This is a genomic window from Longicatena caecimuris (genome assembly GCF_004341945.1).
Taxonomy (GTDB): domain Bacteria; phylum Bacillota_I; class Bacilli_A; order Erysipelotrichales; family Erysipelotrichaceae; genus Longicatena; species Longicatena caecimuris.
Genome location: NZ_SMBP01000009.1, coordinates 1 through 54,951, shown reverse-complemented (window position 1 = coordinate 54,951; position 54,951 = coordinate 1). Strand labels below are relative to the sequence as shown.

General features: G+C 36.6%; 75 protein-coding genes, 2 tRNA genes and 1 pseudogene. 14 read left to right on the top strand and 64 right to left on the bottom strand.

The window, feature by feature from the left end; translation table 11 throughout:
- Window positions 1-188 precede the first annotated feature (188 nt).
- From EDD61_RS06890 to EDD61_RS06875, 4 genes are read left to right on the top strand one after another with little or no spacing between them, the layout of a single operon-like run.
- Entirely contained in the window at window positions 189-1,304 is a 1,116-nt protein-coding gene (locus tag EDD61_RS06890) for a helix-turn-helix domain-containing protein (protein ID WP_132224751.1), read from the top strand.
- The gene (locus EDD61_RS06885) at window positions 1,292-1,492 is read left to right on the top strand and encodes a PLD nuclease N-terminal domain-containing protein (protein ID WP_008979254.1); all 201 of its coding nucleotides are present in this window, start codon (window positions 1,292-1,294) and stop codon (window positions 1,490-1,492) included. Before EDD61_RS06890 ends, EDD61_RS06885 begins: the two co-directional genes overlap by 13 nt.
- On the top strand, window positions 1,489-2,397 hold the full coding sequence (locus tag EDD61_RS06880; RefSeq protein ID WP_132224750.1) for an ABC transporter ATP-binding protein: 909 nt from the start codon (window positions 1,489-1,491) through the stop codon (window positions 2,395-2,397). Before EDD61_RS06885 ends, EDD61_RS06880 begins: the two co-directional genes overlap by 4 nt.
- The gene (locus tag EDD61_RS06875) at window positions 2,394-3,158 is read left to right on the top strand and encodes an ABC transporter permease (protein WP_132224749.1); all 765 of its coding nucleotides are present in this window, start codon (window positions 2,394-2,396) and stop codon (window positions 3,156-3,158) included. The genes EDD61_RS06880 and EDD61_RS06875 overlap by 4 nt, the downstream gene beginning before the upstream one ends.
- A 216-nt stretch (window positions 3,159-3,374) precedes the next feature.
- Here EDD61_RS06875 and EDD61_RS06870 read toward each other — a convergent pair whose 3' ends face one another.
- Complete coding sequence (locus tag EDD61_RS06870) at window positions 3,375-4,082, bottom strand: ABC transporter permease (RefSeq protein ID WP_132224748.1); 708 nt, start codon at window positions 4,080-4,082, stop codon at window positions 3,375-3,377.
- Complete coding sequence (locus EDD61_RS06865; RefSeq protein WP_008979258.1) at window positions 4,075-4,797, bottom strand: ABC transporter ATP-binding protein; 723 nt, start codon at window positions 4,795-4,797, stop codon at window positions 4,075-4,077. Before EDD61_RS06865 ends, EDD61_RS06870 begins: the two co-directional genes overlap by 8 nt.
- A 493-nt stretch (window positions 4,798-5,290) precedes the next feature.
- On the opposite strand from EDD61_RS06865, the gene EDD61_RS06860 reads away from it, so the two are divergent.
- The 4 genes from EDD61_RS06860 (at window position 5,291) to EDD61_RS06845 (ending at window position 10,618) form a co-directional block, all read left to right on the top strand.
- On the top strand, window positions 5,291-5,884 hold the full coding sequence (locus tag EDD61_RS06860; protein WP_008686859.1) for a TetR/AcrR family transcriptional regulator: 594 nt from the start codon (window positions 5,291-5,293) through the stop codon (window positions 5,882-5,884).
- A gap of 23 nt (window positions 5,885-5,907) precedes the next feature.
- A complete protein-coding gene (locus EDD61_RS06855) occupies window positions 5,908-7,980 on the top strand; it encodes an efflux RND transporter permease subunit (RefSeq protein WP_132224747.1) in 2,073 nt (690 codons plus the stop codon).
- Window positions 7,981-8,006: 26 nt separating this feature from the next.
- Window positions 8,007-10,256, top strand: coding sequence for a YhgE/Pip domain-containing protein (locus EDD61_RS06850; protein ID WP_132224745.1), 2,250 nt, complete (start codon window positions 8,007-8,009; stop codon window positions 10,254-10,256).
- A 149-nt stretch (window positions 10,257-10,405) separates the two neighbouring features.
- The gene (locus EDD61_RS06845) at window positions 10,406-10,618 is read left to right on the top strand and encodes a zinc ribbon domain-containing protein (protein WP_008979261.1); all 213 of its coding nucleotides are present in this window, start codon (window positions 10,406-10,408) and stop codon (window positions 10,616-10,618) included.
- 110 nt (window positions 10,619-10,728) lie between these two features.
- Here EDD61_RS06845 and EDD61_RS06840 read toward each other — a convergent pair whose 3' ends face one another.
- The 3 genes from EDD61_RS06840 to EDD61_RS06830 form a co-directional block, all read right to left on the bottom strand.
- Entirely contained in the window at window positions 10,729-11,070 is a 342-nt protein-coding gene (locus EDD61_RS06840; protein WP_008686853.1) for a hypothetical protein, read from the bottom strand.
- Between the two features lie 98 nt (window positions 11,071-11,168).
- Entirely contained in the window at window positions 11,169-11,954 is a 786-nt protein-coding gene (locus EDD61_RS06835; protein ID WP_008686852.1) for a DUF2812 domain-containing protein, read from the bottom strand.
- Between the two features lie 262 nt (window positions 11,955-12,216).
- A complete protein-coding gene (locus EDD61_RS06830) occupies window positions 12,217-12,678 on the bottom strand; it encodes a hypothetical protein (RefSeq protein ID WP_132224743.1) in 462 nt (153 codons plus the stop codon).
- A gap of 208 nt (window positions 12,679-12,886) precedes the next feature.
- On the opposite strand from EDD61_RS06830, the gene EDD61_RS06825 reads away from it, so the two are divergent.
- A tRNA-Ser gene (locus tag EDD61_RS06825) sits at window positions 12,887-12,977 on the top strand.
- 748 nt (window positions 12,978-13,725) lie between these two features.
- On the opposite strand, the gene EDD61_RS06815 is transcribed toward EDD61_RS06825, so the two are convergent.
- A complete protein-coding gene (locus tag EDD61_RS06815) occupies window positions 13,726-14,058 on the bottom strand; it encodes a hypothetical protein (protein ID WP_132224739.1) in 333 nt (110 codons plus the stop codon).
- 145 nt (window positions 14,059-14,203) lie between these two features.
- Between EDD61_RS06815 and EDD61_RS06810 the strand changes: the two genes are divergently transcribed.
- Complete coding sequence (locus tag EDD61_RS06810; protein WP_132224737.1) at window positions 14,204-14,650, top strand: AP2 domain-containing protein; 447 nt, start codon at window positions 14,204-14,206, stop codon at window positions 14,648-14,650.
- An 18-nt stretch (window positions 14,651-14,668) separates the two neighbouring features.
- Here the strand turns inward: EDD61_RS06810 and EDD61_RS06805 are convergent, their stop codons facing one another.
- The 52 genes and pseudogenes from EDD61_RS06805 to EDD61_RS06560 form a co-directional block, all read right to left on the bottom strand.
- Window positions 14,669-15,472, bottom strand: a complete 804-nt coding sequence (locus EDD61_RS06805) for an N-acetylmuramoyl-L-alanine amidase (protein ID WP_132224735.1) — start codon at window positions 15,470-15,472, stop codon at window positions 14,669-14,671.
- Window positions 15,473-15,475: 3 nt separating this feature from the next.
- Window positions 15,476-15,883 (bottom strand): phage holin family protein, encoded by a 408-nt coding sequence (locus EDD61_RS06800; RefSeq protein WP_132224733.1) that lies wholly within the window; start codon window positions 15,881-15,883, stop codon window positions 15,476-15,478.
- Between the two features lie 82 nt (window positions 15,884-15,965).
- Window positions 15,966-16,235 (bottom strand): hypothetical protein, encoded by a 270-nt coding sequence (locus EDD61_RS06795; protein WP_132224731.1) that lies wholly within the window; start codon window positions 16,233-16,235, stop codon window positions 15,966-15,968.
- A gap of 38 nt (window positions 16,236-16,273) precedes the next feature.
- Window positions 16,274-20,317: a tail fiber domain-containing protein gene (locus tag EDD61_RS06790; protein WP_132224729.1), complete on the bottom strand. Its 4,044-nt coding sequence runs from the start codon at window positions 20,315-20,317 to the stop codon at window positions 16,274-16,276.
- An 18-nt stretch (window positions 20,318-20,335) separates the two neighbouring features.
- Entirely contained in the window at window positions 20,336-20,707 is a 372-nt protein-coding gene (locus EDD61_RS06785; RefSeq protein WP_132224727.1) for a hypothetical protein, read from the bottom strand.
- A gap of 10 nt (window positions 20,708-20,717) precedes the next feature.
- Entirely contained in the window at window positions 20,718-21,074 is a 357-nt protein-coding gene (locus tag EDD61_RS06780) for a hypothetical protein (RefSeq protein WP_132224725.1), read from the bottom strand.
- Between the two features lie 11 nt (window positions 21,075-21,085).
- Window positions 21,086-24,832 (bottom strand): phage tail protein, encoded by a 3,747-nt coding sequence (locus EDD61_RS06775; RefSeq protein ID WP_132224723.1) that lies wholly within the window; start codon window positions 24,830-24,832, stop codon window positions 21,086-21,088.
- A 32-nt stretch (window positions 24,833-24,864) separates the two neighbouring features.
- Window positions 24,865-25,188: pseudogene (locus EDD61_RS06770) on the bottom strand (hypothetical protein); the annotation flags it as partial.
- A 14-nt stretch (window positions 25,189-25,202) separates the two neighbouring features.
- Complete coding sequence (locus EDD61_RS06765; protein ID WP_132224719.1) at window positions 25,203-25,556, bottom strand: hypothetical protein; 354 nt, start codon at window positions 25,554-25,556, stop codon at window positions 25,203-25,205.
- A gap of 10 nt (window positions 25,557-25,566) precedes the next feature.
- Complete coding sequence (locus tag EDD61_RS06760) at window positions 25,567-26,028, bottom strand: phage tail tube protein (RefSeq protein ID WP_132224717.1); 462 nt, start codon at window positions 26,026-26,028, stop codon at window positions 25,567-25,569.
- Between the two features lie 3 nt (window positions 26,029-26,031).
- Window positions 26,032-26,427, bottom strand: a complete 396-nt coding sequence (locus EDD61_RS06755) for a phage tail terminator protein (RefSeq protein WP_132224715.1) — start codon at window positions 26,425-26,427, stop codon at window positions 26,032-26,034.
- On the bottom strand, window positions 26,424-26,816 hold the full coding sequence (locus EDD61_RS06750; RefSeq protein ID WP_132224713.1) for a hypothetical protein: 393 nt from the start codon (window positions 26,814-26,816) through the stop codon (window positions 26,424-26,426). Before EDD61_RS06750 ends, EDD61_RS06755 begins: the two co-directional genes overlap by 4 nt.
- On the bottom strand, window positions 26,813-27,160 hold the full coding sequence (locus tag EDD61_RS06745) for a hypothetical protein (protein WP_132224711.1): 348 nt from the start codon (window positions 27,158-27,160) through the stop codon (window positions 26,813-26,815). The genes EDD61_RS06750 and EDD61_RS06745 overlap by 4 nt, the downstream gene beginning before the upstream one ends.
- On the bottom strand, window positions 27,145-27,504 hold the full coding sequence (locus tag EDD61_RS06740; RefSeq protein ID WP_132224709.1) for a head-tail connector protein: 360 nt from the start codon (window positions 27,502-27,504) through the stop codon (window positions 27,145-27,147). Before EDD61_RS06740 ends, EDD61_RS06745 begins: the two co-directional genes overlap by 16 nt.
- 1 nt (window position 27,505) lies before the next feature.
- A complete protein-coding gene (locus EDD61_RS06735; RefSeq protein WP_132224707.1) occupies window positions 27,506-27,730 on the bottom strand; it encodes a hypothetical protein in 225 nt (74 codons plus the stop codon).
- 2 nt (window positions 27,731-27,732) lie between these two features.
- A complete protein-coding gene (locus EDD61_RS06730; protein ID WP_132224705.1) occupies window positions 27,733-28,638 on the bottom strand; it encodes a capsid protein in 906 nt (301 codons plus the stop codon).
- Between the two features lie 14 nt (window positions 28,639-28,652).
- Window positions 28,653-29,339, bottom strand: coding sequence for a hypothetical protein (locus EDD61_RS06725; protein ID WP_230326951.1), 687 nt, complete (start codon window positions 29,337-29,339; stop codon window positions 28,653-28,655).
- Between the two features lie 192 nt (window positions 29,340-29,531).
- Window positions 29,532-29,696 (bottom strand): hypothetical protein, encoded by a 165-nt coding sequence (locus EDD61_RS13805; protein WP_008978892.1) that lies wholly within the window; start codon window positions 29,694-29,696, stop codon window positions 29,532-29,534.
- A gap of 34 nt (window positions 29,697-29,730) precedes the next feature.
- A complete protein-coding gene (locus EDD61_RS06715; RefSeq protein WP_132224701.1) occupies window positions 29,731-29,952 on the bottom strand; it encodes a hypothetical protein in 222 nt (73 codons plus the stop codon).
- Between the two features lies 1 nt (window position 29,953).
- Window positions 29,954-31,738: a phage minor capsid protein gene (locus EDD61_RS06710; protein WP_132224699.1), complete on the bottom strand. Its 1,785-nt coding sequence runs from the start codon at window positions 31,736-31,738 to the stop codon at window positions 29,954-29,956.
- A complete protein-coding gene (locus EDD61_RS06705; RefSeq protein ID WP_132224697.1) occupies window positions 31,735-33,273 on the bottom strand; it encodes a capsid protein in 1,539 nt (512 codons plus the stop codon). The genes EDD61_RS06710 and EDD61_RS06705 overlap by 4 nt, the downstream gene beginning before the upstream one ends.
- 17 nt (window positions 33,274-33,290) lie before the next feature.
- Complete coding sequence (locus EDD61_RS06700; RefSeq protein WP_132224695.1) at window positions 33,291-34,625, bottom strand: terminase; 1,335 nt, start codon at window positions 34,623-34,625, stop codon at window positions 33,291-33,293.
- Window positions 34,622-35,101 (bottom strand): stress-induced protein, encoded by a 480-nt coding sequence (locus EDD61_RS06695; protein WP_132224693.1) that lies wholly within the window; start codon window positions 35,099-35,101, stop codon window positions 34,622-34,624. The genes EDD61_RS06700 and EDD61_RS06695 overlap by 4 nt, the downstream gene beginning before the upstream one ends.
- A 29-nt stretch (window positions 35,102-35,130) precedes the next feature.
- Window positions 35,131-35,505 (bottom strand): hypothetical protein, encoded by a 375-nt coding sequence (locus EDD61_RS06690; protein WP_132224691.1) that lies wholly within the window; start codon window positions 35,503-35,505, stop codon window positions 35,131-35,133.
- Between the two features lie 144 nt (window positions 35,506-35,649).
- Entirely contained in the window at window positions 35,650-36,045 is a 396-nt protein-coding gene (locus tag EDD61_RS06685) for a hypothetical protein (RefSeq protein WP_132224689.1), read from the bottom strand.
- Window positions 36,045-37,085 (bottom strand): DUF4417 domain-containing protein, encoded by a 1,041-nt coding sequence (locus EDD61_RS06680; protein WP_165877198.1) that lies wholly within the window; start codon window positions 37,083-37,085, stop codon window positions 36,045-36,047. The genes EDD61_RS06685 and EDD61_RS06680 overlap by 1 nt, the downstream gene beginning before the upstream one ends.
- Before the next feature lie 200 nt (window positions 37,086-37,285).
- Window positions 37,286-37,591, bottom strand: a complete 306-nt coding sequence (locus EDD61_RS06675) for a hypothetical protein (RefSeq protein WP_132224685.1) — start codon at window positions 37,589-37,591, stop codon at window positions 37,286-37,288.
- A 217-nt stretch (window positions 37,592-37,808) separates the two neighbouring features.
- Complete coding sequence (locus EDD61_RS06670) at window positions 37,809-38,264, bottom strand: hypothetical protein (protein ID WP_132224683.1); 456 nt, start codon at window positions 38,262-38,264, stop codon at window positions 37,809-37,811.
- Complete coding sequence (locus EDD61_RS06665; protein ID WP_132224681.1) at window positions 38,261-38,455, bottom strand: hypothetical protein; 195 nt, start codon at window positions 38,453-38,455, stop codon at window positions 38,261-38,263. Before EDD61_RS06665 ends, EDD61_RS06670 begins: the two co-directional genes overlap by 4 nt.
- Before the next feature lie 44 nt (window positions 38,456-38,499).
- The gene (locus tag EDD61_RS06660) at window positions 38,500-38,694 is read right to left on the bottom strand and encodes a hypothetical protein (RefSeq protein ID WP_132224679.1); all 195 of its coding nucleotides are present in this window, start codon (window positions 38,692-38,694) and stop codon (window positions 38,500-38,502) included.
- 234 nt (window positions 38,695-38,928) lie between these two features.
- Entirely contained in the window at window positions 38,929-39,192 is a 264-nt protein-coding gene (locus tag EDD61_RS06655; protein ID WP_132224677.1) for a hypothetical protein, read from the bottom strand.
- A 156-nt stretch (window positions 39,193-39,348) separates the two neighbouring features.
- Entirely contained in the window at window positions 39,349-39,495 is a 147-nt protein-coding gene (locus EDD61_RS13800) for a hypothetical protein (protein ID WP_008686791.1), read from the bottom strand.
- Entirely contained in the window at window positions 39,488-39,694 is a 207-nt protein-coding gene (locus EDD61_RS06650) for a hypothetical protein (RefSeq protein WP_017144509.1), read from the bottom strand. Before EDD61_RS06650 ends, EDD61_RS13800 begins: the two co-directional genes overlap by 8 nt.
- Window positions 39,695-39,755: 61 nt before the next feature.
- Window positions 39,756-40,106: a hypothetical protein gene (locus EDD61_RS06645; protein ID WP_207900996.1), complete on the bottom strand. Its 351-nt coding sequence runs from the start codon at window positions 40,104-40,106 to the stop codon at window positions 39,756-39,758.
- Between the two features lie 11 nt (window positions 40,107-40,117).
- Window positions 40,118-40,546 (bottom strand): single-stranded DNA-binding protein, encoded by a 429-nt coding sequence (locus EDD61_RS06640; RefSeq protein ID WP_008686786.1) that lies wholly within the window; start codon window positions 40,544-40,546, stop codon window positions 40,118-40,120.
- Complete coding sequence (locus tag EDD61_RS06635) at window positions 40,543-40,812, bottom strand: DUF3850 domain-containing protein (RefSeq protein WP_008686784.1); 270 nt, start codon at window positions 40,810-40,812, stop codon at window positions 40,543-40,545. The genes EDD61_RS06640 and EDD61_RS06635 overlap by 4 nt, the downstream gene beginning before the upstream one ends.
- A 48-nt stretch (window positions 40,813-40,860) precedes the next feature.
- On the bottom strand, window positions 40,861-41,154 hold the full coding sequence (locus EDD61_RS06630) for a hypothetical protein (protein ID WP_008686782.1): 294 nt from the start codon (window positions 41,152-41,154) through the stop codon (window positions 40,861-40,863).
- A 2-nt stretch (window positions 41,155-41,156) separates the two neighbouring features.
- A complete protein-coding gene (locus tag EDD61_RS06625) occupies window positions 41,157-41,627 on the bottom strand; it encodes a class I SAM-dependent methyltransferase (protein WP_132224675.1) in 471 nt (156 codons plus the stop codon).
- Window positions 41,620-41,892 carry a DUF4406 domain-containing protein gene (locus tag EDD61_RS06620; protein ID WP_132224673.1) on the bottom strand — a complete coding sequence of 91 codons (273 nt, stop codon included), beginning with the start codon at window positions 41,890-41,892 and terminating at the stop codon, window positions 41,620-41,622. Before EDD61_RS06620 ends, EDD61_RS06625 begins: the two co-directional genes overlap by 8 nt.
- Before the next feature lie 77 nt (window positions 41,893-41,969).
- Entirely contained in the window at window positions 41,970-43,286 is a 1,317-nt protein-coding gene (locus tag EDD61_RS06615) for a PcfJ domain-containing protein (RefSeq protein WP_132224671.1), read from the bottom strand.
- 9 nt (window positions 43,287-43,295) lie between these two features.
- Entirely contained in the window at window positions 43,296-43,709 is a 414-nt protein-coding gene (locus EDD61_RS06610; protein WP_132224669.1) for a PcfK-like family protein, read from the bottom strand.
- Between the two features lie 193 nt (window positions 43,710-43,902).
- Window positions 43,903-44,103, bottom strand: coding sequence for a hypothetical protein (locus EDD61_RS06605; RefSeq protein ID WP_132224668.1), 201 nt, complete (start codon window positions 44,101-44,103; stop codon window positions 43,903-43,905).
- A complete protein-coding gene (locus EDD61_RS06600) occupies window positions 44,100-44,963 on the bottom strand; it encodes a phage replisome organizer N-terminal domain-containing protein (RefSeq protein ID WP_132224666.1) in 864 nt (287 codons plus the stop codon). Before EDD61_RS06600 ends, EDD61_RS06605 begins: the two co-directional genes overlap by 4 nt.
- 17 nt (window positions 44,964-44,980) lie before the next feature.
- Window positions 44,981-45,145 carry a hypothetical protein gene (locus tag EDD61_RS13795; RefSeq protein WP_165877197.1) on the bottom strand — a complete coding sequence of 55 codons (165 nt, stop codon included), beginning with the start codon at window positions 45,143-45,145 and terminating at the stop codon, window positions 44,981-44,983.
- Window positions 45,146-45,156: 11 nt separating this feature from the next.
- The gene (locus EDD61_RS06595) at window positions 45,157-45,372 is read right to left on the bottom strand and encodes a hypothetical protein (protein ID WP_132224664.1); all 216 of its coding nucleotides are present in this window, start codon (window positions 45,370-45,372) and stop codon (window positions 45,157-45,159) included.
- Window positions 45,373-45,375: 3 nt separating this feature from the next.
- Complete coding sequence (locus tag EDD61_RS06590; protein WP_132224662.1) at window positions 45,376-45,753, bottom strand: DUF1064 domain-containing protein; 378 nt, start codon at window positions 45,751-45,753, stop codon at window positions 45,376-45,378.
- On the bottom strand, window positions 45,750-46,271 hold the full coding sequence (locus EDD61_RS06585) for a NinB/YbcN family protein (protein WP_132224660.1): 522 nt from the start codon (window positions 46,269-46,271) through the stop codon (window positions 45,750-45,752). The genes EDD61_RS06590 and EDD61_RS06585 overlap by 4 nt, the downstream gene beginning before the upstream one ends.
- Before the next feature lie 288 nt (window positions 46,272-46,559).
- Window positions 46,560-47,234, bottom strand: a complete 675-nt coding sequence (locus tag EDD61_RS06575) for an ERF family protein (RefSeq protein WP_132224656.1) — start codon at window positions 47,232-47,234, stop codon at window positions 46,560-46,562.
- Window positions 47,227-47,679 (bottom strand): DUF1351 domain-containing protein, encoded by a 453-nt coding sequence (locus tag EDD61_RS06570; protein ID WP_132224655.1) that lies wholly within the window; start codon window positions 47,677-47,679, stop codon window positions 47,227-47,229. The genes EDD61_RS06575 and EDD61_RS06570 overlap by 8 nt, the downstream gene beginning before the upstream one ends.
- Window positions 47,680-47,925, bottom strand: coding sequence for a hypothetical protein (locus EDD61_RS06565; protein WP_132224653.1), 246 nt, complete (start codon window positions 47,923-47,925; stop codon window positions 47,680-47,682).
- Complete coding sequence (locus EDD61_RS14175) at window positions 47,909-48,037, bottom strand: hypothetical protein (protein ID WP_257524866.1); 129 nt, start codon at window positions 48,035-48,037, stop codon at window positions 47,909-47,911. The genes EDD61_RS06565 and EDD61_RS14175 overlap by 17 nt, the downstream gene beginning before the upstream one ends.
- 111 nt (window positions 48,038-48,148) lie before the next feature.
- On the bottom strand, window positions 48,149-48,826 hold the full coding sequence (locus EDD61_RS06560) for a Rha family transcriptional regulator (RefSeq protein ID WP_132224651.1): 678 nt from the start codon (window positions 48,824-48,826) through the stop codon (window positions 48,149-48,151).
- Between the two features lie 61 nt (window positions 48,827-48,887).
- Between EDD61_RS06560 and EDD61_RS06555 the strand changes: the two genes are divergently transcribed.
- On the top strand, window positions 48,888-49,286 hold the full coding sequence (locus EDD61_RS06555; protein WP_132224649.1) for a DUF2513 domain-containing protein: 399 nt from the start codon (window positions 48,888-48,890) through the stop codon (window positions 49,284-49,286).
- Between the two features lie 242 nt (window positions 49,287-49,528).
- Here the strand turns inward: EDD61_RS06555 and EDD61_RS06545 are convergent, their stop codons facing one another.
- From EDD61_RS06545 to EDD61_RS06535, 3 genes are read right to left on the bottom strand one after another with little or no spacing between them, the layout of a single operon-like run.
- Window positions 49,529-49,828 carry a hypothetical protein gene (locus EDD61_RS06545; protein ID WP_132224647.1) on the bottom strand — a complete coding sequence of 100 codons (300 nt, stop codon included), beginning with the start codon at window positions 49,826-49,828 and terminating at the stop codon, window positions 49,529-49,531.
- Between the two features lie 4 nt (window positions 49,829-49,832).
- Complete coding sequence (locus EDD61_RS06540) at window positions 49,833-50,042, bottom strand: hypothetical protein (RefSeq protein WP_132224645.1); 210 nt, start codon at window positions 50,040-50,042, stop codon at window positions 49,833-49,835.
- A 15-nt stretch (window positions 50,043-50,057) separates the two neighbouring features.
- Window positions 50,058-50,249 carry a helix-turn-helix domain-containing protein gene (locus EDD61_RS06535; RefSeq protein WP_243642697.1) on the bottom strand — a complete coding sequence of 64 codons (192 nt, stop codon included), beginning with the start codon at window positions 50,247-50,249 and terminating at the stop codon, window positions 50,058-50,060.
- Between the two features lie 192 nt (window positions 50,250-50,441).
- Between EDD61_RS06535 and EDD61_RS06530 the strand changes: the two genes are divergently transcribed.
- From EDD61_RS06530 to EDD61_RS06520, 3 genes are all read left to right on the top strand, one after another.
- Entirely contained in the window at window positions 50,442-51,062 is a 621-nt protein-coding gene (locus EDD61_RS06530; RefSeq protein WP_132224641.1) for a helix-turn-helix domain-containing protein, read from the top strand.
- Window positions 51,063-51,095: 33 nt separating this feature from the next.
- The gene (locus EDD61_RS06525; protein WP_132224639.1) at window positions 51,096-51,971 is read left to right on the top strand and encodes an SHOCT domain-containing protein; all 876 of its coding nucleotides are present in this window, start codon (window positions 51,096-51,098) and stop codon (window positions 51,969-51,971) included.
- A gap of 107 nt (window positions 51,972-52,078) precedes the next feature.
- On the top strand, window positions 52,079-53,206 hold the full coding sequence (locus EDD61_RS06520) for a tyrosine-type recombinase/integrase (RefSeq protein WP_132224637.1): 1,128 nt from the start codon (window positions 52,079-52,081) through the stop codon (window positions 53,204-53,206).
- A gap of 73 nt (window positions 53,207-53,279) precedes the next feature.
- On the opposite strand, the gene EDD61_RS06515 is transcribed toward EDD61_RS06520, so the two are convergent.
- The 3 genes from EDD61_RS06515 to EDD61_RS06505 all read right to left on the bottom strand — a co-directional run bounded on the left by EDD61_RS06515 (window position 53,280) and on the right by EDD61_RS06505 (window position 54,812).
- A tRNA-Thr gene (locus EDD61_RS06515) sits at window positions 53,280-53,353 on the bottom strand.
- Between the two features lie 165 nt (window positions 53,354-53,518).
- The gene (locus EDD61_RS06510; protein ID WP_132224635.1) at window positions 53,519-54,088 is read right to left on the bottom strand and encodes a Maf family protein; all 570 of its coding nucleotides are present in this window, start codon (window positions 54,086-54,088) and stop codon (window positions 53,519-53,521) included.
- Window positions 54,078-54,812: a TIGR01906 family membrane protein gene (locus tag EDD61_RS06505; RefSeq protein WP_132224633.1), complete on the bottom strand. Its 735-nt coding sequence runs from the start codon at window positions 54,810-54,812 to the stop codon at window positions 54,078-54,080. The genes EDD61_RS06510 and EDD61_RS06505 overlap by 11 nt, the downstream gene beginning before the upstream one ends.
- Window positions 54,813-54,951 lie beyond the last annotated feature (139 nt).

Here is a 54,951-nt window from a genome sequence, read left to right as displayed (position 1 = left end):
GCAAGATATATTTTAAAAATAGCACTATTATCTGTACTATAATCTTACGTATTCCACCTGCATCACAACGATCAATGATTTTGCCAAGTTTCCTATTAAGCAACTTTTCTTCTTATTGTTGCGACACAATCCATTGTTTTATACCTATCTTCCACTTATAATGAAACCAAGAAAGAAGGTTAGAATTTATGAAACCACTAAAACTTGGAGAAAATATCGCTGCCTTACGCAGAAAAGCCAACATCACACAAGATCAATTAGCCAACTGGATCGGCGTCAGTAAATCTTCTGTTTCAAAATGGGAAACCAACACATCCTATCCGGATATCATTTTTCTTCCTCAGCTTGCCACTCTATTCAATGTCACTGTGGATGAACTCATGGGATATGAGCCACAGTTAACACAAGAAGCTATTGTTGAACTCTATCATCAATTATCTGATGAAATCGCCCACGACAGTGATGAGGCTTTGAAGCATTGTGAAGAATTGTTGCATACGTACCACGCATGTTTCCCTTTCTTATATAAGATGATTGTTTTGTATTTGAATCATGCCACATTATTTAAAGACCCTGCAAAGATCTTAGATGAGGCATTAAAACTTTGTCACTATGTAGAAAAAGAATGTAAGGATCCAACCTTGACAAAAGAAACCCTCACCTTGGAAATTATGGCATACATTGCCAGCGATAAACCCATGGATGCCTTACAGCTGTTAGGAGAAATCCCACGTCCGATTGCGCAAGACAGTGAACTTACTGCCGCTTGTCATCAGAAATTGGGAAATATGGAACAAGCGTATCGTATTTTGCAGACATCTGCCTACCAGCATTTGTTGTTTCTAATTCAAGATTCCATCTCTTTTATGATGCTGAGAATAGATGATTTAATAGCATGCGAAAAAACCATTGCGAAAGTAAAAAGTCTTTTGGAACTGTATCAGATATCGCATATCCATCCATATACAGCCTTTCAATCCCTTCTTGCCATCGCACAGGTATATGCTCATCATCACCTTTACGAAGAAGCTTTTAAGGAATTGACACATTCGGCTGATATCCTTGCTACAACGAATATGGATAAATTACAGAATCAAGACGATTATTTCACCGAATTAAACAGTTGGCTGAAAGAGATTACCTTAGATACGCAGCCACCACGCAATCGCACGATTGTCATTGAATCGCTATTGCAGATTATCAACGAGTTACCGGAATTTCAGCCTATGAAAAAAGATCCCCGTTTTCAACATTGTATCCGCATTTTACTGCAGAAAAAGGAGGAAACCACATGCAGACCTTAATTGATCATTTACCACTGCTTTTACCTTTAATCATCATTGAATTGACCTTAGCCTTTAGTGCATTATTTCATGTTCTACGTCACCCTCATTATCGTTTTGGTAATCGATATATCTGGATTTTCGTTGTCTTATTACTACAATTTTTCGGGCCAATTATCTATTTCGTATTCGGAAGAGGTGAAGAATGATGAATGTATTGGAACTTCATCAAGTAAGAAAAACCTTCGGCTCTCATGACGTCTTAAAAGGGGTGGACTTCTGCGTCCCTGCACATAGTATTTTAGGTTTTATCGGTCAAAATGGGGCCGGTAAAACAACTACTATGAAACTTATATTAGGTTTGCTGCCAAAGGATGCCGGTGAGATTCAGGTTTGCCAAGAAACGGTAAGCTTCGGTAATACAAAAGCCAATCGCCATATCGGTTATCTGAGTGATGTTCCTGCCTTTTATGATTATTTAACCCCTTATGAGTATTTACAGCTCTGTGCATCAATCACACATATGTCTTCCGCAGATTGTAAAAGAAAAAGTGAAGAGCTCTTAACATTGACTGGTTTATGGCAAAGTCGCAAGAAGCGTATCGCAACATTTTCTCGCGGTATGAAACAACGTCTTGGCATTGCACAAGCTCTGTTGAATGAACCGGATTTGCTTATTGCGGATGAACCGACGTCTGCCTTAGATCCCATCGGACGTAAGGATATCCTATCCATACTGACACAAATTAAGGATCATACAACCATTATTTTTTCCACTCATATCTTAAGCGATGTAGAGCGTGTCTGTGATTCCTACGCTATTCTTCATGATGGCATTATCCAACGACATGGCAGTATGCAATCCATCAAGGAAAAGGCCAGTAATAGGATGCAATTGGAATTCATGAATCCTGAATCCATGCAGCATTTTCTTTCCAAAACACAGTTTAGCACCAAAATTTGTACGGATACAGAATTGCAGATCACACATGATAATATGTCACAGCTGCAAAGCAAGCTTCATCAGGAATTATTGCAACAAAAACTTTCCTTGCGCCGTATGGAAATCGTTGAACCGACCTTGGAATCCCTATATATGGAGGTGGTAAAATGAATGCCTATCTAGCTTTTTTAAAGAAAGAATTTTACGACTATCTGCGCAGCTACAAGCTCTTTGTACTTATGATGGTGTTTCTGGCTTTAGGATTTCTGAACCCTATCAGCGCACGGTATCTTCCTGAAGTTGCGGCAAGTCTTTTACCAGATGGCATCCAAATACAATTACCACAACCTGAGGTGATGGATTCATGGGCGCAGTTTTATAAAAACATTTCGCAAATTGGTATCATCATCCTATTAATTGTTTTTAGCACCATGATTTCTAATGAATTGCAAAAAGGAACATTGATTCATCTATTAACAAAAGGTTTATCCAGAACCACCATTCTATTAGCGAAGTACAGCAGTGCTTTACTAGTATGGACATGTTGTTATGGCATTAGCTTTCTTGTCACATATCTGTACAACTTCATGTTTTGGCCTTTGACAAATGTGCCACACTTATTGTTAGGCATCTTTTGTATATGGTTGTTTGGTTGCTTGCTGTTGGCATTGTTATTATTAGGTGGTGTACTTACGAAAACAAGTATCGGCTCTTTATTATGTACAGGAGGGTTCTTCCTTATTTGTATGGGCATGTCTTTATTTCCTCCGTTACAGGAAATACAGCCTGCTATTCTTATAACAAATTCTATCTCTTTACTACAAGGACAAAGTCTTCCAGCCGATTATCTAGTGCCTATTCTTCTTGCCCTACTTTTGATTGGCATTTCTTTATCTAGTGCCGTGGTGATATTTCGCCATCAACAGCTATAAGATGCATATGCTGTAAAGCTGTAAATACAAATACTCTTTTTCATCCATTCATAAACACCCACCAATTCCATGATATGTGCTAGTTTCATGATATGTGCTAAGTATGCTCGACAGGATCACTATCGTAAGGTTTCCTCTTATAAAACAAAATCCCTTCTGTGAAGTCAAACATCACAAAAGGGATTTTCCTTTTTAAAGTATCTTGGTGAAAAACAGTCACTTGATTTCTTGTCGATTGAAACAGAAAGCTCCGATATATGCGAAGAAAAGTATAATAATCGTTACGATTCCTAAATGCAACATTGTCACTGTATTAACATTTACTTGTTCGATTGCCGTAGCAACGCTGCCTAATTCATAATCGGCAAGTCCACTGATATGTAAAAAGCTTCCAACATAACCAAAGGCAAAAGCTCCAAACAAATAATATGCAAAGGATAAAGATACAGCTAACGCGGCGCTATGTATAATACTTCCCAATAAAAAGAAGATAACTGTATAGTTCAATACGACTACGGCCTGTAACAACACAGCTTTAATGATAAAGAAAGCATCCATTGTTACCGTTGCTCCGCCATACACACTGAAGCCTACCGACATGATGGCTTCAATCAAAAAGATTCCCATACAGCCAATATAGGCAGCCAATAATTTCCCTATATAAATGCTAGTTCGACTGATTCCTGCACTAACGACATTTTTCATTGTTCCATCGTTATAATCGGCCTGGGCTACACTGATGGCAACAAGCGCACTAAATAATGGCACAATGCTTGCTGAGGAAGCAATCGCATCTTGAAAGCTGATTTTCTCATCCGTCATAAGACCTAAAGCCAGATAAATACCAAAGGATAACAATAAGATAAACCAATATGCTTTATTACGTTTTAGCTTAAATAACTCCGCCTTTACTACCTTATGCATCTAACTCACCTCCGGCAATTTTAATGAAGAATTTTTCTAAATCTACTTTGTTGTTTTTGACTTCTTCTTCACTGATTTCTTTTACTAACTTACCTTCCACGATAAACCCATAACATGTGGCGACCTTTTCCATTTCCCCCAAGATATGACTGGAAATAATAATGGTCGTACCTTTTTTATTCAGATCCAATAAAATCTTACGCACATTCGCAATTGCAATCGGATCTAAGCCATTGATGGGCTCATCTAAAATTAATAATTCCGGTTCTCCTAAGATAGCGCAAGCAATACCTAAACTCTGCCGCATTCCTAGCGAAAAACCTTTCACTTTCTGTCCGCGTTTTTCATATAAGCCAACCTTTTTTAACGCCTCATGGATGGCTTTCTTTTTATCCTTTAACCCTAACAAATCAGCACGCAACATTAAATTATCATATGCAGAAAGTCTGGTTATAAAAGCAGGTGTTTCTATGATGGAACCGATACGGCTTCGTTCCTGGTTCATTTCTTTACCCTTCTTACCAAATAGCTGAATTTCTCCCTTGGTTGGTTTACTTAACCCCAACAGCATTCGCATGAATGTTGTCTTACCGGCGCCGTTTCGCCCAATCAACCCATAAATACTCCCTTTTTTTACACACATCGATATCGCATGATTTGCTTTATATCCTCTGTATTCCTTTGTTAAATCTTTTGTGACGATGATATCCTCCATGATATTCCCTCCTTCAAGAATAAAGCTTACCGTATAATGTCTTATTCTTTATGTACCATCATAACAAACAAATCACGTGCTGCGTAATTTTCAAATAACTTTTATTACCGAAAAGCTAACCGAAATCACCAATGTCGATACAATTTTCAAATCTATATCAGCAAATACCTTCATCTACCAATATGCTTTCTTTAACAACCATCATAATAACTTATTGTATATATTCACGCACAACCATCTATTCTCCTTTCATCGCCATAACGTATTTCATTTTTTAAGAACTAATATATTTCTTATTTACGCTAGTATCGTTTTCACCTTTTATAACCAGAAACCCCTTTCACGTATAGTATTTAGACAAATAAAAAGAACTGTCTAAAGAACTTCTTTTTCTACTGCATATAAAATATTGACTGTTCGTCATTTTTGCCATATCCTTTTCACGGTCATAAAAAAATGACTTAAAGTCATTCAGGAAAAGAGGTGTAACTATATGCGAAACAAGGTTCTGATGAATAAGAATGAGAAACGCCGCAGGATTGAAGAAGCTGCCTTGCGCCTATTTGCGAAAGAGGATTTTAACCGCATATCCATCGACCAAATTGTCCAGGATGCTCATGTAGCAAAGGGCACTTTCTATCTTTACTTTCATGATAAGGTACAACTTATCAATCATCTAATCGTGAAGAAAAGCTCTTCCATCATTGATGAAGCATTAATGAAAGCCAAAGAGGAACAGATTGATGATAAGATCGAAGAATTGATCTTTCTTGTAGATTATGTCATTGAATTTTTCAAAGCCAATCCCAGCAGCATTAAGATGATCCAGAAAAATCTATCTTGGAGCGTCATCGGCGGTAAGCTTGGCGATGATGAATATGAGGTCGTGAATCATCTGGAGGATTTTCTCAGCTATTTAATCAGTTTAGGTTATCAAGAACAGGAAGCCTATCAACTGATTTTTATGATTCTAGAGCTTGTTTCAACCGTATGTTATTCCTCTATTGTATTAAAACAGCCGGATAGCATCGACAATTTAAAACCGATGCTATATACGACGATTCGCAAAATGATCAAACGATCTTAAAAGAAAGATAGGAGCGTGGAGGTATGAAGAAATTATCTGATTTCATTGTTAGAAAAAGAAATCTGATTCTGTTAATTGCGGTACTGCTGCTGATTCCAAGTGCGATCGGTTATGCACGTACCAAAGTCAATTATGACTTATTGAGTTATCTGCCAAAGGATGTAGAATCCATGAAAGGACAAAAATCATTATCAGATGATTTCAACCTTGCCAGCACCGGCATGCTGGTAGTAGAAAATATGCCGGATAAAAACGTTGCGGAATTAAAGAAAGAGATTCAAAGCATTGATGGTGTAAAGGATGTCTTATGGCGAGGCGATATCTTAGATATCAGTATCCCGAAGGAGGTCTTGCCAAAAGATGTCAAAGACATGTTATATTCGGATAAAGGAACTCTGATGGTTATCACCTTTGAGGAAGATGGCGCATCGCAAAGAACGATGGATGCCATTCATAAGATCAAAGGTTATAGTGAAAAACAGTGCTATTTGGGTGGTTTCTCTGCCGTATCCGAAGATATTAAGGATTTAAGTGAAAAAGAAACACCATTATATGGAGTCACGGCCATCATCTTGTGTGTCATTGTCTTATTTATGGGATTGGAGTCATCTATTGCCCCCTTTATCTTCGTCTTGGGAATTGCTTTCCCGGTTGCTTATAACTTTGGTACTAATGTATTCCTCGGCGAAGTTTCTTATATCACAAAAGCCTTAGCGCTTGTCTTACAGTTAGGTGTTACCATGGACTACTCTATCTTCCTGTTGCATCGTTATCAGGAAGAAAAGAATAAAACAAGTAATCGTGATGAAGCAATGTCAAATGCGATTCAGGCAACCTTTACTTCTATCACCTCATCTTCAGTTACAACCATTGCCGGTTTCTTAGCATTATGTGCCATGCAACTGACCTTAGGAAAAGATATTGGTATTGTCATGGCAAAAGGTGTTATCTTTGGTGTCTTATCCACGATTATTATCCTGCCATCTCTGTTGATGCGTTTTGATAAGTATATTGAAAAATGGAAACATCCAATTATCTTGAAGGAACCTAAGAAACTGCCTGCCTTCTTAACAAAGCATTATAAAGGCATTCTGGTAATTTTCTTAGTCTTGTTCATTCCGATGGGGTATGCACAAAATCATACCAAAGTCTATTATGATTTGAGTGCCAACATGCCACAGGATTTTGCCAGCATCATTGGGACAAATAAATTAAAGGATCAGTTCCATATGACAACCACCCATTTCTTACTGGTGGATGAAAATTTAGAAAACTATCAAATTAAAGAAATCTGTGATGAAGTGGAAAAACTAAACGGTGTTTACAGTGTCGTTTCCTATGAGAGTCTGATTGGTGGAAGAATTCCGACACAATTAGAGCCGGAAGCCGTTAAAACCATTTTAAATAATGGCGGTAAAAAAATGATCTTGGTCAACTCAACGTATCGTGCGGCTACGGATGAAGAAAACAAACAGTTAGATAAGATTGACAACATCATGCACAAATATGATAAACATGCCGTGATTGCTGGTGAAGGAAGCTTAACGCGAGACTTGATCACAACAACGGATATTGACTTTAAGATGGTTAATATCTTATCCGTATTAGCTATTTTCTTAATTATTGTAATTACCTTTAAATCTTTAGCATTGCCAGTAATCCTCGTTGCGTCGATTGAATTTGCTATCTGTATCAATATGGGTATTCCATACTTTACCGGTAGTGTGTTGCCATTCATTGCCAGCATCGTTATCGGAACGATTCAATTAGGTGCTACGGTTGATTATGCAATTTTGATGACAACGCGTTATAAAGAAGAATTAAGTAATGGCAAACCGGTCATTGAAGCAGCGCGTGAAGCCGCAGCCAAATCGGCCCCAAGTATTATCACATCCGGTTTATCCTTCTTCGCAGCCTGTATCGGTGTATCCTTCATCGCGAAGATGGATCTGATCAAGAGCTTGTGTACGCTGATTTCACGAGGCGCTGTTATCTCTATGCTGGTAATTCTTCTGGTATTGCCTGCCTTGTTGATTATCTTCCATAAAGCGATTGAAAAAACAACAAAAGGTTGGCCAAAAGCCAATTTGAAATAAATAAGGAAAGAAAGAGGTTGAGGAACATGAAAAAAAATGTAAAAACAGTTACTTGTGCCGCATTGAGTCTGATGATGGCAAATACTTGTATGACAACACTGTATGCCAAAGATGGCGATGATACACAAACAACAAAGGATGAAACGGTCTATGCGATGTTGCATCCAGATGGAAGTGTTGATGAAGAAATCGTAAGCAGCTGGCTGCATAATGATCATGGTATTAAAAACATTAAAGAATCACTTGATCTTAAAGATGTCAAGAATGTAAAAAGTGATGATCAGCCCTCTGTGAAAGGAAATACCTATACATGGAATGTTGATGGCAATGATGTGTATTATGAAGGAAAAACAACGAAACAATTGCCAGTAAAGGTAAATGTCACCTATAAACTAAATGGTCAAGCAATAGATGGTAAGGATCTCATTGGAAAAAGCGGTCCATTGGAAATTCATATAACCATGAAAAACACACAGACACGTCAGGTGAATATCAATGGCAAAACAACCAATATTCATCCTTTATATATCGGTGCCGGCGTCATTGATCTGTCCACAGATCACTTTTCCAACGTCACTTGTGAAAATGGAAAAATTTTGAATGAAGGCAATAATCAAATGGTTGGTATCGTTGCTTTGCCAGGATTGGAAGACACCTTAAAAAGTAGTGGTATTAACGATACCAAAGGCTTAAAAATCCAAGATGAATACGTCATCAAGTGTGAAACAAAGGACTTTGAGATGGGGCCTATCATGATTGCCTTAACACCGGAAGTTCCTCTTGATAAATTGAAAGATATTAATTCACTTGATGAATTACTGGATGGCATTGATCAGTTGAGTGAGGCAAGTGTTAAGTTAGCAAATGGAACCAGTCAGCTTGCTGAAGGCACAGCCACCTTAAACAGCAAGGTTAAAGAAATGGTAAATAGTATTCCGGCTTTAAGCACTGGTGTAAATGACTTAAAGAGTGGTACTACAAAATTAACCAAAGGTTCTAAAGAATTATCTGCCAACTTGAAAAATTTAAGCAATGGCCTTTCTCTTGCCAAAGATGGCACAAAAAAACTGACCACTGCCACAAAAGATCTGCCAACCTTAGTCACCAGTATATCTGAGTTGAATGATGGCATGCAGACATTATCCACCGGTTTGCGTGAAGGCAACACCAAGATTCAGGCAGTAGATTTAAAAAAGATGCAGACATTAGTAGATGATTTAGCCGCCTATCCTACACAATTGACGGAACTAGCGAATAGTGCTTTGAAACTTAACACGGCAATACAAGGCATTAATACCATTGTGAATGACGACACTCTGAAAGCAGCCAGTGCACAAGCAACCGCTAAAACAACAGCTGCCAAGACAACGGCTTGTACCCTCTATGCTCAAAACGCTGATCCAACCAAGTCAAATATGACACAGGAACAAATCAACGCACTCAAAGCTATTTGTACAGATACAACTTATGCCGAAGGTTATGCTTCCGGTGTTCAAAATACTCTATATGGCGATGCTGATGGTGCTGGTCACAATGTCAGTAATCTGAGTGCAGCGGCTGCGTTAGGAAGTGCAAAGCTATCTGAAAAAGCGCCGGAATTAAATGCCGCCGCCACTCAATTAAACGGCGCAGTTACTTTAGTAAAAACAACGCTGACTGATTTAGGTACGCTGCAGGATAGTATGAAAGATGCTGCAGAAGGTGCAGCTACCCTAGCTGCCGGCACCAGTCAATTAAAAACAGCAACTGCCAATTTAGGTGAATTAAAAACTGGAATTAAGACTTTAAATACGAACATGGTATCTGCCAGCAGCGGTGCTTCGCAATTATATAATGGATCAAAAACCTTAGTAAATGGCTTAACAACAGCCAATGCCGGCGTTACTAAGCTGCAAAATGGTTCAACAGCTCTTAGCAAAGGGGCAAAACAGCTGCACGCTGCTACAACCACATTAGCCGAAAAAACAGGTGAATTAAACAAAGGTATGCAAACCTTTAAAATGGATGGCATTGATAAAATGAAACATGAAGTCAATGTATCTATGAGTGATCTGAATCAGCTGCTATCTATTAAAAATGAAATCGTCAAAGAAGCTGAAAATGAGCATACCTTTGCAGGTGCCCCTACAAAGAGTACAGCAAAAGTAAAATTCATTTATAAGACAGAAGAACTAAAACATGAGAAGAAAGTAGAAACAGAAAAGAAAGCCACAAAAGAAGAAAGTAAAGATAACTTCTTCGATAAGATCACCAATTTCTTTGCCAAATTGTTATAAAAAAACTAAGGAACGATTATCAAAAAGATATCGTTCCTTTTATATGCCATTCTTTTGATAATCAAAACTCCTTACTTTTTCTTAATGATTTCATCTTTGCCATCTTATTGATAAATGCTATAATATTTATATTCAAGGAGGTTCTTATAATGGAAAAGAAACAATTTGTCTGCCCTAAATGTGGGAATACATCTTATGAAAGCGACCAGTTTCAGGCAACCGGCGGCAATTTTGCGAAATTATTTGATGTTCAGAATAAAAAATTCGTAACCGTATCCTGCACGCGTTGCGGTTTTACAGAATTATACAAGAGCGAAACAGATGCCGGATGGAATATTCTTGACTTCTTAATTGGCAGCTAAAAAACATCATACGATGTTTTTTTTTGCTCTTTCATAAACATATACCCAAAAGTGATACCATATGATTCATCTTTTGCATTATAACTGCCTGCTATGAAGGTAAGATAAGCTCAATCGATAAATGCTTTCACCTTATGAAATTTATAGAAAGATGGCAGGATTTCTAATAACGCAAATAGCAATAACGTTTCATCCTCAAGCTTATACCCTATAAAACCAAACCATTCTCTGCAAATCGGCAATAATATGATAAGTGTACTACTCTCTGCCACAAGCGAAGTGATAAATAAGGCTGTTTTCGGATATCGGTTATACCATGAAAGAATCTGTGTTTTACTTACGTGAAAAAGCCGAAGTATAAAATACAATAAAAACAGCACCCCGGCATTCACCAGCATTGCCACCTGCAAAAATATACCTAAGCTAAAAAGAAAGCATAAAATTGTTTTCATAAGTACCTCTTGTACAAAAGTATAGCACTCTTCCTTAAAAAAAGAAACGTCGGATAACGTTTCATTTTTATTGATATCTTTGCTATACCCAGAAGATATTATGATTGATATTTAAACTCTAATAACTTCTTCTTTACTTTCATATAAATCGTTAAATAAAGGATAAAGGTTCCAATCAATAGAATAGCGACAATTGTGAAAATAGTCATAAAAATACCCTGATATATCGTTGGATGTGTTAGTAAGAAAAACAAAATACCTAACATGAAAACCATAAGAATAACAATCATCGTAATCAAATTGCGCCAGCTGGATAACAGTCGTTTATACAAAGCATTACGTGATTTACGATCACTATAGATTTCCGGTTCAGGCGCACCGGGTTCCTCTAGGGTGCGGAAATAATGCAACATTCCATCAAATTCACTCTTTTCATGATAAATGCTTTCCCATCCGGCCTCTTTAAAGTTCTCCACATAACGATCTCCATCACGCAGACCATGCTCATAATAGCCTAAATGGTAATAGTAGTTTTTTACTTCACCCAGTTCGAAGGTATAGCGAATGCCCTTTTTTTCTTTAAAGTGATACCCACTCATAGACATCTCATGCAAATAACGCGCTTCTTCATCCATATCAGAAACAAAGAAAATGCGATATTTTACTAACGTTTCAGGCTTTGTTTCTATTTCCTTCATAACGGTTTCCATGGTATCTGATGAAAGATCCTCCAGAGAACCATCTTGTTGTGGTTCTGGATCTTCCTTTAATTCTTCTTTCAACTCTTCCATCATCTGTTCCAGATTCTCTTCCGGAATCAGTTCATCACTTTCCTTCATCTTATCCACATCTGATGTTGATGTAAGCTTTTTTTCTTCTTTCATAGCCTGCCTCCTTATGAAAAGGTACTTATTTAATTTATCATGTAAATGCATGCGTGTCAAATAATGGCAGACATTCCCTTTCATATACATAAAGAAGGAGCTTGCCATTAAAAAACAAGCGTACATCCGAAACAGAATGAACGTAAAAGCGTTAAGCGTTCATAAGGAATCGCTGCTACGTCTTTCTATTATGTATTCCCATAGCTAATGAAAGATAATTCTTACGACGGTAATCAAAGAAGTGACGATAAAGTGAAACCATTCACGGTAATTGTAGCAGTAGATTGGCAAACCAATACTGTTCATCATGAACAATATCCATACGACAAATCATCCCTTCTTTAACCTTCTCCCATTCCACCTTTTCACATGCTAACCCTACTACGAGCTGTTTCACAATAAAACCTTTACCAAAAGATAAGATAAGCGTATCTTGCGAAACGGTAAAGTTGTGCTGATTCCATATACTGGACTTATGAAATTCCCAATCATGATGCTTAAGGAAATACGCATAGCGATTGCGTGCTGTCTGATAAAGCTGCCATTTACTTTCTTTAGGAATCGCTTTATGGATACGTTTGACATCATAGCGTATAGGTTTCCCTTCTAAAATCATCTGATATACATATTTACGTAAAGCACTGTGATAAATATCTTCATAAGCAAGCAATACTTGTTTCCGTTCTCGATCTGCACGAATGCGCAGCTTAATGGTTTTATACATACGAACACCTCCTACCTTTGTATACGACACAAACATGAGAAATCTGTAAAATAGTGATGAAAATGTTCAAAATTTACAGGTTTGGCTGTTTTTTTGTAAGGCCGAAAACAGGTAGGAGGAGCGCCTATTTTTTTGATTTTAGGACTAGACTTTTAAAAATGACTATGATATACTTTTATGGCAAACGAAATGTATGCAAATCAGAACTGGAGTAGTACTCAAGAGGCTGAAGAGGTGCCCCTGCTAAGGGTATAGGTCGGGAAACTGGCGCGAGAGTTCAAATCTCTCCTACTCCGCCATTGAAATAAACAACGTCGCAAGACGTTTTTTTTCTTATTCTTACCTATGCCTCATGATTAGGTTCTGATCATTTACTCATTCTACATAAAAAAACTGTAACATTCCAAGAAATCAGATATGTTACAGTTTGCATTGTTAACTGGTGCCGACACGCAGATTCAAGTTATTCGTTTTTTATGGTGTTTTTTTACTTATTATACAGTGAAAAATAGCATATTTAGTCTATTTTTTACTGCTGTTTTTTAAAATCATCACCAAATTTACACCAAATATTGCCTGCTGTTTTATTTATTAAAGCATATGATAATCTATACCAAGCAAGTCACATAAATCAATCAATATGTCAGTATGCATTAATTTAATACCCATGATCTCATAATATATGTAGACAGGTATAGGCAAATCAAGATATTCGGATACTCGCTTTAATGTTATGCGTTTGCGTTTTCTTATCGATCTCACATCCATGTATCTTCCTCCCTTAAACATATCTCATTATTCCAAGGGAGCAGCAGGCAATATATACGGCATTCGCCGCACATTTATAATAGCTTATTTATCATTACATTTCATTGGTAATTTTTTCCAATTATTCAATTATTTTCCACTTTTTTATTATTCTTTCGATAATTGATAAAATAACAATATATTGGTAACTTTTAGCCAATTTACTGATTTTATACACTACTAGCTATATAATATGTGTGTACAACATATCTCATTATTCTGGATGCTCATGCATCCTTTTTAATAATATATATAATATCCTCCAACGCATACACCGTTTTTTACCAAGTATAAATATCTAAAATCGATTAACTCCGCTGTATCATATTCACTCCATTTGATGGTTATTTTTTCACTTTTGTTGCTTTTGTGTATTTCTTTTTTATTGGCATACTTTGTATGCAATTTATTTTTCAATCTCTCACAACGAAAACTTCCCCCTTGTTCGGTGCTTAATTTTTCGATCATCTTATTGATATCATGAGCCTTGGCAACATTTTCAGCGCCACTCAATAAATAAGCACAGTCATGATATCTTAATATAGTCCACGCCCTCATTTTATCTATCATCATTTTTAATCACCTCAAAACGATAATAGACTAAAAAAGCTAATTAACATAATGGTAAATATTGTAAACTGTGCATGATATCTTATATCGTGTGGGAGATGGTGTGGGATAAGAAAAATGACGATGAAGAGCAATAATACACTTAATTATGAATAAAACTAAATATCTAAACAATCAATCATTTGGATTTTTAACTGCATTAGAAGATAAACCAATAAAGATGGACAAACATTTTTATCAAAAATGCCGCTGTATTTGTGGGAAAATTTTATATGTTCGGGAAGATTCTTTACTTAGGGGGACATCAAGATCATGTGGTTGCAAATCAAAAGAATTGCGACATTATCAGTTTACAGAAAAAGCAATAGCAAAAATGCAACTTAGCAAAATAGGAAAAAGTAAATACAACAAATCTGGATGTGTTGGTGTCAATTGGGATAAATCTCGTGGAAGATGGCAAGCTTCCATAAGATACAATGGCAAAAAAATAAACATAGGAAGGTTCGATAATTATGAAGATGCCGTAACGGCAAGAAAAAAAGTCGAAGTAAAAATTTTAAAAGAAATAAAAGAAAAAATCCCTACCTCCAATTAAGGAAGTAGGGATATTTAGTTATTTTAGGTCTTTTACATTGCGTACGTGGCACACCGTGCCTTTCTTTTTTTTGCAGTGGCTCTTTCCACACGCTTGTCCGTCTTTACAGCTTAAAAAGCAATTGCGTGCGCCATCTGTACCGATAGTTAGTGTTTGATTATATCGCCCATGACCGCTACATTTAGTAAGCTTGTCCTTAGCATAAACATTCATGTAGCATTTTACACCTTTTTCCGTCATATACTCCACAACAGCCTTGATGTTAGACGCTTTCTTTTCTTCGATTTTTTTGCCCATAATACCCTCTGCGATTGCTCTAGCACATTTATCTGCATCCCAATATTTTGCGTCGTCCTTGTCGTCAACAAAGCAGCACTCGATCAGCATCGCCGGCGCATTTGTGCATCTTAATACATAAAGATTAGGGTTGACTTTTACTCCACGATTACGAATACCAAGAGCCTTTGATATATTAGCCGCAACACGTTCAGCAGATGCTACTGGAGAGTTTTTTGATTTGTCATACACATATACCTCAACACCACCAGTATCTCCATCACCTTTCTTATCATTACGCCCGCAATTAAGATGAATGGATACATCAATATCAACCTTATGTGCATTGCATTTTTCAACAATATTCACAAGATTAGCATCCTCATTCTTACCTTTATCATCAGTGCAATCGTATACTGTATGTCCTTCTGATTTAAGTGATTTAATTACCTTGTCTTTGACCTTTCGGTCCTCTGTCAGTTCATCAAGTAAACTGTATGCTCCTGGTGTGAGTTTATTGTGGCCACCATGTACATTTATCTTCATACATTATTCCTCGCTTTCTTTTTCTCTTAACTGTTCCAAAGCATTCTTTAATCTGTTAGGAATAGGTAGTCCTAAATTTCCGGCATTTTCTAACAAGCTAATGCCTTCATTCGCTATATAGAAATAACACACCAATGTTCTAAACATCCAGGTACCGTTATTCATCAGACGATCAAGCATGACTGCTCCAATTAAAATTAAAATAATCATAAATTTCTTTGTTAGTCCTTTTAGACCAATCTCACTTGATATCTTTTTATTGATATAAGCGACCAATACCCCCGTAACATAATCTAACACCATAAATCCAATCAATACGATAATAGCTATATCCCAATCACCAAATAAAAATGTGAATGCCGTAGCTATAACAGCTACGGCAGAGTTGAATACTTTATCCATATGTTTCATAACCTCACTCTTTCCTGCTTTCTTAGCATAATTAAAAGGGTGTTATCGTACACCCTTAGAAACGAGATTTAAGGATCACCTCCTACTTAGATTTCTGTAGTTTAAGTTCTGCAATTTTAGCAAAAACCTTATCTTCAAAAGCGCTTTCTGCTTGGCGGAAATCTTCTTTGTTTGTCATATATACTGCCTTGTCATCTGCTGTAGTCCCGTAATCAAAACGCTTTTCTTCACTGTAATTATCTGGATTATCGCTATTAATCTTATATGTCTGCACCCTAATCACTTTACCTTCCAGTTTTATTGTATTAGTCATTACGATTTCTGTTGTTTCTGCGTTTGTAATCATAGCCATTTTAATCACTCTCCTTTTGTAATGGCAAAAGGATGGCTTTATACCGTCCTAGAAAGTACTCTAATTTCGCCACTTATAATGGCATTCAATTTCTGTTCAGCTTTAATTCTAAGCTGTCTTTCATCATCAAGCTGTTTTTCAAGTGTTTCAAGACGTCTATTATACTTTTCGTATATATTTTTTTGATCAATCATATTTTTCCTTAAAGCCATGCTTGTCAGCATATTATAGTAGTCATATGTTACTGCTAAATATTCTTCGGTACTGTTTTCACCTAAAGTAAACTTGCTGATAAAACCATAATCACGATAATCAAGTCCATGTTTTTCCATGGCACGTATCAAATCTTGTGCAATGATACCAAAATGCACCTTACCATCATCACCATTTATCTCTCGCCACCTAAATTGTTTAGGCATAATTTCATACCACACCGCAACTAATTCATCTGCAATATTTCTAATATCATATTTGAGACGTTTATCCGAGGTATTGGTATACGCTTTATTACCTTTAATTGCTGTTTTGGATGTAAGGTTTATATTGTAACCATAGAGATTAAGATTACCAATATTGTTAGCATAAGTGCCATATCCAAGTACGCAATTATCATCACCATTAAGCAATGTTAATTGTGTATATTCTTTCCCGTTGGTTGCATAAGCATATACGCTTTTATTATTTGCATTAAAATGTATTCCGCCATTAAGCATGTATAGTCCCGAGCTCACTTCCGTGAAATTGCTATTAATAGATATCCTGTCTGTGCCATTTATTTGCACTTCACTTTTACCCGTCACCACCAACGCATTGACTGACGCTGATTTCGTGGCACCTGTAGCTCCAATGGATGATACACCACTTGATTCCATTATGATATATTCCCATTCGGACGATACCCATGATCTTATCCAATTGTCTGCCGTAAACTTTATGTACTTTGTACCCTTGGTATTTTGATTGATGTAGATATTGTTACCGATGGTTAAATCTGTTGTAACGTTGATAACGGTTTTTGACGTTAAGCTTCCCGCAGTTACCGTGCCCAAATTTGCGGTAATAGCAGACAGTGAGCTAACATTGATCTTACTTGCTGTTACTGCATTGGCGGCAATTTGTGCTGCATTTATAGTACCTGTATAAATTTTTCCGCCATCAATATATGTAATATCATTGTTATAACTCCATTTTTTTACACCATTGATGATAGATTGTGTATTTATATCTAACATACCAATGGTAACTTTACCTATTAAATCAAGTCTATTAGCTTGTATTTTTACTGTTTCTGCCGACTGATTAATCGTAGAGATAATAGTCCCTTTATCTGTCTTTTTTGCTACTGTAACATTGATACCATCAACTGTCGCAATAAGCTCAGTTAATTTACTGCTTGTGCTATTGGCTGTTGTTTCAACTTTTGATATAGTCGCACTTATCTCACCAGCTTTCTGGTTTATAGCACTATTCATGGTTGCAGTAGTGCTATAGTTATCAAATTTTTCATCAACAGCTGTTACCTGTGTTTTTGTTGCATAAGTATCACTGACGGTTGTTTTAAAACCATCCAAAGACAGTTCTAGCTTTGTTGCTTTGTCGGTAACTGCTGTTATTTTAGTACCAAAATCCGTAATACTTGATGTGTGACTAGCTACTGTGCTACTCAACCCTTTGACAGATTGATCTAACGCACTATAGTTAGTTTGTAGTGTTGTAATGCTTCCTTTGGCGGCTGTAACTTCACCTTGTGTGGCTATAATATCTTTTTTGACTTGCGTTGTATCTGTTATTAAAGTAGCAATCTTACCGTCTTGTGCAGTTAACTGAGTACTGTGAGATTTAACAGTTTCTGTCACAGCAGTTACTTTTGTGTCAACTCCACTAATAGTATTGTTGATATCCTCAGGAGCAGGTGTACAATCTGTATATTTGTTGCCCTTTTCAAGTTTTATTTTTTCAATAGTGCTAGTACTTACAACATTACCATCATATACATATATATAGATAATACTGTTCGCAAGATTACCTTCAATACCATCAAAAGTAGCCGCATAAGTGCCATCGTTTTGTTTTGTCAGTATGGCTAACTGCGTATTACCACCATCAAGATATGCAGTAAAATAGCTTTTATTTTCACCCAATTTACCCCAAATTCTGATAGCGTAAACTTCGCCAGATGTCATCTTTTCTGTCATGGTATAAGTCTTTATCAAATATTGATCATTTGTTACTTTTTCATCACTATATAATAATAAGTTTTTTCCACCAATTTTTAGATGATCTATTTTTGTTGATATGGTGTCAAAGACAATATCTAATGATTTACCATCATATAATATGTGATTGGATGTGATTACCTCAGACCCATCATTTATCTCCTTGACCAACGACGTGATGTTTATCTTTTTGCCATCTATTCCGGCATTGTCAGATACCATATCATTAACGATTATCTTATCCTTAATAGCTGCAGCTTTAGCGCCACGGCTGTCCCACATAAGATTGCCATCGGCGTCCCATTGAGATAAGGCATAATCACCTGTACCGTCCTTACCTATCTGTACCCTTACCCGATCGGCATCCCTAACTTGTAGCGTCTCGCCAAAAATATCCAACCGCCCCGACTGTGACTTAAAATGGATTCTACTAGCATCAATGGTGCCAGCTGTGACCTTGTCAGCTGCTACGCTATCAATCATGGCTGATTTTATCAATGCGTTGGATATCGTTGTGTTGTCAGCGTTTAATACGATTGTCTGTGTGCTACCTGCTGTTACACTGCCTGCAAGTAGAGTGTTGACGCGCTCTAGATCTACATCCAGTACATGCACCTCTGCTTTAGTAGCATATAGCTCTTGTACGTACTCTTTGGATACGTAGGATGTTTCGATTTTGGCTACTTTTGCAGTAAGCTCTGTGACGTCCAGATTTTCAATTTCAGCTTCCATCGCCGTGAACTTTTTATTAACCTCTAAGTAATTAGTGTTTATGATTTCAAACTCGCCTTCATACGCTGTGATTTTGTCTGCCAATAACTGCTTTGTACTGATTAGATCACTGTAGGTGCGTTCCACCTTTGTCTGCAATGGACCTTTGTATTCATTTTCCTGTTCTTCTTCTGATTTTCCTTTTGATATTACAGATCCATAATACCCACCATCACAGTTAAATTCATATTCCATTAGAGGTACGTTGTACACGGTACCGTCCTTGTCAACAACCTTAATCAAATCACCAGCTTCTATATCTGGACGTGCCATTTTAAAATCAAGTGTCAATGCACGATACGTAAAACCTTTGATACGATCGTATAGAGTATTAAGCCTTGTTTGTGTCATGCCGGGACAGCTAAAGTATATGCCTATCCCAGTACCTGCAGATAAAGATTTTTCGTTTTCAATAGCGCAATCTAAACGGTTTATATATGTATCATCCTCGGCCGTTTCTAGTGGATCGGCATAACGCGATGGTGATATAGATATTTTAGTATCAGTGTACCAAACAAATTTTAAGTTACCATTACTATCCATGATGGCATTTTTGCCACAGTATGCAGCCAATACACCGACTGCCTCACGCATGGTCATACCTTTTAACTTATCTACATTATAAGATACATCATCAGCACCACCAGCAAACGTAATACCGATTTTTTTGCACAGATCATCCAAAATTGTCTTAATTTTTTGGTTACCTTTTAGGTCGGTAAAAAAGCCTTTGTTGCAAAGGCTAAAATTGTCATATGCGGTGATTTTTATATACTCACCTGTTTTAATAGGTTTTTCGAGGTGATAAACACCTTTTTTTATCCACTCAGTAGTGCCATCAATAAGATCAAGACCGATGTAGAGGATGGCTTTCTTACCTTTGAGAAGTGTGTTTTTAGGTACGTCAGTAAGGGTAAATTCCATGAAAGATGATACTGTATCTCCAAACGTAATCTCATCACTAGAGTTTGTACCACCTTTTATTTTTAATCCTTTAATACCGGTGTATGTAATACCACCTATGTCTATCTTACACCTGAAGTGTCTACCAGATTTATTTACAGCTGTCTTGTATTTATCGGATGTGGTTATCATCTTACCACCTCCCTATGTTTACTCAGATACTTCAATCATAAATTCGATTGTTTCGATTTCATTCGCCGTTAGTTCTACACGTTCTAAGTCATCCAATGTCAACTTACGAACATCAATTTCCTCTTCAATTTCAAGCAAACTCTCGTATTCAGTAAAAAAATTTTCGCGTTTTTCTTTTTCATCAACAGGAATTTCAAAGTTACCATCTTCTTTTTCCACACCATACTTTTTGATCATATCTTTGCGTTGCTCATCAATAAACATAATCTGTTTTTTGATAGATGCTAATGTTTTTTTAATATGATAAGCCTGCTTGACAGGCAAGTTGGTATTTAATAATTTGCCTAGTGCCTGCTGTGCTTCTAAAATTTGTTTATTTTTTAATTTCATAAGTTTCCTCCTATTTTTGTACTACTTTTACGGTTGCTTTTCTATACCAATAGATTCCATCGTCTAATTCTCCTATATGTTCTGCACTCAGTGTTCCGCGATAAGACTCGATAGTAAAACCTGCACCGCCTCCACCATTAAAAATCAACGGAAAATATCCAGCAATTACATTGTTTTTGATTTTCTCCATTTCCGGCTCCTGGAGTAACCCCCACTCGATGGTTAATGTCTTCTTTTCTTTGACAACATCACCTTCCATGTCACCGTTGGCCACTCGTCCGGTATTGCTGGACCAAATGATTTCGTCGTCTGTCTTAATAGATACAGGTGCAGACAAAGCCACACCGTTTGCTGTCAATATTGCCATGTCTGCACCTCCTACATGTCGATAGGACACTTACCGTTTTTACGTGTGTCCTTGTTTACGTTATCAACTACTTTTTTTGTTACTTTCTCACTATCCATATAAACATCCGTGTCCTTGTTTTCTACAGCCTGCTTAATTTCGTCAAACTTCTGTTTCAAGTTTTTGATTTCATCAATCACATCTTTCAACGATGCTTCTTTACTTTGATGTTCTTCCTTCCATTCGTGCTGAACGTTCAATGACTGCTCTCCAGCAAACGCTATCGTAGGCTCTTGTAAAGATGCCTGCATAGCACTAGACATAGATGTAGCAAGAGTTTTTACTCTATTGATAAAGGTAGGCGTGCTTGATTCCAGAGTACTGGATAGCCCTTGCATCATATCCGGCATCCACTTCTCATACTCACGTAACGGCCCAACGTCTGGGCGGGAGAAGTGTAACCACTGTGATATGATGTTTGCTGCATTGCTCGCTGCATTTGACACTAAATAGGTAGCATTACGCATCCCCTCAGACATTCCGGACATCATGTCCTTACCCCATGTTGGAGATAAATTTTTGAGCCCCTTGAGCCATGATGTTGCTTTATTCACAGTTGTTTCTACGGCTGATTTGATACTAACCTTTTTTGTACCATTTGACATGCCTAACATCATGCTCTTACCACGGCTTTCTGCTGTTTTTTTAGCACTGTCACCTATCCAATTTAGTGCTTTATCGATCGATGACTTAACGGCTGACTTAATATCAACGTTTTTAGCACTTGTCTTCATTGCTTTCATGTTTTCACCAAATTTATCAGCAGTAGATTTAGACTTATTGCCTACAACATTTTTAATATCATCTCCAATAGATGACATCGTATTAAACATAGTTTTGGTATCAGCTGCTACCCCTTCTTTGGTGAGGCCTAGTTTTTCACAAACCGTTGACTTAATCCCTTCCCATGTTTTACCTGCACCTTCTTTAAGGTCGTCCCATTTATCACTTATGCCTTTTTTGATATCTCCCCAAACTTCGCCAGCCTTAGTTTTTAGACCGTTCCATGTACTGCTAATCGTAGTTGTGATGCCTTTCCACGCTTTCCCAGCTGTGGTTTTAATGCCATCCCATATGCCACCAATGGCTTTACCGATGCCGCCAAATATGCTAGGTATTAAACCAATTAGACCTGTAACTGCTGATTTTATGCCATTGAGCAAGCCTTGTATCAAATAACCACCGATTTCAACCATAACCGTTGATGGGCTGTGAATACCAAATAAATCTTTTATTCCATTGATAAACGGATCAACGATATTTGTTTTTATCCAGTCTATCGGATTGCTAAAAAATTCTTTTAGACCATTGAAAAATCCTTCGCCGATATTTTTTGCAAGTTGTGCTACAAATCCTAATATCGTTTTGGTCAATCCAACTATGGCTTGGCCGATAATAAGCGCTAGCTTAGCTAATAGCCCTATCCAGTTAATGTTACACAAAAAGTCAGCAATGCTTTGCCCTAGTTTAACCCAGTCAAATGTAGCTATCGTTGTGATCAATAGCTTAAGTGCGCTATTTAAACCGTTGCTTAATGTTTTGCCTGCATTGGCCCATTTTACGCTACGCAGAAAACTATTAAGTCCGTTACCAAACTTAGTACCTATAGATACCCAATCAATACCAGTAATAATGTTATTGATTGTTGTTATTAACCCAGACAAACCAGTACCTAACGTCTTCCCAAGGGTCACCCAATTTATTTTATTAACTAAGCCCATTACACCATTGGCCAATGCGGACCCAGTACCTTCCCAGTTAGCTGTTGTAACAAAACCATACAAAGCATTAATACGCGCCTGGAAATATGCTCCAATAGTGCGCCCAAGGTTATCCCAGTCTACTTCATGTACAAGGCCATTTAGTCCAAGTGCTATAGCTTTACCGATATTTCCCCAGTTGACGCCTTCCATTAACAGTTGTATTGTTTTTGCAATAGTATTGATACCTGTACCAAACATTTTACCGATATTTTTCCAGTTGATGGTTTTTACCAAACTATTGAACAACTCACAAAATCCTGTCATAAAAGCAGTAATCTGAGTGCCGACGTTATCCCAGGATATCCATTTTGTAAATGATGTTACAGCCTTGTTGACCTGTTGGCCGATGACCTTTCCGATGCCAGCATAATCACCTTTTGACCATAAGTCTTTAAGTTTTTTTACCCACTTGTTAACAACATTTTGGTTAGGATCAGTCGGTGTATAGACAGGCGCTTTACTACTTCCGCCGCCGTCGCCCCCTGATGCGCTATCTTTATCATCAAGTTTGTTTATCTCATCAAACCCCATTAAGGATCTGCGTGCTTTTTCGGTTGCCTTGGATGCTTTGTCTGCCGATGACCCATAAGCGCCCATTGCATCTTTTGCGGCATAAATACCAGCAGTGGCCTGTTTTGTGGAGTCATATGATTTACCAAATAATGACGATATAAAGGCAGCGATATACCCTGTGATGGTTGACAAAGCAGACATAAGAGCATTTAAAGCAGGCATGATAGCATTAAAGATAGGTGTAAATGCTGTAGCCAAGTTAGATCTTATCTGATTAAGACTATTTGCAAATGCGGTATTTGTCATCAATGTAGCACCGAGGTTTTGTCCTAGCGCCATAATCCCTCTAGAAACTAGTGGAAATATCAATGAGAATATTGTGAACGATTTAATTAGTCTGCCAATTCCCATGCTTGCATGTCCTATACCTGACGATGCCTTTTTAGATGATGAATTAAGTCCTAACAATTTAGCTGTAAATGACACTAAATGTTTTCCTGCATTCTTTAACCCTTGACCTAATTTATAAATCCCTTGGCTTGCTAGTGACAACATAGAACTGCTTAACCTTTTTAAACCTGCAGTTGCCAACGAAGATGATATAGGAAACTTATTAATAACACCGCTTAATTTGCTTCCGGCTCGCGTCGATGTCATAAACTTGCTTCCAAGGCTCCCTATAACTGAATTAAGTCTTTTCATTGATCCTGTGGATCCACCAATCGCAAATCCTAATAAAACGCTCTTAAATTTAGCAAATCTTCCACTAGCTTGTACTGATGACATTGACGTTGTTGCCATTTGTCTATCCATAGCACTTAATGTTATGTTAGTGCGTTCAGCTGCATCTTGTAATTTTGTGATTTGCATATCTAAAGCCATCACTTGTTTATTTAGTGTTTCTTCGGCTGTTGCGTTCATGTTAGGGGTAAATGTTTCTAAAACTTTCTTACGTTCCGCTTGTTTCGCTAAGATTTGATTATCATACATGTCCATCATTTCTTCAAGTTCCATGTATTTTTGTTTAAATATTTCCGTGTCGAATTGGGGATCAAACTTAATCTTAGGCTTTCTCACACTTAAAGAGGGCGGTCCTCTTACTGGATTGCTCTTAGCTGTTGCTGCTTTAGGTACTGACTGGTCCTCGGCTCGTTGATAAGGCATCTGTACACCGGACATTTGCTTGACCATGCTAGCCATCTGCTCAACAAACGCTCTCATCTCTAATTTAGTACGGTCAAGACAAGACTTAACTGCCTCAGTCATCTTATCTAAACTAGCAACAAGACTCTGCCGCAAGTTTTTAAACATATCTCCACTCATGGAGTCTACTTGTTTACGTATCCTATCAGCTAGCTTTCTTGCCTCAGCCTGTATGTCTTCATCCAAATCAGACTTAACCTCTAGATCCATTTGGATTGATCCTGCACTGGTTGCTCCCATATAGTCACCTGCCTTTCTAATACAAAAAGAAGTTATGATGCCATAGACTTAAACATAGCCTTCATTTGCATCATAACTTCTTCTTTGCTCATTTGTTTCATTGTTTCTTGTAACTGACGGTTTCGCCACTCATTACGTATGCGGTGCTGTTCTGATGTAAAATGTTCTAATATGTCATCATCGTCTTCCGCGCGTATCTTGATAATCTGACCAAGAGGTGTTTCCGGCATGATACCAGACAGCAAAGTGATAAACTCTCGCCACTCCATATCATCATCGCCAGTAGCATACAAATCTTTTTGAGGATACTGCATAGCAAACGATGCCTCTATTAAATCCCAATCATCAAAGATATCATACCAATGATCAGCTACTTTTTTTCTTCTTTTTCCTCTTTTTCAAAACTCGTTTCTTCATCGCCAATTGCTGCCATGATTACATCAATGATATCCTGCATAACAGCAAATGTGTAATCTTGTTCAGCGATGTAAGCAGCTGCTTCTTCGCCGAGTCCCATCTTTATGATATGGTCCATCATTTCCATGTCTTTTACTGGATCTGATTCTTCCTTCCCTCTTTTTTCTGTTTTCCGGATATAGGCCATCATACACAAGACGTTTGTCTTTTTCGTATTGATTGGATATTTATGTTCTTCATCCAATATCACTGTTGGTTTTTCATTACGTCTTTTCAGGCGTTCGACGATGTTATACTCTCTTGCCATAACTTACCTCCTATGCCGCTGGTGCTGGAGCCTCAGTAAATTCAGGCTTGCCATCCACGATCATATCAAACTCTAACGGTGCGACATCCTGTGATTCGCCACCCAAAAACGATTTGATGTCTAACACGCAGTCAAACGCCAATTTACTACCATCTGGGAACTCTACAGCGGCCTTAGATGAGCAGTTAAGACCATCTTTAAAGGCCACAGACGCCACATAATCATTGCCTGGGTCGCCCACATTACGTTTACCCTTAAGTGACACTGTCATGCTCTTACCAGTCATTAAGGCACGTCCCCACCCTTTCATGTCCATAGGGTTCCACTTAGATGTGTTTCCCTCAATAGATAAAGAAAAAGACTCCATATCTTTAATAGCCACCATATCTTGCTCTGTCGAATCCTTGCCCTTTGTGCCGATTTTGAACTCCAGGTCAAAAACCGGAAAAACCCCACTTTTTACTTTTGCCATAAATTACTCCTTTCGCTCATATGTGAGCCATATTTCAATCACATATTCGTATATCCCACTCGCGTCCATTCCAACGCTTATGGGTTCGTCACTTCTCATATCACATTTTATAGCCCGATAATCACCAATAACCGGCTGCTTCCCGTAAAAAAGAGCATGTATGCTTTGCGCTACACGCTCAGTTTCATCAGGGTTTTTATTCCAGTGCACTACGATAGATATTCCCTTGACAGCTGTCGTGGTGTTTTGCAGGCCGCCTATAGCTAACATACTGCGGTTGCTCGTTAGATTGCGCACACAGACCGTTTTATCCTTAGACACATCATAAGTACCTATCTTCCATGCATCCGCTGAGACCTGCGTTTTGAGCCAATCCTTGACGTCTTTTAAAGTCATCATGTGATAAGCCCTCCACTTTCTTGCTTTAAAAACTCAGCAAATGTTTTTTGTACCCACTGTAATCCCTCTCCATCCAGATAGAAGTCCATCCAGTGATCCTGTGCGTTCGGGTTTTTAGTACGCTGAAGCGTAGCGTCATCTAAGTTAAAGTACCATCGGCGCGCATATGGTGTGTCAAATACAATACTTGATACTAGCTCTGTATCAATATGCCCATCATCCACAAAACCGCTACGTTCTAGCTCTCCAATGTCTTTTGGCGCTACACCCCGAGATACAATATCTGACAGCATCGCATGTGCCGTGAGCACGAGGGCTCGCTTTTTTGCTTTGTCAAGCTGTGCCATCGCCTCCCGATTGATTTTAACTTTTACGCTTTTAACTCTCATAACAAATCAACCTCCGTGCTGTAGATAACACCTAGCAGCTTTGGCTTTCGCACAGCGTATATCTGCTTCTTTTCTTTGCCGATTTGTACAAAGCCCTGGAAAGCTATCTTGCCATCCAGAGCCTGTACATCGCCATGTATGATAAGCATACCACTGAGGGATATCTGCTTACTGTCTTTGCCGTATACAATCTTTGACTTTTCGTCGTAGATTGCCAATCCGTCATATAACACAATTGGTATAGGTCCCTGGTCCTCTGTGTCCTGCTCTTGATAAACAACAACATAAGCAGTTGCCTCGTGGTCAGGAAACGGGAAAGGGCTAGCAATTACAACACCAGGCATCTGAGTCCTGTATCCTCTAAGAGATTGATTATCTCTTGCGTAGTGCTGATACCGCCGTAAGTTACATTGGCCATCTCGACTTTTGTACTGCCTGCGCTATAGCCTTTTAGCGGACTATTGATATATGGGCCATACTGCTTGATATAATCAGCCTGCAGGCAGACAGCACGGCGTATGAGCTCTTGCTGATAGGGAGATAGGTTATCAAACCCTTTGCCCTTGATGCGGCCAAAACAAAGGTGGTCGATGCTGTACTCTGCATCTTCTAAGGCCTTTGGTAAATCGTCTTGTGATATGAGGGTACCGCCGTAATCAGCGGTGTAGTATTCAGGTGTAGCGTACATGCTATTCACCTGCTTTCTTTTGTTCCTTTTCATACTCCTTGATTCTTTTCTTTAACTGCTGATTTTCTTTCTCCAAAGCAGCATATTTGTTGTACTCGATTTTCTTTTTCGGAGAGTATTCCAGCAACTTTCCATCATCCCCGTAGATGTCATAACCTTCCTCAAGATATGCTTTCTTCTGCTCTTCGGCAATGGTGTACTCTTTATTGTCTTTTAACGCCTTCATGCTTATCCCTCCGCTTCTGCATTGATGATACAGCCCTGTTTCAATAAATCATCTAACAAAGCAAACGTACCGTTAAAACGGCGATTCTGGTACAGATATTTATCTGCGCAGCGACTGTCATGTCCTGGTGTAAACGCCTTGATATAAGAGTATTTGACGCGAGATACCTGCGCCTCAGGATCAATCATAATATAATTGATTTGCTTTCCAGCAGATGCTACCTGAAACCCCTCAGTGAAGTCAAAAGCGGTCTTTAGGCGGCTTGCCGGCACAGACTTAATAGTGCTGATATCATCCAATGAGCGCACACGACGGTCAATATTCTTCGCACCACCAGATACCTCCAAGGTACGCTGGATGCCTTCTGCGTTTTTCAGTTTAGTTTTAAATGCAGGTGTACAATACATGATAACTCTCTCTAAAGGTACACCTGATTCTTCCATGGCTTCAATATTTTCATCGAAGTCAGAAAGAATATTTGCAGTCGTGATTGCTGTGTTATTGATTTTAGCACCGACACGTTTTGCCTCTGTGTATAACTTAGAGAAAGTATAACAGTCCAATTCAGGAATTGCCTGCGTTTTTTCAAAACGTGCTTGAACATTTGCCAATGAAATAATTTGATTAGTTTCATCAACATCCATAGGATCAATCGCAAACTCAATGTCACGGTCATGATCAAGCGTTTTAGTCTCAAAATCGTTACCATAAGAACCAGTATTGAATGATAAAGATTTACGGTTGTGATCTTTGTATCCGGATACTGTGATTTTAGGTAACCGAATATCTTTTGTGTTAATAATCTTAATATCCTGATTTGTGTTATACAATTCATTTGACATCAATAAATGCCCGTACATCTCAATAATACGTGGCCAAAACTGTGTTACATAATTTAATTCTGCCATTTATATGGTCCTCCTTATTTTTTCTTTACTCCGAAAATGTTGTTTAACTGATCATCGACGCCATTTCCGCTTTCACCGCCCTGATTTCCTCCACCAATCTGCTGGAATCCTCCAACCTGTGAAGTCGATTTGAAATCAGGGAATGCCTTTAATACTGTTTCGATGGCTTCCTTAATGTTGTCATCATTTAGCGCACCATCTTCTTTTGTTGCTTTTGACCGGTCTACAAGTTTGCTCAAGAATGGCACCTTTTCCGCCTGTACACCAAGCGTACCTGCCAATTCAGTAACCTTAGCGTCAATCTGTGAATTGAGAATCTGCGCTTTCAGCTGTGCATTTTCTTGTTGCATGGTTTGGATACGCTGTGCCTCTTCTTGCTGTTTTGCCGCCTGTGCCTGTTTGTACTGATTGATTGCTTCTTTTGCTTGCTCAGGGCTCAATCCTTGATCTTTAAAGTACCCTTGAAGAACTTTATCTTCCGTGCCTGTCGAACGTTTTGAAACAACTTCCGCGAGTTTGTCGTAATCAATCTGTTGCGTGGCTGTCACTTGCGCTCCTGCTTGTGTACCGGTATTGCCGCCTTCTCCGCCACTTCCGCCTTCCGCAAAAAGTTGGATGTCTAGCGGATATCTTAAATTTTCATTCATTTTTATTTCCTCCTGTTTATTCGGGTGTGCTCCCCTATCCTCTCGGACATGCATAGTTTAAAGTCATATCATGGTTGGACTTACCTAAAATGAGGTCCAAAGTATGGTAATTTCCGCTTTGGCGGGTCTTTCACATAAACCACCTCGCTTTCTGTTTTCCCACAAAAAATGCAGGCACGTTTTATTTTCAACGTCCTGCACATCAATCTTTTATCATAATACTGATCTTCCACTGTCTCAAAATAGCTATGTTTGCACATGATTTTTACCAGCTTCTTTTATTTTCTTGTGGTAGTGTGCTTGCATGCGGTATAGATCTTCGCTTTCTTCATCGTGAGTTTTATAGTATTCGTCAATCTTATGGTCCAGTTCTCTCATGATCTTCTGTTGTTCCCTATTTGCTTCTTTCATAAAACCTCCATCAAAAAAGCACCCATTATGAGTGCTACTTCATTTTCCATCCATCAACCGGATTATAAGTTCTGTCACTTAAATCCACCTTAAAAGATGTTCTTAATGATTTTTCACGTTCCTTTTGGTACATCTCAAAGATTTTTTTCTGTTCCGGCGTTGCGTTTTCTGATATTTTTTCTCTGATAAAATTACCATCATTATCATAAACATCCTCAATCAAATCAATGATTTCTAAAGGTGGTGAAAAAAGCATATTATTTCAACCTCTCTTTCAATAATTCCATAAATATAAATTTAGCCTGAGTATCTGAGTAATCAGAAAACGCTTCTGCAAAAAACTCCCCATTATTCGTCATAGATTTGTTTTTGGCATATGAGCTAAAATATCTTGCAACATTTTCATCCGTATCTGCAACGCCTAATCTTTTCAATGTTTCTTTTCTAAGCTCTGTTGCAAGTTCATTTTTCTCAAGGTCATCTATAAGTTTTTGCAAAGGCATATCACCATATGGTTTGCCATACTCAAGATGATTCTTCTGTACATAATAATCATAGTTCAGTACATGCCCCATCTCATGTCTGACTATTCCCTCTATGCCAGGCTTCTTGGTCCATTTATATTGACTGTACATCTTTTTTGTCAAGGTAGATGCATTTTCTGGTGTAAGGTTTTTATTGATGCCTAGAGTTATTTTTATGCCTTGGCTGTTGATGTCTAATTCAGCAACTGCGGTACCTTTTTCAACTAACCTTACTTCGCTGACAACACCTTTCATATGGGGGTAATCTTCATAAATCTTTGACAACACTTTATCTACTTCTAGTATAGTACGTTCATCTGCACCTTTCAACGAGGATTCGTCAAAATTTTGTAGTTTAGATGATATCTTACTATCTGTACCATAAATTTTTTCACGTCTACTTTGACGCTTAAATTCAGGATGTTTATTTAAGAAGTCACGCATTTCTTTTTGTGCAAGTCTTAATCTTGCTCTTGCTTTTTTTCTATTGCTTTCATCAACGGTACCTTCGAGGATACGCTTACGTTTTCGTATCTCACGCTCTAACTGACGTTGATGTTGCTCATTGTTGTAATTTTCTAAGGCTTTTTTATCATCTTGTGGTTGTGGAAGAGGTGTAATACCTTCAAAATAAGTTGCTAGCGTATGCCTACAATTGGGGTGCAATAGCCCTGCTTTAATAGCATCAGACAGCAACTTATACTTATTCTTGTATTTTGCTATATACTTGTCGCTAGGATGACTAAATACATCATCAATGAGCACTTGTCCTTGCCAAGGTAAACATAGCCTACAAGAGTTTGCATGAGCTGATACAAACACAAGATGCACACCTAGTTCATCACGCTTTGAACCTTCGCCAAGTAACGTCGCTCTATGGCTCGCTGTACGCAATGCCATTTCAGCATAATCCGCGATATTAACGTAGCGTATGATGTGCCCGGTCTTATCCTTATATCCTATACAGTTAATACCTTGCTCTAAAAACTTTTCAACTGTGTTGTCTATTGCCTTTCCTAATGATAAAGCCCCGCTAGACAGCTGAAACTCTGTTTTAAATATCGTCTGCCGGTACACATCATCCATCTTACGATATACTGCATGATTGGCGTTATCAAAGTCTTTTTTTGATGTTTCAATCAATGCATCCAACTTTTTCTTGTTAGTACCGAAAAACTGTGTTTCTTTTGGTGGCTTTTGATTCGGTGCCGCTGTATTTTTGCCTTCCTTTGGTATATTTAAGGTAGATTTATACCCTCTATCATAAAAATGGTTTAATACATCCTCTATGGCTTGTTTGATACGTGCTTTAAATATGTATATGATATTACTATTTTCCATCTGATACTGATGTATACTTCTTAGCTTTGCCTTTTGCCACATTTCCCAGCTAAACCCAGCTGCGTGCTCTTCCATTTTATGTTTCAAAAAATTTCTACGTAAGGATGCAATCAATTCTAGTTCCATCTCTTTATATATTTCTCTCAAAGAGTATGGATCCTTTTCTTTCTTACTCACCTATAATCATCCCCAGCTGGTACATCACCATTAAGTTCATCAAATTCATTTATTGTTGGCTCTTGTGTTTCCATCACACCATTTTCAACACGTAATCGTTTAACTTCTTCAGCTTTCCAACCATCATCTTTGCTATCACCGTACATTTCGTCCACAGATGCCTCAATAGACATAATGACCTTGCCTGGTCTTGCTTTTGCCACTGTTTCAACGGTCGCTTCAAATGACGGACTCGCATATTCACCAAAATTTACGGTTACATCAACATCATCACCGCTTGATTGCTTAGTATATTCATCGTATGCTTTAATCACACAATTAACAAGAGTTGGTAAGGTCTTTTGAATAGCCTCAATGATGATATTCCGTGTATACAGTGTTGTCTTTTCTTTTTCTCGCTGTGCTTCTGCATTATCCATCTTTTTGGTATCAATACCTAGTGTCGATGGCGATATAATACCTTGCAAACACAGATCTAGGAAGGAAATATATGATTGTAAGTAGTTTTCCGATGGTATGATAGGCTGTGTCACATCAATCTGATTTTTGCCTTTTTCCTGCATGTTTCCTTCAACCATCAAGAAACGGTCATCATATTGATTAAACTGTAACATTTGACCTGTTTCAGGATCTCTAGGAATCAGTGCGTCAGGAATGTATTGCTTTGTCCTTGCCGCTCTCACTGCATCAGCCCATTGACTAATAATCTCGTCAAGACCATCAAATGATGATGTCTTTTTGTCAAAGATACTTTCCCCTCTGTTTTCCCATTTAGTACTGTCTTTGATTTTAAACGGTATGGCCATCGCAAAGCGACCCATGACTTCATTTTCCCCGTTTTCATCCGGCAATTTATAGCCGGCGAAGGCAACGTCAATAAGTTTAGCGGTTTGAGGTATCATGTCTAATGGCAATGGATCATTTTGTCCCCACTCTGTTAAAACATTCTTTATATACCCCTTACCGTAGTGTTCATATAATACATAACGTTTCTGTGCATGTTTATATTCAGTCTTGAACACGCACTCGACAAAGCGTCCTCTCTCATATACGATTTCTACTTTATCACCAGGCACAAACTCAATGATGGGGTATTTTGATAACTTAGTATCAAAAGATATTTTAAAAGCACCATCACCAATGGACAGTGCTTCTTTAATTGCCTTACGCAATATCTCGTCAAATTTGTTATCTTTACTTATCTCGTCCCAATCTAATTGCCGGCTTGCTACATCAATACCGTTAAGATCGCGTATCACGATATCAGTAAGAACTTGAACCATCAATGAAGGTAAACCGGAGTGTATCTTACGTATCTTAATACGTGGACTAGCTGCCCAAAAGTATGAATTATCACGTGGCAGCTGTTTATAGAACTCATCCAGTTCCTCTGGATCGCCGCGCATCCATATCCTATTTTTGATTGCATTTGACTCAAAGTTAAAAGTTTCATTAAGATAATAGATGTTTTTCTGTGCCGGTGTAATGTCCAGCCATGCTCTTATCACGTTCTTTGCTTTATCATTTAGTTTCATTACCTCACTCCTTCCTATTATTGTGTTTTGATATACTTCACAAATGGCAACCATCCATACTGGCTAGCATTTATCGTGTGGTCATTTCGATCTTCTGGTTCATACTTATCTTCCTGCCAGCTGTATACCTCCAGTTCTCTGATGTGATTTATACAGTGTTCTACCACTAGGTAATCACCAAAATATATCCATTGCTGTTGCATGTGAATACGGTCAATGATCGTCGTTTCTTTCCATGCGTCATTAAATGTATAAATACATGGATGCGTACGTTTGTATTTATACAGTTCTGTCAATGTCGCCTGGTCTGCACTATCTATAAACACATTTTTAGCAAAACCCCATGTTTTACGGTTTCTATCGAGGAAATCAAGCAAACGCTTTACGACATCACTTGGGGCTAATGGTATGCTCAAGTCAGCATTGTTATAAACTTCTTCATCAAGCACAATGACTTTCCCGCATGTTGTGATACCCAAAAACAACAATGCGATTGTATCAGGACTATTAGCAGAATAAGATGTATCCACGCTTGCGCTAAAATACCGATACGTATATTTCTTAGCATCGGCTTTTGATATGACATTCTTTTTTCTGTCGAAATTAGGAAACACAAGCCCTGTGGCACGTCCACGTAAGCCAAGTATCTTATTTTTATACATTTTTGTTCCTGGTGCCACTGCTTTTTTCTTACGTTCTATCACTTCCTGCGACAGTGCCGCATTATCGTTAAAGTTAAAGTACCAATGTACCCATCCTTTCTCTGCTGGCTGATTGAGCATGTCTAGCAGTTCTTCCGGATAATCTTTGCGATATCTTTTCAACGGTCTCGCTCTGTTAAGAAATTCATCGTATACGGGAAGAGATGGGTCGTCTGGGTTTGATGTTGTCATCATGTAAACACAACGGTGCGATATCTCACGAAGGAACTCCATATCAGCAATGTTTACCTCATCCACATACACACATCCTACCTGACCACCTAGAACCTTTTGCCATCGCTTTTTGTTATCATATCCGCATATGTAAATGATTTTGATTCCTTTGTTTGTCTGATATTCAATATGAGGCAGTCTGATTTTACGTTTACCAGATGGATAATACTCAGCGACACCATCAAACTGATCTAACAACATTCGCTCACCGTTTATGACGTTCTTTTCCACTGTGCCTAAATCAGCACCAGCTATTACGTGAAACCTTATATCACTATTTGCAACCTTACACATGAATTTAAAGATGCCAACTGTTGTTTTACCACAAGCAGTCACACCCTCTAGAAATTCTCGCTCTGTATCTAAACGAAGGAAATCTTTGAACTTAGGTGATAATAGTAACATTGGTTGTGTCATACCTCTTCATCTCCTAGCGGTTGCATTTGATCCACAATACCAGTGATAGCGTCCATTTTCGATTGCACAACGTCTTCTCCGGTATCATTTTCTTTGTTGGCTTGCTGCTCTTCCAGTTTAAGACGCTTCTTCTCAATTTTGGTTTTCTCACGTTCTGCTTCTGTCATTGCAATGTTACCAGTGATAGATGCTATAAACTTCATTGCTTCGATATTTCCACTCATAGCCTTTTGCATAGCTGCTACCATTAGTAGCATTTGATTGTCAGCATCTTCCGGATCAATACTAAACTGCTTTTCTAGTTTATTTTTAGTTTCATCACTTACTGGCATTGATAAGAGTAAGTTCATAGCCTGCTTCATAGTCTTTTTACGCCGTCTAGCAGCTCCCGATGCCTTACCACCTTTTGATGTCAATTTTCTTTGTTCACTCTTTGTTCGCTCAGACATTGGTATTAAGTTCTGTTCATTGGCCATTCACCTCACTCCTTTAACATTTAAGCTTTTTACATACCTCTTCCAAACCAATGATTAACATCTTTATTAAGCCTTTTTTGCGCTCTTTCGTATGTCTGAGATGTTACTTCCCATTCTTTTCTTCCCTTTAGTTTTGGCTTTGGTGTAGATTTTGGTTTGTTGTTCGCTTTCTTATCATCTATTTCATTCATTTCCTTTTTTAATGCTCTGTATTTTCTTTGATAATCATAGTATTTCTTAGATTTACTTTGTTTATCTGCTCCTGTATAAGCGGGTGTTGCATATTGTGCATATTCACGCATTTTATTACTAACATTTTCGATTTGCTTCTGCAAACTCTTTGTTGTTGAATTGTTGCTTTTATAAGAAATGGATTTGCTGCTACTTGCTCCACGTCCTCCCATGATTTCACTTCCTTTTATGTATAAAAAAAGCAACCAAACTTAATTGATTGCATGTTATTGATAATTAGATAGAGTTCATGAGTTGCACATGAATCTCAGTATAACCTTTCGGTATAACCTGCGTTTTCCTTCTTAAACTAATCTCTATCTATTTCTATTATGCCACGTTTTGATAACTCTTCCAATCATCTTTATCTCTTTTGGAGATGGATTTGATGTTCCATGTTCATAATGTAAATAACCTTTATGTGTATGTGGTATAACGTATTTACCTTTTATCTTATGTGGCTTACCAACTATATCTATCTGTTTGTTACGTTTTCCTACATTATCATAATATGTAATTGACTTTGGCATGTTATCTTTACCTAACGTAACATACACTCTTCCTTTTGTCATTGTTTCCATTGGAGCGTTTATTGATGTGCTTTCATTTTGCTTAATAAACTTTATATTTCCAGATTGATATGATGTATTGTATTCAGTTCCATACTTCTTGCCACTTTTAGAAATACCACTACTTGCTCCTCTACCGCCCATTAAGTCACTTCCTTTGTTGCTTTCATTCTTTCAGTTACTTTATTATCATAATATCTTACTTTGATATCACCGTAATCATAATCAAGCTTACCACCATACACTAATATTACTGACGGTTTAATGTGTTCTATCATTGCATCCATTCCCGCTTTCCAAACACTTAAAGCATATGGATTTTGTTTTACTCCAATAGTAGATACAGTTACAATGCTTTCTTCTGGTATTCCATCAAATGCGAATGAAAATGTTTCTTCTTCAGCCCATGAAACTGTAGGTATTACTTTTATGCCGTTACGTTGCCAGTAATTTCCTAACATACGGCTTCTATATACATTCCATATCTTCATAGCCATTGGCATATCCATATACAGCGAAAAATCAGGACTAAAAACACATTGATATTCACGCATCACATCAAGATATTTATCAGGATCATTCCACAATCTTTCAAATTGATAGTCATCTACATACATGTGTATACCAACTTCTTTATTATCGCTCGATAACATATAATTCATACCTAATAGATCATCCGGTATTACATTATCGTTTTTAATGATTGGCATTTGAAAGAATCCAGCTGCATCATTTTCATCAAACAACTCTAGATTATATGCCTTATTTGTTCTTTCGCGTTCGTTTTCCTTATTTTCTTGTTCTTCGTCTTCTTCAAGAAAAGATAAGTCAAATCCAAAGTCTGACATATCTATATTTTGAATGCTTATCAATTCATCATTCAAAATATCACAATCGAATCCGCTACTTAATGTAGTTTGATTGTGTACTAATGTATACGCTTTACGTTGTTCATCTGTTAACTGATCAAGCTTAATACAAGGCACTTCTTTCATGCCTATAAGTTTTGCAGCTTCATATCTTCCGTGACCTTCAACAATTGTATCGTGCCATATGCCGATAGGATCATTGAATCCAAAACTTTCTATACTGTTTGCTATTTCCTGTATTTGCTTTGATGTATGTATTTTTGCGTTTTTATCGTAAGGCTTCAAAAATTCAAGTGGTATATATTCAATTTCCATTTTTATCTCCATGATGCCTTTAACCATTCGCATGCCTTAATGCATCCCGGTCTTTTTTTGGGGCAATTCAAACAGACAATGCTATTCACTTCCATATTTCTTCCTCCTATTTCTATACCAATGCTGCCATATTAAATAAGCGCCACACAGATGTTTGCATGGCACTTTGTTTATACATTTCTTGTCACTACAAGGGCATTTCATTCTTCATACCTCCAGCAATCACCTTTGTTTAACAACTGAAACTCTTTTTCATCAATATCATAAACACTTTCTTTGCATTCATCGTTTACACATTTCTGTATTTTAATTAACCATCTTTCTTCATGATAGATGGGTGTCATTGTTATTACAGTTGATTTACCTACTATGTGTGTTACTGGTATTATCGATGTATATGCCTTCTTATGCTGCTTTTCGATTATGATTCCTTCTGATACTGAATGCCCACAACCACATAAGAAAAAAAGCAATATGATAATTGCTACTTGTTTGATATATTTCATTATTATCATTCCTTTCTAGATAAAAGAAAAGCACCTAACTAAATAGATGCTTAATTTCCTTTTTTTTATTTGTGTGGCGCTTTTGTTAGCCCGGTGAAGTGCCTAAACACCAATTGCAAAGGGGATGGTGTGGTGGGGAACGATGTTTTATTGCCTTTCCTCCGAACTTCCACATTACCATTATAGCATGTCAAATCACGTCACGTAGTGGACAATTTCACAAAATATTGCTATTTCTAGAGCAAATTTGACTAATAGCTCGTTCCGCATATTTTTTTACAGTATCTTCTTCTATCTTTAATTCGTTACCCACCTGTTTAGCGTTTTTGCACCGACGTTTCATGACATATTCTTTTGTTACATCATAATACTTACCATTTAACACACTGATTAATCTATCTATTTTATCGAGTTTTTGTTCAAATTCTTTTTGCTTTTCTTCTAATTCAAAAAGTTTATCCGAATAACGTTGTTGAGGGCTTTTTCCATCTGACCATCCATCAGGCATTTGTATGATACTTCCACCAGTAGAGCACCCTAATGACATACATTCTTTTTCTAGTTCATGCCATTTATACAAATATAAATAATAACTCTTCAACTCTCCTTTTACATAGTCTTTCAAACTTTCATCTACATCAATTAATGGCGGATATTCTTCTCTCCAGTTCATTTAATTCTCCACAATCCATTTTCCAAATTTTCGTAAAGTCCTTCCACAACCCCATCGTAGATTATTCTTCCAGCGCTCGTTATTCTGTATGCTTTTACTTGACGATTGCTATGATCAGCCTTGTACATACCAATCAATCCAACAACTTCAAAATATTGATTTTCTTGCATTTTTTTAAAATTCTTTTTCATTTCCTGCACCACTCTTTCCAAGTATAAAAATGGTAATGCCCATATTATTGACCTTCTTTCTTTTTTTTCTTGAATAATTCATCCTCTATTTTTTTAGCAAACTCCACCCCAATACTTAATTTTATGGTTAGCGCACCGATGTCTTTGTATAGTTCATCATTTATACATTTTTCTAAAACATCGTCTATAACCTTTTCATAATCATTTTTGGTAATTTTTATTGTGGTTTGTGATTTCATTTCCTACCTTCTTCCAATATTCATAGTCAAGCGGTTTTTCATCTCTACCGCCCCTCGCACATCCCATTATGACTGCGCCAACAATCAAACCTAGCATCACGCATAATATATAACCTACCATTTTATTACCACCTTCATCTTTTGTTTTTTTCTCTGTCTTCTTTATCTTTTATTAGATATGCAAGTAATATAAAAAGTATATTAAGTATTATAAATATTAGTATTAACATCATGTCATTTTGCATTTTCTATTACCTCTCTTAAGTAATTAAATGGATTATTCTCATCTTTTGCGATTTCGTCTTTATAATAACAATCATAACAATCGTGTATCCACGCTAAAGCATTTTTAACCTTAGTATCTTTTAATTTAGACAACATTTCAAATTCTTTAGCATGAGAATTTTTATTTCCCCACGAGTATCTGTTCATCATGAGAAAAGCATCGTATTCATTCTGTAAGTTATTTACCGATTTTAATAATTCTTCTTTATTCATCTTCATCACTCCAATCTATGGCTTGCCCACATCTGTTACAACAAATGTTTTCATATGGGTGGTTCTTTTCCGTTACTCTTGATAATTGTATATCACGACAATTAGGGCAAACATATTTGATATATGGTTTTTCTCCTTCCTTTTCGTAGTGTTTAGCTAGTATTTTTTAGGTGTTTCCTTATCAACTAATTCTTGCAAGGTATCAATCCATCCATAAAAATCTTCATCAGTTTCTATTCGCGTGCCCGTGATATTTTCAATATTTTCTTTTAAACCATCTAATGCTTCTTGATATTTATTCATTTATTTCTCCCTTTCCGCTAATAGCACACTCTGTGCATGCAGCTTTATCTACCATACCTGCTTTTTTCGCCCATCTTAATTGAGGAGTTTCCCAACATTCATGGCCGCACACCGGGCATATTGTCTTTACCCATTGCTTGTTCGAAGGCTTTGGAATATTCTTCACCAATGGCATACAGGCCGTTCCTAATTTATTCATTTTCTTCACCCCAATCTAATGCTTCTTGATATTTTTTCACCTTGTATCTATCTCCTTTGTGCTAATATATCCTTTCTTCGCACATCAAATTCAATACCTCTTTAGTATTAGTATAATAAATCTTAATATCGGTAGTGTAACATCCATTCTGTTCCGAATAACATGGAACAAAAAACATGTTATTTGGATTACCGAATCTGAATCCTGAACCTTTATTGTAATCATCAGAACCTTTTACTACCTCAAATACAAGGTTCTCGTCAAATTCAGTTTCCATCGCAAGCGTATCCTCTAAAGAATTAAAATCAGCAAAGTTGTATTCACAACATTCTTGTACGTGATCATATGTAATTTTATTGCCATTGCTAAACACTATAGCTTCATCTGTAACCTGTATTATTTTCATTTTCATCTTTTCCTCCTTTAAAATGGTAAATCATCCTCTTGCAATCTAAAATCACTTTCATTGGCATCATGTTCAGTGCCTTGATTACCTGCATCATAACTTGGTGTATTAGCAGCTGTTCCGTTCGTTCCTTTAGGTTCTAAGAACTGTACTGCATCCGCAACCACTTCCGTTACATATACTCGTTTGCCGCTTTGGTCGTCAAAGCTGCGTGTCTGTATCCTTCCTTCTACACCAACTAAGCTGCCTTTGTGCGTGTACTGTGCTGTGTTGTCTGCAACTTTATTCCAACATACACAGTTGATAAAATCAGCTGTAGGCTGTCCTTCTGCTTTCACTCTGCGATCACATGCTACTGTAAAGGATGTAACACTGGCACCTGATTGTGTTTTGCGTAATACAGGATCTTTCGTCATGCGGCCGACTAAAATGACACGATTGATCATATTTTGTATTCCTTTCTTAAGTTTTTATTAAAACACCTTCCAGACAACATCACATATCCAGGCTGTAAATAAGTATCATCAGCAAATACATCATCAACTGTCTGTAATATTTCTACACCGGTATATTTGTCATCACACCATTCTCTTAATCGCAACAGATCTCCAACTTCAAATTCACGATCATTTTTTCTGATTTCCCAAGGTTTGATACCAATAATTTTCTTTTTCATATGTTTAGGTTCAATTTTTAAATCATGTATTTTCATTCTTCATCACTCTCTTTCATTGCTTCGTCTTTACTAATTTTCTCGAACTCATATCCACACACCACATTGTTCTTCTTTGTTTAATTCTTTAAATTTAAAATACAATGTGTCTTTACTTCCAGTAACTACCAATCCGCGTCCAACTCTAGCACCAATACCGCCCATACCACTTAATTCGTATTTCCATTGAAAAGGTTTTTGCCATGAATGCTTTTTAGGTTTGTCGTTTGATCTATACTCCCAGCTATTTTTATATTTGCTGATAATACTTTCTAAATTATGATAGATATATCGCAATTCATTTTCTGTCACATCATCTTTGCAATTTATTTGAATATTCATTTTTATTCACTCTCTTTCATAAATACAAACCAATATGTCTTATTTCCTTTACCTCTGTCACCAAATATAGGATTTTGACCTATTGCATCAAATAATTCTTTTTGCTTTATATCCGTTTCATTCCATTTGAATACTAATGTTCCGTATGGTTTTAACACTCTCATACATTCATCAAAACCTTGTTTCAAATATGGCTTCCATTCTTTTGGAAGTTTCCCATATTTTTTTGCCAACCATGATTTATCGCCAACTTTTACAAGATGCGGTGGATCAAACACAACCATGTCATATGTATTTTCAGGAACAGGAAGGCATCTAAAATCCCATTTTGTATCTGGTTCTATCTTGAGCATCCTTCCATCACAAAGCGGTTCTTCTAATTTTCTGATGTCATTGAAGTGCACAAGGGGATTATTTTTATTGAAGTAAAACATTCTACTTCCACAACATACGTCTAAGATGTGTTTATTCATAAATAATCCTCAATCCAACCGTTTTGGCATATAGCCATTCAAGCATTGCTCCTTCACTTTCTGCCCAACCATGTATCATATAAATGGCATCGCATTGCATGAGTTGCTTCAGCCCTTCGTCTATGTACCATTTGTATTCGTTTCCTTCCGGCTTAACTGGATTGATTGCATCAAAACCTAGCGATTGTAATTGTTTTTCTGCATTTTTAAACTGTTCTTTATACCTTGGGTTATTGGTTAAGCTACCTGCTATATATATTTTCATTGTTTTAGCTCACTTTCTTATAACGAAACCTTAATTGGTTGCAATCCTACAACGAAACCTTATTGGGTTGCGTTCTTTTACCATCCATTTAATCTAAACTTGTTTTCCCATTTACGAACAAAATTGGATATATCTTTATCGGGAACTCCATTATGTGGTGCACGTACTTGTATAACTTTTTTATTCCGTACCTCTATTGTTGCTAGAGGTTGAGAAGGATTTTCATTATTTCTAACAGAATAAATAATGCAATTTCCTCTCGCCACTCTTTCTGCGTAACTTCCAACACAGTGATGCATTTGTTTTCCTTCTTTGATTAAATCATCAGGTGTTGTTAATACTACAATTTTATATGTATCATCACTTATGCATAATTTAGAAGCCTTTTTAGTCATCTCCAACATCATTTTGGCTAGTTCTTTTGATTTTTTTGTTTTAATCCTATTTGATAATTCTTCGTGCATCGCTCCAAAATCTTCAGGAAATAGATATTTATTTTCATCAGGTAATCCTAACTCTTCTTTCATTCGCATATGATCAGCATACATATCAATGTCAATATCTTGAGCTGTTAAATATCTAATTAACTTGGCACTAAATTCTAATTGACATTTACTTTTTTTAAAATCATATGCCTTTTTTGCCTCTTTCACCGAAAATTTATATTTCAAACATTGTTCTCTTACTTTTCGGTATGCTCTTAAATTGATTCCTGCCTGTAAATAATGTAATTCTTGTTTCGTTATTCCAAGCATTGCAATGCCTTTTTTACTCCAACGAATTGGTGTTAAATCATATGTTAAGTGAGATAGTCCCATTTTTAACAGCATCTCTAATTGAGGGTGTTTTTCATATTTCAGTAAGTATTCAAACATGTGATTATATTCTTTGTCTTCTGTCGGAAAAAGATTATATGCGCAGTATTTATGGATACTCTTGTTTAAATACTTAAAAGGATCATTATATTCATAGAAGCTGATTATATCTCGTCCACTCCAGTTATCGCGTATTCCATACAACTGATAGCTATTAATATTAGACATCATCCAACCCTTTTCATCTTCTCCTGTCCACACCTTAAATCCCACGAACGTACTATTATATACACGCTGTGTGATTTTAATACTCATTCCTGCTACTTGCCTTTGAACTTCAAACAACACTCGCGTAATTTTTTTATATTTCATTTTTTCTTCAAAATAGAACACTCTGGACAATAGCCTTTTATGCCATAAGCTGTATACGACTATATAATTTGCATTTACAATTCTTGCTTTTTTGCTTGCATAATCATCCTCATATGTCCAAAATCGCTTAAATGTGTCAACTGTATATGTCCGTAACTTCGCTGCTTTTAAAAGTTCTATTTCTTTGTATTCTTTTTTCTTTTCCATGATACACCTCTAAAATAAGCTAATTTGACCTTCCACAGGGTCTGTTTTCTTTTTGCGGGTATTTGTTACTTTTTCTTTCTTTGATAGCTTAGGAGTGTCTGATGGCTGTGTCTTGATGATTTTAGGTTGCTCTTGTTCGTGTGATATCACTTTGGTAATATTGGTAGTCTTTATTTTGATATCATCCTCATCGTAATAATGCACTGCCCATCCGAATACAGTATCATCATCTATACATGCACAATTACTTTTTGCTTGTTTTTTTGCTTCATTAATGATGTATTGGAAACATTCATTTAGCGATTTATTTTCTTTATGCAAAATTTTTTCAAAAGATGGATCAGATTTTGCTCTTTCTTCAAGATATTTTCCAATACGTATAACAGCCGGATTCTTTTCCTTTATCAATTCTTCCGCAAACATCATTTCACCTCCAATTTACATCCTACTGATATCAATGATGCTAATAGTATATCGGCAGGCATGTATGATCTACCACTCAGATAATTGCACATAGTTACATAACTACAACCAACCATCTTAGATAATGTTCTAGTAGATATATCATTCTTATCTTTCTTTTGGATGATAATATCTATTACCTGATTATAGGTAGTCATGATAAGTCATGCAGCGTAAATATATCTTTCAACGCTGTTTCGACCTCATCCGGCATTTCTTCTGGTGCAAGCATGTAATTGATCATTTCTTGCTCGCATACATGTGCTGTTTTATTTACTTCTTTTGTTAATTCGCTCAATGTGATACCTTGCGCTTTCATGCGCTTACACATGAGCTCATACGTTCTTTGTTTCATTGCTGCTCTCCTTTCAGCTTTTCCATCATGGATCTTATTTTATCGTCATCTACCATGCAGCTTATTCCTGTTTCCACATAATCTTGATTCTCATACCATTCGGGTAATGTCTTTGGCTTTGATACATATTGATGTCCTTTATCCTGTTCTCTAGATAGCCACCCGTTTATAAATCTAGATATACCTCTACGTGTTTTTCTTTTCTGTGGATTCGCATTAAGCCATCCTTTCATCTTTCTCAACTCTTGCACTACGTCTACGGCTGGATATAACTCTTGCCATTCATGCACCTGTATTCTATCTACACCGTATTCGCTTTTGTCATTAAGAGTCAGCGTTATGATTGGGGATTCCTGCGTCGTGTCAGAGGTTTTAGCTCTGACAGAAGTATTATTTATATCTTTATGTATATCTATCTCTATATCTATATCTCCGTTGCATTTTGTTGCATCGTGTTGCAACAGTGTTGCGTTTGTGTTGCATTGCAACGATTTCGATGTCCTACTCTTTCTTGACCGTATGGTGCTAGCTGTTTCTGAACCAATTGCATTTATGGTTTCCGGTAGAGAAAATTCATCATCTTTTCCTTCGATTAGCAAACCTTGTTGAGTTAAATACATAACAGTCATTTGAATATCTTCTTCTTTCTCATCAATGTTCAATGCCAACTCATTTACAAAATCATCTTCAATTCCTTCATACACCAATTTTCCGCCATTCTGTAAGCTTAATAATTGCATCTTTAGATAAATGATTGTATAAGTATCACCACCAGCCATACGTCTTAATTTTTTGATACGTGGCTGCTTAAAGAAGTTCTCCTTTAACTGCAACCAGTAATAGCGTTTGTTTTCTGCCAAATTACCACCTCAATCTGTTAATTTTCCGTTACAAAAATCTCACTTTTGCTGTTGTCAATCTCAATGCGAGTTTCATTCGTACCAGCACTCGCGTTGCTTATTTCAATGCTTATCGTATACTCTTTGAGCAAATTTTCTGGCACACATTGCTCTACGATATTTTTCATTTCTTCCCACTTCATGTCTACACCTCCTACAATTCTGCAAACTCCTTTTTCTTCCACTCTAATTCAGCTATTAATATTTCCCGTAACATCGCATCAATTTCCTCTGTTGTGTAATGACCGCGATCGTTATGATAGCCATTCTCACCATTCCAAATATAAAATATTTTGCTCTCTAGCATTCTCTTAATCTTACGGATTTCTCCGTCCAATTCCATCGCCTTGTCTAAAGTTCTCTTATCCATATTTCACGTCTCCTTTATATAGATGTCGTATTTTTCTGCCATCATTCGCTTTTTTAGTCGGTATACGGGAGTTTTTACACCCTTAGCATCCTCCACTACCAGTTGACCGTTTCGGTCGTTATACGTAAAGTCTGCTATGTATCTAATCGGCATACCATAATTGCTCTTTGGTATCAACTCAAACGGTACCTGCAAGCGGAGATTGGTTATTTCCCCTGCCTGCTCTAGTAACCATAATTCTCGATAACGTGATGCCTCATGCTTGCTGTCAAATGTGATGCCATCTATCTCTGTTTTAACAGCTCCATATTTGCTCTTTCTAGGCTTTATGGGCGGTGTTTGTGTTGATACATACTTGCGTCCGTTTGGATAGTTAATCATACTAACATGTCACGATAATAAACTGTATCTATGCCTAATTGCTCGGCATACCATAGGGTTTTATCTATCAACTTTCCCATCTCTTCTTTGTTCATTTTGCTAGAGCCTATAAACACCTTGCACCGTGCCCATCTGGTACCGTTCTCGCGGTTTTCATAACCGAGTACCTGTAATGCCCTCACCTCTTGTTTTAGTGTTTCTAATGCATCTGCAAGGCATGTAATGTACTCAAACTTAGCGTTAGCTAGTGACAGCAATATGCAATACATTTCCCAATCATCATTACTAGATGCGTTTGGGTTCTGTGTTATCTCATGGATCAGCGCCCAAAGATAATTATTTTGATTGATGCTGCGTTTGTTTTTGACCTCAGCAATCTCTAAGGTGTATGGCTTTTTTTGTAAGTCTTGGCAGTATCGTTTGTAATGATAGTTAGAAACTTCAAACGTTACTTCAAGGTTTCCATCCTCATTGATTGCTTTGCGTAGATAATTAGCTACTATCTTTGTTTTTGCCATAAAAACCTCATAAATAATTACGATGAAATACCATCATAAACATATCGTGTCCATATAATGCCTCAAATCGTTCTTGACACTCTCTCTTTAGACGTAAGTCCAAATCTTTATCGAAATGTACACCATAATCTGACATGTTATGATATTCAGCTGTTAAGTAAACCCAACATCCCCATTTTTCAGACTTCTTACGGTTTGCTGTGCCATAAAATATATGATGCTTATGCAGGTTTATACGGGAGTGCGTAATATAGCACTCCTTATCAGTTTGCATTATTGATTTAACCATTATCCTTTACCACCAGTTAGTGTTGCAATCATTTCTCGATATGTATTTACTAATGATTTTAAATCATCAATATCAAGCTTTTCTAAATCTTGTGTGATAACTTCGGCTTTTGCACAAATATATTTATCTGTCTTAGGGTTATGCACATCTTTTCCTAATTCTTTAAGTTTTGTTCTTAACTTACTCCACTCAGCACTTAGATCATTTAAAGTTTCTTCTTTACTTTTTTGTGATCTAGCATCAACTGCATTATTTTCTAATTTATCGGGTTCTGTAATTTCATATGCAATCATATATAAATACCTACGTTGATATGTTTCTACTGCTCCTAAATTTTGAATTTCATGACACGCAGGAAGTTTTGCTCCGGCCATAGGTGATGTTATTACGATTTTATCTTCTTCATCATCCAGATTTATGATAGTTAGATATGCCAACTCTCTATCAAATGATACAATAGTAAAAATTCCTAAATCTTTATTTATTTCATTTATTTTTGGTATTATGTCACTTAATTCAAAATAATTGTATTTAGAGTGGTCATTCTTGCCTGACTGTTTCAAATCAGATAAAAGTAAGCGTGCTTCTATCATTTTTTTGTTTAAAGATAAGTTATTAAAACTTTCTTTAGTTTTCTCGCCGCCTACAATATCTTGTATTGACACTTTATCCATTCAGTTCAACCTCCGTTACTTTAATACCGTTAAATTCTGCAGCCGCAATCATTTCAGATATGTAATTGCTATCGCCCTCAAACAGATAACAAACTTTTACAGGAACACTTACTTTCTTTGGTTCAGACTTGGGATGTGGTTTCACTTGCTCCCATAGTGGTGTTCTGATACTTTCGATACGGTCTGTTCGCTTCTTTAGCTCTGTTCTAAACGCTTTGATTTCAGCAGTGGCTTCCTTTTCCGTTTTGATCCCTGCGTCTGACAAGGCTTTTTTGACCTTGTTGAGTTCAGCGCAGATTGATTTGATATCTTTCTTGTTTTCGTCAGTAGCAAACAGATTCTTATAGCGTTTTTCAAGCTCATCAATCTCTAAATCGGTTTTCGTAAAATCACAGTCGCATTTTGCTGGCACGACTAATGTTGTAGGTTTTGTTAATTCGTTCATTTATTTTCCCTCCTTATTTAAATGCTTGATGTATCCAGTCAATGCCTTTAACTTTTCATTTGCCATTTTTTCATCTAGATAAATGATATATGATTCAATGGCGACTTTATTATTTGTCCATCCATTTAAATGAATATCTACCCAAATCGATTGCACGTGAGGTGAATACTTAACAAAAATATCATGTTTCTTACATTCGTATGCAACTTGCATAAGCTCTCCTAATAATTCAGCTGTTGTTTTCATCTTCTATCCTTTCTCTCCACTCTTGCTCATCATGGAGTGCTTTGATATCTGCTAATTCTTCTAGCGTCAAGTCTTCGTCGTTGTAATACTCATCCGGTCCTTTAGCTGGCATAATGTCACCTTAGCGTGAAGTACAGCTCTACTGCTCCTATATAAGCTAGTAGCAGTACGATCATTCGCCACGCTATGCCATAGGTGATTTGTAGCCATAATTTAAATCTCTTCATGATGATTCCTCATTTAATTTCTTGATTTCTATTTTTTGGTCGAAATCAGGATACCAATTAGAGATAAATTCGACTGCTTCATCATATTTAATGAAGGGTATTTCTGCACGTTGAGAAATACTGAATTTCTCAAACACTTTATGATTCAGACTTGAATATAATTTCTTGCTTACTTTTTTATATGCCTGTGTATCTTTACCACCGCATGCTTTAATGACTAATTCATTAATCATTTTTGTTAATTCTTTCTTTTGTAAAGGACTTATGTATTTTGTTTCCTCTAACGCTTTAATACGTTCATCATGTTGCACTAACTTTTTATCCTGCATGATTATTGCTTGAAGTTCCGGAGAAATTCCATTCAACAATGTTTGTTCCATTTCTTCAAAACGTTTAACATATAAAGCGGTGAATATTGTTCCTTTTGCTCCGGTTAGCTTATTGGCTATCATGTCACAACCTTTTTTGGTAATGTTGTAACATGGGCGCTCTTGGTGATTTGCATCATAGTATGTGCTTTCAATGAAGAAATCGCCGTGGGGAATTTCACCCTCGGCTAAATAATTGATATATTGACGAATTGTTTTTAATAATTCGTTATGTTGCCTTTCAATCATCTCTGCTACTTCCATACTGGTAATAGTATTTTGATGATTAAACTTTTGTAATTCCATTTGTTATCTCCTTTCAGATAGATATGTGATATGATTATGTAATAAAGAAAGGGTAGATAAAATGAAATTAAATCCTGATTGCGTTCGTTCTGTATTGCTATATTTAGAAGAAAATCAACTTATGGATGATAAAGGACTGATAAATCCTATTTATTCATCAAAATTGCCTGATAAACTTACCAAATACAAAAAATCTGATGTGTTATATAGCATTAAACAATTAGATGAATATGGCTATATAGAAACACGCCAATTTGATACTGTTAATTATTCTTCTGCTATTTTAGACATTACTCCATATGGTCATGAATTTTTAAAAAATATCCACAATGATACAACATGGAATAAAACTAAAGAAATAGCCAAACAAGTTGGTTCTACTTCTTTAAATGCCTTAGCAAACATAGCTTCATCTGTTGTCGCCAGTCTTATTACTGCCGCCATACAAAGTCAATTGTGATTCTATTGCTTTTTTTGCAGAATCGTCCACAATTATTTTAATTTCATCATAGTTTTTTAATAATATTTGTTTGTTAGAAAAATTCCCTCCCGATAAGCAAATGATGCGCGTTATCAATACAGGTAATTCAACATTTAACAAATATTCTTTTTCTTGAGCATAATTCTTCATATCTTTACTCCCTTGCTTTTTACCGTTGATTCCCTTATAATTTATATGAACTTATATATAAGGGTTCGACGTTAGACACTCACTTGTTTTCCAGACGACGGAGTGTCTTTTATTTTGCGTTCTTGATTTGCCATGCGTGTGATATCACTCTCATTTATTCCAGTAAGTTGTAATAGATGCTTGTAATATATCTTGCCTTCTAGGTTTGTCTTACCTTCATCAATGCATTTTTGCCTGCACGCCTCAAATAAACTATTTGCTTTTTTATTGCCCCAATGCATGAAGTTTCTAACATCTGTTTTTGTTAAATAAATCTTATGCAATATCATTTCGCGCTCGATATTGATATCGTTTCGATATTTTTGCCTCATGTTTTCAACTCCTTATGTTGCATTCATAAAACGGTTGTATCATAAAACGGTTGTATTCTTTATCGTTTTGATAATCGCTTGTAAAATTACCATCAATTTCAATCACGATTTTTGTACCTTCATAATCTGTTTTACTTGCAACAGATATAACATCTTTTATCTCATTACCATTAACAAACAGCCTGCCATTTTTGTTTAAATATACTTCATTCATAATTTCACTCTCCTTTCATAACAAATCTTTGATATCTACGCCAAAGTAATTGGCTAAGATTTTGAGCTTATCGGCTTTAGGATTGCTACGGCCATTCTTCCAATCGCTCAATGTGGATGTTGGTATGCCTGTATCCTTGGATACTCGATAAGGTGTAATACCTCTATCTTTTATTAAAGCCTCAAACTTTTCGTACAAAACGTTCACCTCCTTTAACTAAACCTATTGTAACTATTACGGAAATGTGATATATTTTATGTGTCAAATAAAAATCTATATCTCATATCGCTTAGTTACCTAGGATTTACTAGGTACGTGTATATACTATCACGCGTATGCTAGTTATGTCAAGGTGTTTTAGCTATGTTTTCCGAGATATTTCAAAAAGTGAGGTAACCTATGTATGAAATATTTGAAAAACTGTTAAAAGAACGTGGTATCACAGCATATCGTGTCTCCAAAGATACTGGCATACCAACATCTTCTTTAACTGATTGGAAGAAAAAAAGAAGCAAACCAAAATTCAAAAACATGAAAATATTAGCTGATTATTTTAACGTACCTATTAGTTATCTATTAGGTGAAGAAAATGAGAAAGTAATTGACAAGCCAGAAAAAAAAGAGCATCAAATACAGATGCCTTTATTTGCCCGCCTATCATGTGGTACAGGTGGTTTTGTGGATGAAGATATTATTGAATATATATCTTTACCGGATACCATCCTAAAACCTAATAAAGAATACTTTGCCAATTACGCAAAAGGTGATAGTATGATAGGTGCAGGAATAAATGACGGCGACTTGTTAGTATTTGAAAAAACTAACGTGCTTGATAACGGCAGTATCGGAGCGTTTTGCATCGATAATGAAGAGGCCGTATGTAAAAGGATTAGAAAATCCGAGCAAGGCTTAATCATGTTATTGCCAGCCAACGAAAAATATGACCCAATTATCGTTGATGTAGAAAATACATGCTTTAGAATAGTTGGCAAATTAGCATTAGTTATTAGTAAAAGGTAAATACGTATTTACATATCAAGGAGGAAGAAAGTTATGGGTATTTTTGATGTAAATGCTAAGCTCAAAAAGAAAGCTGAAAGTGTTGCAAATTTTAAAAATGAAGTAAAAGAAAACGGGCTTGGAACAGTCACTAAAGACAGGGTTAAAGGTGTTAAAAACAGTATTAACGATTCGATCGAAGCTAAAAAAGCTGATGCTGAATTAGCCCAGCAAAAGAAAGAAGAATTTAAAGTTAACCAAGAAGAACTTCGAAAAGTGTTTGTTTCTACTCAAAAAATGGGAGATATTGAAATTGATGAAGTAAATAAACTTCTTAAGTTCAATAATGCTAGTTCGAACATAAAGAAAAACAACGCTATGAAATTACTCGGTAAGGGTGTTTTAGCGATGTACACGTTAGGTGCATCTATCGCGGTTGAAATGGCCTTAAAGCCTGGTGATATAATTTTTAGATATGACGAAATTAGAGATTATAACTTACTTGAAAATGATGTATCAGTGGAAAGTGGAGGATTAGGAAGAGCTATTGCCGGTGATGTTTTAGCCGGACCAGTAGGTGGCTTATTTGGAAGTTTAACAGCAAAGCGAAAAACTAGGAAATCTATAGATATGATGGCATTACAGATTAGTACAACTAACTTCTGTTTTCCAAGTATAATGATTTCATACCTTACTAATGAAACCAAAACAAAAAGCACTAGATACACAAATGCTTTGAGCCAAGCTAGAAATACTATAGCATGCTTGAATTTGATTTTTTCTCAATGTGATAACAGTGAAACTCAGCAGATACAACAAAACAGTAATGATCCTTATGAAGAATTAAAGAAAGCAAAAGAATTGTTAGATATGGGAATCATATCCCAAGAAGAATTTGAAGTTAAAAAGAAACAATTATTAGAATTATAAAAAAAAACACCCACCGGCGGCATCCAGTGAGTGTCTACAGAAAAATGTGACTTGCTGAGTCTACACTTTTTCTGTACCCATTTTACCATAAAAAGGAGGGTATGACAATGGCTGTTAAAAAAGATGAACGAATGGTCAGAAATAAAAAGAATAAAGATAAGATGGTTAAAAAGGTGACATACAAATGCGAAGGAAGTTATGTTGACTTGAATGGTATATCGCACCGTTATCACAAAAGAGGGTTTTCTACAGCAGAAGAAGCAAAAGAATGGGAACATACTTTTTTGCTAAAAGCTAAAACAGAAATTGATAATGATTTAACCTTTTATGATTTGTATGTTTTATATATTAACTCTAAAAAAGATGTTTTAAAAGAAAGATCTTATTATGAGATTACAAAGACATTTGAAAAGCATATCTTGCCCTACTGGAAAGAACTAAAAATTAAATCTATTTCTTTGCGTACGATCGAAATGTTTCAAACAAATTTATTAAAAGAAGAACAATCAAACGGCGAACATTACAGTAATGCAACTTTAAAAAAAATACAAGTGTATTTAAAAGCTGTTTTTAAATATGGTGATAAATACGGTTACACGAAAGACTACAGATTGCATTTATTTGAAAATGTCATGTTCAAAGATCAACACAAAAAAGAGATTAATTTTTGGCAACCATCTGAGTTTAATGAATTTATTAAAGTTGTTGATGAACACATATATGTGGCTTTATTCGATGTTTTATATTGGTGTGGTTTAAGAATCGGTGAAGCATTAGCGTTAAAGTGGAGTGACATTGATATGGATAAAAAGACAATTATAGTAAATAAATCTTACACCAAGCACACGCATCAATTTACGCCTCCAAAAACTCAAAACAGTTACAGAACCGTAATTATGCCAAATCACTGCTTTAATGCGGTATTAGACTTATATCAAAATCAAAAAAAGATTATAGGCTTTGATAATAATAAATTGTTGTTTTATTTTGACAAACCGCTCGACGAAAACTCAATTAGAATAAAAAAAGATAGATGGATAAAAGAAGCTGGGGTTAAACGGATACGCATTCACGATTTGCGCCACTCTCACGTGTCTTTATTGATAAGCCTTGGTTTTAACCCTTTCGACATATCAAAACGTTTAGGGCATACCGTTGAAATGGTAAATAATGTTTATGGACATTGGTTTCAAGATGCTCAATCAAAGATGGTTGATAAACTAAATACATTGTGAATTTACACCAAATTTACACCAAGTAATGAATGAATCATAAAAAAAGCCTTTATTTAAAGGCTTTATTTTTCTATGGTGCCGACACGCAGAATTGAACTGCGCGCTGAGCATTACCATTGCTCTGTATTACCACTATACTATGTCGGCAACTATGTGCTTTATCTCAAAGCTATTATATTATAATAGGCATCGTCAGAATTTTCAACAGGTAAAGCACATTTTTTTCATTTTCTAAAATTACAAGATTGTTTCTTTACATTTCTCAAATCATCTATGCTATGTATAAGATATTCCTATTGCTTATTTTACATCCTACTCATGAAGCAATGGTAGAAGTTCACGATATACTCTGGAAATCGGTAAACCTACCACATTAAAATAATCACCTTCAATGCTTTTTACCAACAGCTTTCCCATTCCCTGAATGCCATAAGCTCCTGCTTTATCATAAGGTTCATCGCTTGCAACATAAGCAGTAAGCAACTCCTCCTCCAAATCATAAAATGTTACCTTCGTTGTTTCATGGAAAAGAATCGTATGCGTTTTACTTAACAAGGCTACGCCTGTTATAACTTCATGTGTCTGATTACTAAGCATTTTTAACATCCGTAAAGCATCTGCTTGATCCTTTGGTTTCCCTAATCTTTCCTCTTTCCATATGACCATCGTATCACAGCCAATGACAACTGCATCTGGATGTTGCGTAAAGATATCACTGGCTTTTTGTAATGCCAATTGCTCGATTGCCTGTGCAGCAGGAAGATGAAGAGGTACAATTTCTTCCTTCTTTGAAGGAATGATTTGAAATGGCAGACCGCTATCTTGCATGAGTTCCTTACGTCTGGGAGAAGCACTTGCCAAAATCAGTTGTTTACGCATCATGAGAAAGCTCCTGTGTTTCCGCTTGATAATGTTTCAACTGATAACGCAAATAGATATAAGCCCCCACAAAACAGCCTATAAAGCCTATCGCAAACATCATGATGATACGGAATACCAACTTACTGAAGAAGGCTGCCGGGAATAAATTGATCATCAGATCTGTACTAGGATTTAATAGCCATAAATCATTACGGAATGCCACATGATGAAATGCTGTCCAGAAAGCATCAAAGTCAACATATGCCCAACCTGCCAGCATGATAAAAAAGATTGCAAATAAAATCGCTGCTTTCATATAATTAATACTTAACACTGTCCATGCACCTTTTTTTAATCGCACAAGTAGATAAATGCAGCTTACCACCAAAATCACAAAAGCCATGTTTCGCAAGATTTGGGCAAAATGATACAGACTTCTAACATCCACCATATGTGCAGCCTCTTTGCTGTTAAAGGCCTCTACCTTACTACCCTGCACGGTAATTTCGACATTGATATTATCACGCTTATCCTGCAAATAATCTAATAATGTATTTGTCGCAAGATTCAAGTCCTTTTGCGTCATGCCTAAATCCTGTGCTGTTTGCAATGTTTTATATTCACTCTTATAGAAATCAGAATCAAAACAATTGATACTGACACTGGTTACCAGTAAAATGATGACCAATGAAATTGCTGCTGCATAGGAGGCAATTGTATTTAATTTATTAAGTACCACGTTCATAAACAACCCTCTTTTTTTAATTTTAGCTATATTATATCGTACCATATTTTAATGAAAAAGCAAACTTGTAATTCCTCACTTCAGTAAGAATGATATAACATTTACTGCTACATGTTATATAACGATAAGTTCTTTTCAT

Bases quoted from the DNA above. Each gene is read 5' to 3' on its own strand.
- EDD61_RS06615 (WP_132224671.1), bottom strand. From the start codon at position 43,286: ATGGAAAAGAAAAAAGAATACAAAGAAATAGAACTTTTAAAAGCAGCG.
- EDD61_RS06785 (WP_132224727.1), bottom strand. From the start codon at position 20,707: ATGAAATTAAAAAATAAACAAATTTTAGAAGCACAGCAGGCACTAGGC.
- EDD61_RS06815 (WP_132224739.1), bottom strand. From the start codon at position 14,058: ATGATGATAGATAAAATGAGGGCGTGGACTATATTAAGATATCATGAC.
- EDD61_RS06745 (WP_132224711.1), bottom strand. From the start codon at position 27,160: ATGCCTGGTGTTGTAATTGCTAGCCCTTTCCCGTTTCCTGACCACGAG.
- EDD61_RS06570 (WP_132224655.1), bottom strand. From the start codon at position 47,679: ATGAACGAATTAACAAAACCTACAACATTAGTCGTGCCAGCAAAATGC.
- EDD61_RS06735 (WP_132224707.1), bottom strand. From the start codon at position 27,730: ATGAAGGCGTTAAAAGACAATAAAGAGTACACCATTGCCGAAGAGCAG.
- EDD61_RS06810 (WP_132224737.1), top strand. From the start codon at position 14,204: ATGAATAAAACTAAATATCTAAACAATCAATCATTTGGATTTTTAACT.
- EDD61_RS06890 (WP_132224751.1), top strand. From the start codon at position 189: ATGAAACCACTAAAACTTGGAGAAAATATCGCTGCCTTACGCAGAAAA.
- EDD61_RS06790 (WP_132224729.1), bottom strand. From the start codon at position 20,317: ATGATAACCACATCCGATAAATACAAGACAGCTGTAAATAAATCTGGT.
- EDD61_RS06540 (WP_132224645.1), bottom strand. From the start codon at position 50,042: ATGAATGAAGTATATTTAAACAAAAATGGCAGGCTGTTTGTTAATGGT.
- EDD61_RS06560 (WP_132224651.1), bottom strand. From the start codon at position 48,826: ATGGAATTACAAAAGTTTAATCATCAAAATACTATTACCAGTATGGAA.
- EDD61_RS06855 (WP_132224747.1), top strand. From the start codon at position 5,908: ATGAAGAAATTATCTGATTTCATTGTTAGAAAAAGAAATCTGATTCTG.
- EDD61_RS06595 (WP_132224664.1), bottom strand. From the start codon at position 45,372: ATGGATAAGAGAACTTTAGACAAGGCGATGGAATTGGACGGAGAAATC.
- EDD61_RS06740 (WP_132224709.1), bottom strand. From the start codon at position 27,504: ATGTACGCTACACCTGAATACTACACCGCTGATTACGGCGGTACCCTC.
- EDD61_RS06685 (WP_132224689.1), bottom strand. From the start codon at position 36,045: ATGGGCGGTAGAGGAGCAAGTAGTGGTATTTCTAAAAGTGGCAAGAAG.
- EDD61_RS06700 (WP_132224695.1), bottom strand. From the start codon at position 34,625: ATGACACAACCAATGTTACTATTATCACCTAAGTTCAAAGATTTCCTT.
- EDD61_RS06695 (WP_132224693.1), bottom strand. From the start codon at position 35,101: ATGGCCAATGAACAGAACTTAATACCAATGTCTGAGCGAACAAAGAGT.
- EDD61_RS06690 (WP_132224691.1), bottom strand. From the start codon at position 35,505: ATGGGAGGACGTGGAGCAAGTAGCAGCAAATCCATTTCTTATAAAAGC.
- EDD61_RS06585 (WP_132224660.1), bottom strand. From the start codon at position 46,271: ATGGCAAAAACAAAGATAGTAGCTAATTATCTACGCAAAGCAATCAAT.
- EDD61_RS06665 (WP_132224681.1), bottom strand. From the start codon at position 38,455: ATGAAAAAGAATTTTAAAAAAATGCAAGAAAATCAATATTTTGAAGTT.
- EDD61_RS06655 (WP_132224677.1), bottom strand. From the start codon at position 39,192: ATGAATAAAGAAGAATTATTAAAATCGGTAAATAACTTACAGAATGAA.
- EDD61_RS06725 (WP_230326951.1), bottom strand. From the start codon at position 29,339: ATGCATGTCCGAGAGGATAGGGGAGCACACCCGAATAAACAGGAGGAA.
- EDD61_RS06835 (WP_008686852.1), bottom strand. From the start codon at position 11,954: ATGAAAGAAGAAAAAAAGCTTACATCAACATCAGATGTGGATAAGATG.
- EDD61_RS13795 (WP_165877197.1), bottom strand. From the start codon at position 45,145: ATGAAGTGGGAAGAAATGAAAAATATCGTAGAGCAATGTGTGCCAGAA.
- EDD61_RS06605 (WP_132224668.1), bottom strand. From the start codon at position 44,103: ATGAAACAAAGAACGTATGAGCTCATGTGTAAGCGCATGAAAGCGCAA.
- EDD61_RS13800 (WP_008686791.1), bottom strand. From the start codon at position 39,495: ATGAATAAATATCAAGAAGCATTAGATGGTTTAAAAGAAAATATTGAA.
- EDD61_RS06630 (WP_008686782.1), bottom strand. From the start codon at position 41,154: ATGAATATTCAAATAAATTGCAAAGATGATGTGACAGAAAATGAATTG.
- EDD61_RS06675 (WP_132224685.1), bottom strand. From the start codon at position 37,591: ATGAAATATATCAAACAAGTAGCAATTATCATATTGCTTTTTTTCTTA.
- EDD61_RS06795 (WP_132224731.1), bottom strand. From the start codon at position 16,235: ATGGCTATGATTACAAACGCAGAAACAACAGAAATCGTAATGACTAAT.
- EDD61_RS06850 (WP_132224745.1), top strand. From the start codon at position 8,007: ATGAAAAAAAATGTAAAAACAGTTACTTGTGCCGCATTGAGTCTGATG.
- EDD61_RS06640 (WP_008686786.1), bottom strand. From the start codon at position 40,546: ATGATCAATCGTGTCATTTTAGTCGGCCGCATGACGAAAGATCCTGTA.
- EDD61_RS06660 (WP_132224679.1), bottom strand. From the start codon at position 38,694: ATGAAATCACAAACCACAATAAAAATTACCAAAAATGATTATGAAAAG.
- EDD61_RS06575 (WP_132224656.1), bottom strand. From the start codon at position 47,234: ATGGATAAAGTGTCAATACAAGATATTGTAGGCGGCGAGAAAACTAAA.
- EDD61_RS06645 (WP_207900996.1), bottom strand. From the start codon at position 40,106: ATGAAAATGAAAATAATACAGGTTACAGATGAAGCTATAGTGTTTAGC.
- EDD61_RS06510 (WP_132224635.1), bottom strand. From the start codon at position 54,088: ATGATGCGTAAACAACTGATTTTGGCAAGTGCTTCTCCCAGACGTAAG.
- EDD61_RS06840 (WP_008686853.1), bottom strand. From the start codon at position 11,070: ATGAAAACAATTTTATGCTTTCTTTTTAGCTTAGGTATATTTTTGCAG.
- EDD61_RS06590 (WP_132224662.1), bottom strand. From the start codon at position 45,753: ATGATTAACTATCCAAACGGACGCAAGTATGTATCAACACAAACACCG.
- EDD61_RS06780 (WP_132224725.1), bottom strand. From the start codon at position 21,074: ATGGCAATATTGACAGCAAACGGTGTGGCTTTGTCTGCACCTGTATCT.
- EDD61_RS06765 (WP_132224719.1), bottom strand. From the start codon at position 25,556: ATGGCAAGAGAGTATAACATCGTCGAACGCCTGAAAAGACGTAATGAA.
- EDD61_RS06650 (WP_017144509.1), bottom strand. From the start codon at position 39,694: ATGAATAAATTAGGAACGGCCTGTATGCCATTGGTGAAGAATATTCCA.
- EDD61_RS06755 (WP_132224715.1), bottom strand. From the start codon at position 26,427: ATGATGACTTTAAAAGACGTCAAGGATTGGCTCAAAACGCAGGTCTCA.
- EDD61_RS14175 (WP_257524866.1), bottom strand. From the start codon at position 48,037: ATGCCAGCTAAAGGACCGGATGAGTATTACAACGACGAAGACTTGACG.
- EDD61_RS06880 (WP_132224750.1), top strand. From the start codon at position 1,489: ATGATGAATGTATTGGAACTTCATCAAGTAAGAAAAACCTTCGGCTCT.
- EDD61_RS06750 (WP_132224713.1), bottom strand. From the start codon at position 26,816: ATGAGAGTTAAAAGCGTAAAAGTTAAAATCAATCGGGAGGCGATGGCA.
- EDD61_RS06865 (WP_008979258.1), bottom strand. From the start codon at position 4,797: ATGGAGGATATCATCGTCACAAAAGATTTAACAAAGGAATACAGAGGA.
- EDD61_RS06705 (WP_132224697.1), bottom strand. From the start codon at position 33,273: ATGAAACTAAATGATAAAGCAAAGAACGTGATAAGAGCATGGCTGGAC.
- EDD61_RS06635 (WP_008686784.1), bottom strand. From the start codon at position 40,812: ATGAAAATACATGATTTAAAAATTGAACCTAAACATATGAAAAAGAAA.
- EDD61_RS06625 (WP_132224675.1), bottom strand. From the start codon at position 41,627: ATGAATAAACACATCTTAGACGTATGTTGTGGAAGTAGAATGTTTTAC.
- EDD61_RS06670 (WP_132224683.1), bottom strand. From the start codon at position 38,264: ATGAACTGGAGAGAAGAATATCCGCCATTAATTGATGTAGATGAAAGT.
- EDD61_RS06555 (WP_132224649.1), top strand. From the start codon at position 48,888: ATGAAATTAAATCCTGATTGCGTTCGTTCTGTATTGCTATATTTAGAA.
- EDD61_RS06530 (WP_132224641.1), top strand. From the start codon at position 50,442: ATGTATGAAATATTTGAAAAACTGTTAAAAGAACGTGGTATCACAGCA.
- EDD61_RS06775 (WP_132224723.1), bottom strand. From the start codon at position 24,832: ATGGGAGCAACCAGTGCAGGATCAATCCAAATGGATCTAGAGGTTAAG.
- EDD61_RS06520 (WP_132224637.1), top strand. From the start codon at position 52,079: ATGGCTGTTAAAAAAGATGAACGAATGGTCAGAAATAAAAAGAATAAA.
- EDD61_RS06805 (WP_132224735.1), bottom strand. From the start codon at position 15,472: ATGAAGATAAATGTACATGGTGGCCACAATAAACTCACACCAGGAGCA.
- EDD61_RS06610 (WP_132224669.1), bottom strand. From the start codon at position 43,709: ATGTTTGCGGAAGAATTGATAAAGGAAAAGAATCCGGCTGTTATACGT.
- EDD61_RS06885 (WP_008979254.1), top strand. From the start codon at position 1,292: ATGCAGACCTTAATTGATCATTTACCACTGCTTTTACCTTTAATCATC.
- EDD61_RS06680 (WP_165877198.1), bottom strand. From the start codon at position 37,085: ATGGAAATTGAATATATACCACTTGAATTTTTGAAGCCTTACGATAAA.
- EDD61_RS06875 (WP_132224749.1), top strand. From the start codon at position 2,394: ATGAATGCCTATCTAGCTTTTTTAAAGAAAGAATTTTACGACTATCTG.
- EDD61_RS06830 (WP_132224743.1), bottom strand. From the start codon at position 12,678: ATGTATAAAACCATTAAGCTGCGCATTCGTGCAGATCGAGAACGGAAA.
- EDD61_RS06845 (WP_008979261.1), top strand. From the start codon at position 10,406: ATGGAAAAGAAACAATTTGTCTGCCCTAAATGTGGGAATACATCTTAT.
- EDD61_RS06525 (WP_132224639.1), top strand. From the start codon at position 51,096: ATGGGTATTTTTGATGTAAATGCTAAGCTCAAAAAGAAAGCTGAAAGT.
- EDD61_RS06860 (WP_008686859.1), top strand. From the start codon at position 5,291: ATGCGAAACAAGGTTCTGATGAATAAGAATGAGAAACGCCGCAGGATT.
- EDD61_RS06620 (WP_132224673.1), bottom strand. From the start codon at position 41,892: ATGAAAATATATATAGCAGGTAGCTTAACCAATAACCCAAGGTATAAA.
- EDD61_RS13805 (WP_008978892.1), bottom strand. From the start codon at position 29,696: ATGAAAGAAGCAAATAGGGAACAACAGAAGATCATGAGAGAACTGGAC.
- EDD61_RS06870 (WP_132224748.1), bottom strand. From the start codon at position 4,082: ATGCATAAGGTAGTAAAGGCGGAGTTATTTAAGCTAAAACGTAATAAA.
- EDD61_RS06715 (WP_132224701.1), bottom strand. From the start codon at position 29,952: ATGCTTTTTTCACCACCTTTAGAAATCATTGATTTGATTGAGGATGTT.
- EDD61_RS06545 (WP_132224647.1), bottom strand. From the start codon at position 49,828: ATGAGGCAAAAATATCGAAACGATATCAATATCGAGCGCGAAATGATA.
- EDD61_RS06760 (WP_132224717.1), bottom strand. From the start codon at position 26,028: ATGGCAAAAGTAAAAAGTGGGGTTTTTCCGGTTTTTGACCTGGAGTTC.
- EDD61_RS06800 (WP_132224733.1), bottom strand. From the start codon at position 15,883: ATGAAACATATGGATAAAGTATTCAACTCTGCCGTAGCTGTTATAGCT.
- EDD61_RS06730 (WP_132224705.1), bottom strand. From the start codon at position 28,638: ATGGCAGAATTAAATTATGTAACACAGTTTTGGCCACGTATTATTGAG.
- EDD61_RS06505 (WP_132224633.1), bottom strand. From the start codon at position 54,812: ATGAACGTGGTACTTAATAAATTAAATACAATTGCCTCCTATGCAGCA.
- EDD61_RS06565 (WP_132224653.1), bottom strand. From the start codon at position 47,925: ATGAAAACAACAGCTGAATTATTAGGAGAGCTTATGCAAGTTGCATAC.